44 protein-coding genes (1 of these 44 running past the window's edge) are annotated in these 57,671 nt (G+C 71.0%); 16 read left to right on the forward strand and 28 right to left on the reverse strand.

Annotated elements, in window-relative coordinates; all coding sequences use genetic code 11:
• On the forward strand, window positions 1-654 hold a 654-nt coding region (locus ACZ4WH_RS05730; RefSeq protein WP_468176953.1), incomplete at its 5' end, for a glucose-6-phosphate dehydrogenase assembly protein OpcA.
• The gene (gene pgl / locus ACZ4WH_RS05735) at window positions 651-1,433 is read left to right on the forward strand and encodes a 6-phosphogluconolactonase (RefSeq protein ID WP_468176955.1); all 783 of its coding nucleotides are present in this window, start codon (window positions 651-653) and stop codon (window positions 1,431-1,433) included. The genes ACZ4WH_RS05730 and pgl, both read left to right, overlap by 4 nt.
• A 70-nt stretch (window positions 1,434-1,503) precedes the next feature.
• Here the strand turns inward: pgl and ACZ4WH_RS05740 are convergent, their stop codons facing one another.
• The 6 genes from ACZ4WH_RS05740 to ACZ4WH_RS05765 form a co-directional block, all read right to left on the reverse strand.
• Window positions 1,504-6,435 carry a DUF3320 domain-containing protein gene (locus ACZ4WH_RS05740; RefSeq protein WP_468176957.1) on the reverse strand — a complete coding sequence of 1,644 codons (4,932 nt, stop codon included), beginning with the start codon at window positions 6,433-6,435 and terminating at the stop codon, window positions 1,504-1,506.
• 162 nt (window positions 6,436-6,597) lie between these two features.
• Window positions 6,598-7,437: a carbohydrate ABC transporter permease gene (locus ACZ4WH_RS05745; RefSeq protein ID WP_468176959.1), complete on the reverse strand. Its 840-nt coding sequence runs from the start codon at window positions 7,435-7,437 to the stop codon at window positions 6,598-6,600.
• Between the two features lie 10 nt (window positions 7,438-7,447).
• Window positions 7,448-8,800 carry an ABC transporter permease gene (locus ACZ4WH_RS05750; protein WP_468176961.1) on the reverse strand — a complete coding sequence of 451 codons (1,353 nt, stop codon included), beginning with the start codon at window positions 8,798-8,800 and terminating at the stop codon, window positions 7,448-7,450.
• Window positions 8,801-8,813: 13 nt separating this feature from the next.
• Window positions 8,814-10,139 carry an ABC transporter substrate-binding protein gene (locus tag ACZ4WH_RS05755; protein ID WP_468176963.1) on the reverse strand — a complete coding sequence of 442 codons (1,326 nt, stop codon included), beginning with the start codon at window positions 10,137-10,139 and terminating at the stop codon, window positions 8,814-8,816.
• A 31-nt stretch (window positions 10,140-10,170) separates the two neighbouring features.
• Complete coding sequence (locus ACZ4WH_RS05760) at window positions 10,171-11,781, reverse strand: glycoside hydrolase family 13 protein (RefSeq protein WP_468176965.1); 1,611 nt, start codon at window positions 11,779-11,781, stop codon at window positions 10,171-10,173.
• 157 nt (window positions 11,782-11,938) lie between these two features.
• Entirely contained in the window at window positions 11,939-13,210 is a 1,272-nt protein-coding gene (locus ACZ4WH_RS05765; protein WP_468176967.1) for an ABC transporter substrate-binding protein, read from the reverse strand.
• 123 nt (window positions 13,211-13,333) lie between these two features.
• On the opposite strand from ACZ4WH_RS05765, the gene ACZ4WH_RS05770 reads away from it, so the two are divergent.
• From ACZ4WH_RS05770 to ACZ4WH_RS05780, 3 genes are read left to right on the forward strand one after another with little or no spacing between them, the layout of a single operon-like run.
• A complete protein-coding gene (locus ACZ4WH_RS05770) occupies window positions 13,334-13,849 on the forward strand; it encodes a PadR family transcriptional regulator (protein WP_132784004.1) in 516 nt (171 codons plus the stop codon).
• Entirely contained in the window at window positions 13,846-14,598 is a 753-nt protein-coding gene (locus tag ACZ4WH_RS05775) for an ABC transporter ATP-binding protein (protein ID WP_468176970.1), read from the forward strand. Before ACZ4WH_RS05770 ends, ACZ4WH_RS05775 begins: the two co-directional genes overlap by 4 nt.
• A 20-nt stretch (window positions 14,599-14,618) precedes the next feature.
• Window positions 14,619-16,901 carry an ABC transporter permease gene (locus tag ACZ4WH_RS05780; protein WP_468177408.1) on the forward strand — a complete coding sequence of 761 codons (2,283 nt, stop codon included), beginning with the start codon at window positions 14,619-14,621 and terminating at the stop codon, window positions 16,899-16,901.
• Window positions 16,902-17,104: 203 nt separating this feature from the next.
• Here ACZ4WH_RS05780 and pgi read toward each other — a convergent pair whose 3' ends face one another.
• The 12 genes from pgi to uvrC all read right to left on the reverse strand — a co-directional run bounded on the left by pgi (window position 17,105) and on the right by uvrC (window position 32,981).
• On the reverse strand, window positions 17,105-18,757 hold the full coding sequence (gene pgi / locus ACZ4WH_RS05785) for a glucose-6-phosphate isomerase (RefSeq protein WP_468176972.1): 1,653 nt from the start codon (window positions 18,755-18,757) through the stop codon (window positions 17,105-17,107).
• A 51-nt stretch (window positions 18,758-18,808) separates the two neighbouring features.
• Window positions 18,809-20,002, reverse strand: coding sequence for an MFS transporter (locus ACZ4WH_RS05790; RefSeq protein WP_468177410.1), 1,194 nt, complete (start codon window positions 20,000-20,002; stop codon window positions 18,809-18,811).
• Between the two features lie 195 nt (window positions 20,003-20,197).
• On the reverse strand, window positions 20,198-20,533 hold the full coding sequence (locus tag ACZ4WH_RS05795) for an RNA polymerase-binding protein RbpA (RefSeq protein ID WP_003976875.1): 336 nt from the start codon (window positions 20,531-20,533) through the stop codon (window positions 20,198-20,200).
• A 203-nt stretch (window positions 20,534-20,736) separates the two neighbouring features.
• Window positions 20,737-20,967 carry a preprotein translocase subunit SecG gene (secG, locus tag ACZ4WH_RS05800; RefSeq protein ID WP_030642355.1) on the reverse strand — a complete coding sequence of 77 codons (231 nt, stop codon included), beginning with the start codon at window positions 20,965-20,967 and terminating at the stop codon, window positions 20,737-20,739.
• 113 nt (window positions 20,968-21,080) lie between these two features.
• Window positions 21,081-21,857 carry a triose-phosphate isomerase gene (gene tpiA / locus ACZ4WH_RS05805; RefSeq protein ID WP_468176974.1) on the reverse strand — a complete coding sequence of 259 codons (777 nt, stop codon included), beginning with the start codon at window positions 21,855-21,857 and terminating at the stop codon, window positions 21,081-21,083.
• A 3-nt stretch (window positions 21,858-21,860) separates the two neighbouring features.
• Window positions 21,861-23,072: a phosphoglycerate kinase gene (locus tag ACZ4WH_RS05810; protein WP_468176976.1), complete on the reverse strand. Its 1,212-nt coding sequence runs from the start codon at window positions 23,070-23,072 to the stop codon at window positions 21,861-21,863.
• Window positions 23,073-23,207: 135 nt separating this feature from the next.
• Window positions 23,208-24,215: a type I glyceraldehyde-3-phosphate dehydrogenase gene (gene gap, locus ACZ4WH_RS05815; RefSeq protein WP_468176978.1), complete on the reverse strand. Its 1,008-nt coding sequence runs from the start codon at window positions 24,213-24,215 to the stop codon at window positions 23,208-23,210.
• A 298-nt stretch (window positions 24,216-24,513) separates the two neighbouring features.
• A complete protein-coding gene (locus ACZ4WH_RS05820) occupies window positions 24,514-27,468 on the reverse strand; it encodes a M14 family metallopeptidase (protein ID WP_468176980.1) in 2,955 nt (984 codons plus the stop codon).
• Between the two features lie 152 nt (window positions 27,469-27,620).
• On the reverse strand, window positions 27,621-28,610 hold the full coding sequence (gene whiA, locus ACZ4WH_RS05825; RefSeq protein WP_030583311.1) for a DNA-binding protein WhiA: 990 nt from the start codon (window positions 28,608-28,610) through the stop codon (window positions 27,621-27,623).
• Window positions 28,601-29,668: a gluconeogenesis factor YvcK family protein gene (locus ACZ4WH_RS05830; protein WP_468176982.1), complete on the reverse strand. Its 1,068-nt coding sequence runs from the start codon at window positions 29,666-29,668 to the stop codon at window positions 28,601-28,603. The genes whiA and ACZ4WH_RS05830 overlap by 10 nt, the downstream gene beginning before the upstream one ends.
• Window positions 29,665-30,798 (reverse strand): RNase adapter RapZ, encoded by a 1,134-nt coding sequence (gene rapZ, locus ACZ4WH_RS05835; protein ID WP_468176984.1) that lies wholly within the window; start codon window positions 30,796-30,798, stop codon window positions 29,665-29,667. The genes ACZ4WH_RS05830 and rapZ overlap by 4 nt, the downstream gene beginning before the upstream one ends.
• A complete protein-coding gene (gene uvrC, locus ACZ4WH_RS05840) occupies window positions 30,795-32,981 on the reverse strand; it encodes an excinuclease ABC subunit UvrC (RefSeq protein WP_468176986.1) in 2,187 nt (728 codons plus the stop codon). The genes rapZ and uvrC overlap by 4 nt, the downstream gene beginning before the upstream one ends.
• Window positions 32,982-33,536: 555 nt before the next feature.
• On the opposite strand from uvrC, the gene ACZ4WH_RS05845 reads away from it, so the two are divergent.
• A complete protein-coding gene (locus tag ACZ4WH_RS05845) occupies window positions 33,537-34,484 on the forward strand; it encodes a hypothetical protein (protein ID WP_468176988.1) in 948 nt (315 codons plus the stop codon).
• 71 nt (window positions 34,485-34,555) lie between these two features.
• Here the strand turns inward: ACZ4WH_RS05845 and ACZ4WH_RS05850 are convergent, their stop codons facing one another.
• Entirely contained in the window at window positions 34,556-34,984 is a 429-nt protein-coding gene (locus ACZ4WH_RS05850) for a Rieske (2Fe-2S) protein (protein WP_468176990.1), read from the reverse strand.
• A gap of 299 nt (window positions 34,985-35,283) precedes the next feature.
• Here ACZ4WH_RS05850 and ACZ4WH_RS05855 point away from each other — a divergent pair, with 299 nt between their 5' ends.
• Window positions 35,284-36,420 (forward strand): LacI family DNA-binding transcriptional regulator, encoded by a 1,137-nt coding sequence (locus ACZ4WH_RS05855; RefSeq protein ID WP_468176992.1) that lies wholly within the window; start codon window positions 35,284-35,286, stop codon window positions 36,418-36,420.
• The gene (locus ACZ4WH_RS05860; protein ID WP_468176994.1) at window positions 36,417-37,337 is read left to right on the forward strand and encodes a carbohydrate kinase family protein; all 921 of its coding nucleotides are present in this window, start codon (window positions 36,417-36,419) and stop codon (window positions 37,335-37,337) included. Before ACZ4WH_RS05855 ends, ACZ4WH_RS05860 begins: the two co-directional genes overlap by 4 nt.
• Before the next feature lie 208 nt (window positions 37,338-37,545).
• Here the strand turns inward: ACZ4WH_RS05860 and uvrA are convergent, their stop codons facing one another.
• On the reverse strand, window positions 37,546-40,572 hold the full coding sequence (gene uvrA, locus ACZ4WH_RS05865; RefSeq protein ID WP_468176996.1) for an excinuclease ABC subunit UvrA: 3,027 nt from the start codon (window positions 40,570-40,572) through the stop codon (window positions 37,546-37,548).
• A gap of 224 nt (window positions 40,573-40,796) precedes the next feature.
• Here uvrA and ACZ4WH_RS05870 point away from each other — a divergent pair, with 224 nt between their 5' ends.
• The 5 genes from ACZ4WH_RS05870 (at window position 40,797) to ACZ4WH_RS05890 (ending at window position 45,254) form a co-directional block, all read left to right on the forward strand.
• Window positions 40,797-41,483, forward strand: coding sequence for a maleylpyruvate isomerase family mycothiol-dependent enzyme (locus ACZ4WH_RS05870; RefSeq protein ID WP_468176998.1), 687 nt, complete (start codon window positions 40,797-40,799; stop codon window positions 41,481-41,483).
• Window positions 41,484-41,553: 70 nt separating this feature from the next.
• Window positions 41,554-42,210, forward strand: a complete 657-nt coding sequence (locus tag ACZ4WH_RS05875; protein WP_468177000.1) for an MBL fold metallo-hydrolase — start codon at window positions 41,554-41,556, stop codon at window positions 42,208-42,210.
• A 431-nt stretch (window positions 42,211-42,641) separates the two neighbouring features.
• A complete protein-coding gene (locus ACZ4WH_RS05880) occupies window positions 42,642-43,526 on the forward strand; it encodes an ABC transporter substrate-binding protein (RefSeq protein ID WP_468177002.1) in 885 nt (294 codons plus the stop codon).
• Window positions 43,523-44,458: an amino acid ABC transporter permease gene (locus ACZ4WH_RS05885; protein WP_468177004.1), complete on the forward strand. Its 936-nt coding sequence runs from the start codon at window positions 43,523-43,525 to the stop codon at window positions 44,456-44,458. Before ACZ4WH_RS05880 ends, ACZ4WH_RS05885 begins: the two co-directional genes overlap by 4 nt.
• 67 nt (window positions 44,459-44,525) lie before the next feature.
• Window positions 44,526-45,254 (forward strand): amino acid ABC transporter ATP-binding protein, encoded by a 729-nt coding sequence (locus ACZ4WH_RS05890; protein WP_468177413.1) that lies wholly within the window; start codon window positions 44,526-44,528, stop codon window positions 45,252-45,254.
• A gap of 13 nt (window positions 45,255-45,267) precedes the next feature.
• Here the strand turns inward: ACZ4WH_RS05890 and aroQ are convergent, their stop codons facing one another.
• Window positions 45,268-45,741: a type II 3-dehydroquinate dehydratase gene (gene aroQ, locus ACZ4WH_RS05895; protein WP_468177006.1), complete on the reverse strand. Its 474-nt coding sequence runs from the start codon at window positions 45,739-45,741 to the stop codon at window positions 45,268-45,270.
• A gap of 210 nt (window positions 45,742-45,951) precedes the next feature.
• Between aroQ and ACZ4WH_RS05900 the strand changes: the two genes are divergently transcribed.
• Window positions 45,952-47,223, forward strand: a complete 1,272-nt coding sequence (locus tag ACZ4WH_RS05900; RefSeq protein ID WP_468177415.1) for an MFS transporter — start codon at window positions 45,952-45,954, stop codon at window positions 47,221-47,223.
• A gap of 28 nt (window positions 47,224-47,251) precedes the next feature.
• Here the strand turns inward: ACZ4WH_RS05900 and ACZ4WH_RS05905 are convergent, their stop codons facing one another.
• From ACZ4WH_RS05905 to ACZ4WH_RS05930, 6 genes are all read right to left on the reverse strand, one after another.
• A complete protein-coding gene (locus tag ACZ4WH_RS05905) occupies window positions 47,252-48,352 on the reverse strand; it encodes a calcium:cation antiporter (protein WP_468177008.1) in 1,101 nt (366 codons plus the stop codon).
• Between the two features lie 134 nt (window positions 48,353-48,486).
• Window positions 48,487-49,488, reverse strand: coding sequence for a TerC family protein (locus ACZ4WH_RS05910; protein WP_468177010.1), 1,002 nt, complete (start codon window positions 49,486-49,488; stop codon window positions 48,487-48,489).
• Window positions 49,489-49,710: 222 nt separating this feature from the next.
• Complete coding sequence (locus ACZ4WH_RS05915; protein WP_468177012.1) at window positions 49,711-51,747, reverse strand: TerD family protein; 2,037 nt, start codon at window positions 51,745-51,747, stop codon at window positions 49,711-49,713.
• A gap of 61 nt (window positions 51,748-51,808) precedes the next feature.
• Window positions 51,809-52,387, reverse strand: a complete 579-nt coding sequence (locus tag ACZ4WH_RS05920) for a TerD family protein (protein WP_468177014.1) — start codon at window positions 52,385-52,387, stop codon at window positions 51,809-51,811.
• 172 nt (window positions 52,388-52,559) lie between these two features.
• Window positions 52,560-54,707 carry an excinuclease ABC subunit UvrB gene (gene uvrB, locus ACZ4WH_RS05925; RefSeq protein WP_468177016.1) on the reverse strand — a complete coding sequence of 716 codons (2,148 nt, stop codon included), beginning with the start codon at window positions 54,705-54,707 and terminating at the stop codon, window positions 52,560-52,562.
• 40 nt (window positions 54,708-54,747) lie between these two features.
• Window positions 54,748-55,626 (reverse strand): MHYT domain-containing protein, encoded by an 879-nt coding sequence (locus tag ACZ4WH_RS05930; RefSeq protein ID WP_468177018.1) that lies wholly within the window; start codon window positions 55,624-55,626, stop codon window positions 54,748-54,750.
• A gap of 279 nt (window positions 55,627-55,905) precedes the next feature.
• Here ACZ4WH_RS05930 and ACZ4WH_RS05935 point away from each other — a divergent pair, with 279 nt between their 5' ends.
• Window positions 55,906-56,778, forward strand: coding sequence for a glycerophosphodiester phosphodiesterase (locus ACZ4WH_RS05935; RefSeq protein ID WP_468177020.1), 873 nt, complete (start codon window positions 55,906-55,908; stop codon window positions 56,776-56,778).
• Window positions 56,779-56,819: 41 nt separating this feature from the next.
• Window positions 56,820-57,374, forward strand: coding sequence for a methylated-DNA--[protein]-cysteine S-methyltransferase (locus tag ACZ4WH_RS05940; RefSeq protein ID WP_468177022.1), 555 nt, complete (start codon window positions 56,820-56,822; stop codon window positions 57,372-57,374).
• Between the two features lie 16 nt (window positions 57,375-57,390).
• Here ACZ4WH_RS05940 and ACZ4WH_RS05945 read toward each other — a convergent pair whose 3' ends face one another.
• Window positions 57,391-57,671 carry the 3' portion of a VOC family protein gene (locus ACZ4WH_RS05945; protein ID WP_468177024.1) on the reverse strand. 151 nt of this gene lie beyond the right edge of the window, so only the last 281 of its 432 coding nucleotides appear in the window; its start codon lies beyond the right edge, outside the window; its stop codon occupies window positions 57,391-57,393.

Here is a 57,671-nt window from a genome sequence, read left to right on the forward strand (position 1 = left end):
CGGGTCACCGACACCTACGCGGCCGAGCAGCCGGTGCGGGAGCTGTCGGCCCGCGCCGGGGCGTACACGCCCGGCGACACCGACCTGTCCTGGACGCGGATCACGCCGTGGCGTTCCATGCTCGCGGCAGCGCTCGACCAGGTCACCTGCGAGGTGAAGGCCGTCGAGGTGGAGGGCGAGGAGTTCAACCCGAGCTGTGAGCTGCTGGCGATGTGGCTCGCGGACCGGCTGGACGTGCCCGTGAAGCGCTCGCTGTCGTCCGGTCCGGGGCTCACGGCCGTCCGCATGGACACCGACTGCGGCCCGATCGTGCTGGACCGGGCCGACGGCTCGCTGGCCACGCTGTCCATCGAGGGCCAGCCGGCCCGCGCGGTGGCGCTGAAGCGGCGGGACACCGCCGAGCTGATCGCGGAGGAGCTGCGCCGGCTGGACCCGGACGACACCTACGCGTCGGCGCTGCGCTATGGCGTGGAGCGGCTGAACACGGTTCCGCGGCAGGCGTCCGAGGCGCCGGCCGAGGCGGCGGGCACCGAGCCCGCGGCCGAGCCGGTCGCCGAACCGGAACCGGTCGAGGAAGCGGCCAAGGCTCCCGCGAAGAAGGCGGCGGCCAAGACCGCGAAGAAGGCACCGGCGAGGAAGGCGACGGCGAAGTGAGCACTCCGCAGCTGGTCGTCCACCACGACAAGGAACTGATGGCGCAGGCCGCCGCGGCCCGCCTGATCACGAAGATCGTGGACGCGCAGGCCTCCCGGGGCACCGCGTCCGTGGTCCTCACGGGTGGCCGCAACGGCAACGGCCTGCTGGCCGCGCTGGCGGCGGCTCCCGCCCGGGACGCCATCGACTGGGGCCGCCTCGACCTGTGGTGGGGCGACGAGCGCTACCTCCCCGAGGGCGACCCCGAGCGCAATGTCACGCAGGCCCGCGAGGCGCTGCTGGACTCCGTACCGGTGGACCCGGAGCGCGTGCACGCCATGCCCGCCTCCGACGGCCCGTACGGCACGGAGGTGGAGGCGGCGGCGGAGGCGTACGCGGCGGAGCTGGCGAAGGCGGCCGGACCGGAGAACCACGGCGCGGTGCCCACCTTCGACGTCCTCATGCTGGGCGTCGGCCCGGACACCCACGTGGCCTCGCTCTTCCCCGAGCTGCCCGCGGTCCGGGAGACCGAGCGCACGGTCGTCGGCGTCCACGGCGCCCCCAAGCCGCCGCCCACCCGGATCTCCCTCACCCTTCCGGCGATCCGCGCGGCCCGCGAGGTCTGGCTCCTCGCGGCCGGCGAGGACAAGGCGGAGGCCGTGGCCATCGCCCTGTCCGGCGCGGGCGAGATCCAGGCCCCGGCAGCGGGCGCCCACGGCCGCGCCCGCACCCTGTGGCTCCTGGACACGGCAGCGGCTTCCCAGCTGCCGAGGTCGCTGTATCCACCGGCGTCGCCGTGAGCGGGTGAACGCCTGAGAGCACAGGGGCGGCGGGATCTTCCCGCCGCCCCTTTTGCGTTGATCGGTCGTCTCAGCGCACCGCGTTGACCCGGTCCGGGTCGCCGTCCAGCCTGCCCTGCCGCCGCAGCTCGGCGACGTCCGAGGCGAGGCAGTCACGGATGTCCTTGCCGATGCGTCGCCAGCCGAAGAACTCGCACGCCTGCTTGATCAGCTCGTCCTGGGTCATGCCCGGGCACTCGACGGCCAGTTCGTACAGCGCCAGGTGTCGCTCGGCGGGAGCGACATGCACGACCTTGCGTGGTGCGGTGCCGTCCTCGGGCTGCCGGGCCCTCAGCGTGTCGCGGTCCCGGGTGTCGTAGAAAGGCCCGTCGGCGGTGACCCGGCCGGAGCGGACCAGGGCGCGCGCCACCTCGTGGACGTTGTCCCGGATCCGGCTGCCCGCCCGGCCGACGCCCCACGCCTCCCGGGCCCGCTGCACCAGCAGATCCTCGTGAACGGGGCCCTCGGTTCCGATGACCTGGGTCAGCAGGGTACGCAGCATGGGACGCGCCTCCTGGGTGTGCAGCTCATGGCGCGGCAGCACGGAGGCGGTGCTGGTCCGGTACCGGGTGCTCCACTGTCGCTCGGAGGCGATGTCCACCGGGACGCGTTCGTACTGCGGTTCCGGCTGTTGCGGAGCCCTGGGGGGCGGTACGACGGTCGACGCCGCTCCCCCCGGCTCGGGTTCCGCCGGTGCGGATGGCGCTGGTGTGGACGCCAGGGATGCGGAGGAGGGGGAAACGGGGGAAACGGGCGGCGCGGGTGCGGCCGGTACGGTGAGCGGCCCCTGCGCCAGCGCCTGTTCGACGGCCTCGCGCAGCCGCTGCTCGGCGGCGGCCCGGCCGCGGTACCAGTCCGTGCCCCAGATGCGGTGCAGACGCCAGCCGAGCCCGTTCAGGACCTGCTCGCGCAGCCGGTCCCGGTCCCTGGCGGCCTTCGAGGAGTGGTACATCGCACCGTCGCACTCGATGCCGAGCGCGTAGGCGCCGGGCAACGCGGGGTGGCGTACGCCGATGTCGATGCGGTAACCGGCCACGCCGACCTGCGGCTGGACCCGATAGCCCCAGCCGCGCAGGACCGCGAGCACCGACTCCTCGAAGGGGCTGTCCGGCTCGGCGTCGGACTGGACGACGTCACGGGCGAGGACGGAGGGGCCGCTCTCGGCGTATTCGAGGTAGCGCTTCAGGTACTGGACGCTCTCGTTGGGGCTGTCCGGCATGCCGGCCCCGCGGAAGGAGGCCACGACCTCCATGCGGTAGCGGGCCCGGGTCACGGCCACGTTGAGCCGACGCCAGCCGCCCCCCTTGTTGATCGGGCCGAAGTTGAGGCCCAGCTTGCCGTGTTCGTCAGGGCCGTAGCCCACCGACATGATCATCACATCACGCTCGTCACCCTGCACCGACTCCAGGTTCTTGACGAAGAAGCCGTCGAGGCGGTCCTCGGTGAAGCAGTGGTCGAGGTCGGGCCGGGCGAGCCTGGCCTGTTGTACGGCGAGGTCGATGGCGGATGCCTGTGCCTGGGAGAGCGCGACGACGCCGAGCGTTCTGCCGGGGCGGGTGTCGAAGTGGTGCAGGACGCGTCGCGCCACGAACTCCGCCTCGGCCTGGTTGTCCCGGCGGCCTCCCCGGTCGTAGACACCGCCGCTGTCGAAGAACGCGACGCCGACGTCGTTCCCCTCGTCCAGGGCACCTGGGAAGGTGATCATCGAGTTGCCGTAGAACTCGTGGTTGCTGAAGGTGATGAGGTTCTCGTGGCGGCTTCGGTAGTGCCAGCGCAGCGGGAGTTCGCGCATGGCGCCGGCCTTGCAGGCGTGCAGCAGCGACTCGAAGGAGTCCGGGACCTCGTCGTCGTAGTCGTCCGAGTCGTCGTCCACCGAGGAGTCGAAGAACGATGTGGGGGGCAGCTGCTTCTCGTCACCGGCGACGATCAGGGTGCGTCCCCGGTAGATGCAGTTGACCGCGTCGCTCGGCCGGACCTGGGACGCCTCGTCGAAGACGACGACGTCGAAGTGGAAGTCGGCGGGCAGGAACTGGCTGACCGTCAGCGGGCTCATCATGAAGCAGGGCTTGACGGCCTGCACCACCTCGCGGGTGCGGCCGAGCAGTTCACGCACCGGCATGTGACGGGTCTTCTTCTCCGCCTCTCGGACGATGACCGCGCCCGAGCCGCCGGCGAAGCTGCGTGGACGGCGTGTGTTGCACGCCTCGATGACGGCACCGCCGGCAGCGGCGATCAGCCGCCTGTCGGCCGCCCGGAAGTCGGTCACCCGGGCGTCGAGGTCGGTGGCGCGGGTGGTGCGCAGCCGCCGGTCGGTGGCGAGGACGTCGTCGGCCCAGGCGCGCAGCGTCGCCTGTTCGACCACGTCGGGCAGGCACCGCGGGTCGAGTCCGCGCTCGGCCACGCTCCCCACGAGGGCATCGGCACCGTACCGGGTCAGCACGGCGAGCCCGTCGCGATGGGCGCGCCACACCTCGGGGCCCTGCGGGTCGGCGCGCAGGGCGCCGAGCACCTGTCCCGCCTGCTCCAGGGGACCGAGCAGGGCGGGTGAGAGCTGGGTGCGACGGTCCGCGTCGAAGAGATCGAGCAGTTCGGTCGCGGAGCGGGTCCAGCGCTCCGCGCGAGCGGAGGCGATCGCGCACCACGCCGCGAGCGCCCGGCGGATGTTCTCCGCGAGCAGCCCGGGCAACGGATCGATGTCGGTCCCGTCCGCGAGGTGCTCGATGAGCAGTTCACGCCGTACGGCGGTGCCGCTCAGCGTCGCGATACGGTCGGCCGTCGTCAGGGCGGCGTCGAGGTCCGCGCACGCGTCCGGGGTGCGCGGGGTGTACCTGCCGAGGAGGTCCGCGTGCCCGTCGGCCAGCCGGGTCACCTCGGTGGCGGCCCGCTGCCAGGCCAGCGCCTGTTCCAGGCGCCCCACGAGGGACTTGTTCCAGGTGCCGGTGTGGGTGAGCGCGGCCACGGCGTTCCGGTCGGTCTTGAACTGCGCCGAGAAGCGGGACATCAGGCCCTGATGATCCGTGGCGAAACGCCGTGCCAGTTCGGGCAGGTCCGCTCGGGTCAGCACCTGCTCGCCGAAGACGTCGGACGCGGCGGCTCGGGCGGCCGCCTCGGCGTCCAGGGCCGTACGCAGTTCCCGTGCCGCCGTGTGGGCCCGGCTGAGGACGTCCGGGTCGAACCAGCCGCTCGGCGGCCGCCGGTCGGCGCGTGTGAGGTCGGCCAGCTCGCACAGGTCGAAGGCCGCCTCCGGGCGGTCGGCCTTGGGCATGCCGAGCAGGTCGGCGAGCTGTGCCACCTGTGCCGAGGCGTCGTCGGGCACACTGCCGTCGCCTGCGGTCGCCTCGTCCGGGAGCCGGGAGCGCAGGGAACGGACGAGCTGCTGGATCTCGCGTGCCGTGCGAGGCTCGTCCTGGGTGGCCGCGAACGGGCGGCGCCCGGCCGCCGTCACCAGGCCGTCGAGGGCGTCAGCCGCCTCGATGAGGATCTGGTGCGCGGAGTCGCCGACCAGTCCGCGCCAGGGGAATGCCTCGCCCTCGGCGGCGGGGCGCCAGGCGCGGGCGACGGCCTGGGCGGCTGCCGCGAGCTCGTGGAGGGCTCCGGCGCTGAGCGTGCGCACCGTCCCCGCGTCCCCCGCACCGAGCGCGGGGGTGCCGGACTGCTCCAGGAGGACCAGACGTCCGAGCACATCGTGCAGGGTGCGGCCGAGTGGTTCGCGGGTCTCGTTCATGGCCGCCGCGTACGCGGACAACTCTTCCCGGAGCTTGCGGGCCCGCTCCAGTTCGTGCTCTGCCGCTCCGGTGACCCGTGCCTCGGTGGTCAGCACGCGGGCGAGTTCGGTGGCCACCGCCTTCTTGCTCGTGTCACCGCTGTGCAGCGCCATGACGAAGTCACCGAGGCCGACACTCCTCAGCCGGTTGCGTACGACGTCGAGTGCCGCCGCCTTCTCGCTGACGAACAGCACACTACGGCCGGCGTGCATGAGCGCGGCGATCATGTTGGTGATGGTCTGGCTCTTGCCGGTGCCGGGCGGGCCGCTCATGACGAAGGACCGCTGGTCGAGAGCGGCGGCTATGCACTGGCGCTGTGAGGCGTCGGCGTCGAGGACCAGCGGCGTCCGCTCGGGCAGTTGGACGTCGTCGATGCGGTCCGCGTCCGGGGGTTCGAAAGCGATGAGGTCGGCGGGCACGTCCGCGTCGGGTCCGAGGGCGACGGCCCGCACCAGTGGGTGGGCGAGAATCTGCTCCTCGTTCTGCTGGAGATCCTGGTACATCGCCTCACGGTGCGAGGCGAACAGGCCCAGCACCGCCCGGTCCGCCACCGACCAGCCCTTGAAGCCGGACGCGACCGCTCGGGCCGCGGCGAGAACGCCGGGCAGGTCGGTGACGTCGGTACCGATGACGGGACTCCAGTCCACGCCGAGCCGTTCCAGCTTCACCGAGAGGGCCGGGTTGTGGATGCGCTCCTGGTCCTCGGCCGCGTGCAGGCGGTAACGGCGGTTGCCGTCCCTGCGCAGTTCGACCGGGACCAGCAGCAGCGGCGCGGAACTGGACTCCTGGGCGCCGGCCTCGCGCCAGTCGAGCATGCCGATGCCGAGCCAGAGCACCCACAGACCGTAGTCGTTGTACATCTGGCCGGACTTCTGGCGCAGTTGGTAGAGCGCGCTGTCCAGGGACGCCTGCGTGCTCTTGTGGGTGACGAGTCCCGGGCGTACGCCACGGCCGGTGGAGGGGTCCCGTTCGCCTGCGGTCTTCTCCAGCCCGACTCCGGCGCCCCGTTCGACGACCGGTGCGAAGTCCCAGCCTCGCGCCAGATCCGCCAGGAGGGCGTCGGTGCCGGGCGTGGTGACCTCCAGGGTCGCCGTCCTGGCGTGCCGGAAATTCAGCAGCCGATTGCGTCCGCCCATGTCCAGCAGGGAGTTCCGCCAGCCGTCGAGAACGGCCTTCACGGTCGGGCGCTGGTGGGCCATGGGCCGGATACCTCCTGAGCTGCGCACAGGGAGATCCACCCGTACAGGCCCCCCTGGAGATATCTCCCTATCAGTTCAGGGGTTCCGACACGCCAGGGAGACCTGACACGATATGAATTTGTTGTGCAAGAAGTGCACACGAAGTGTGCCGCTTCCCTTTCGTCACTTGACAGATCCCGCCATCACGCCCTGCACGAAGTGCCGCTGGAAGGCGAAGAACACCACGACCGGGACGATCAGGGACAGGAACGCGCCCGGTGCCAGGACGTCGATGTTGCTGCCGAACTGGCGGATCTGGGACTGGAGTTGCACGGTCAGGGGCTGGGAGGAGCTGTCGGCGAAGAGCAGCGCGACCAGCATGTCGTTCCAGACCCACAGGAACTGGAAGATGGCGAGCGAGGCGATGGCCGGGCGGCCCACCGGCAGGACCAGGCGGGTGAAGATGCGCCATTCGCTGCCGCCGTCCATCCGGGCCGCCTCCAACATCTCCTTCGGAATGTCCGCGAAGTAGTTGCGGAGCAGGAAGACGGCGAAGGGGAGGCCGTAGGCGACGTGGAAGAGGACGACACCGGGGATCGTGCCGAACAGGCCCAGCGCGCCGAAGAGTTTGGCGACCGGCAGCAGCCCGATCTGCACCGGCACCACCAACAGGGCCACCACCAGCAGGAAGAGGGGTTCCCGGAGCGGGAAGTCCAGCCAGGCGAAGGCGTATCCGGCGAGGGCCGCTATGACGACGACCAGGGTGGTGGCCGGCACCGAGATCAGCACGGTGTTCCAGAAGGCCTGGGTGATGCCCGCGTTCTTCAGCAGCGCCGAGTAGTTGTCGAAGGACAGCTGGCCCGGGCCGGCCAGCGCCGTCCACCAGCCGCCCTTCGCCGTGTCCTGGGCCGAGCGCAGGGAGGACAGGAACAGGCCGGCCAGGGGGGTCAGCCAGACCAGGCCGATGACCACCAGGAAGGCCTGCACCAGGCCGCTGCCCAGGCTCCGCCTGATCGCGTTCATCGCTGACTCCTCATCGTTGGCTCTGTCGGAAACGGCGGACGTTGAAGACCATCGCGGGGATCACCAGGAGCAGCAGGAGCACGCCGAGGGCGCTGCCGAGCCCCTGGTCGTTGCCGCCGCCGAAGGACACCAGCCACATCTGGGTGGCGAGGACGGTGGCGTCCTCCTGCACCGGGCCGGGCGCGATGATGTATACGAGGTCGAAGACCTTCATCACGTTGATCACCAGGGTCACGAAGACCACGGTGAGCACGGGCGCGAGCAGCGGGACGGTGATCCGGCGGAAGATCTGCCACTCGTTGGCCCCGTCCATCCGGGCGGCCTCCAGCGCGTCCCGGGGCAGCGTGGAGAGTCCCGCGCCGATCAGGACCATCGCGAAGCCCGTCCAGATCCACAGGTAGGCGCCGATGATCGCGGGGGTGACGAGGGTCGGGCCGAGCCAGGAGACGCCCTGGTAGGGCGGGGCGAAGTTCGACTCCGGCAGCCTCACCGTGTACGGGCCCGCCTTCAGCCCGGAGAAGCGGAAGGAGCCGTCGGCGGCGGTGGTCGCGCTCGCGACCGTCTTTCCGTCGCGCACCGCCTCGACCTTCATGCCGGGCAGGCCGCTCTCCTGGGCGTCGACCTTGCCCTGCCTGCCTCCGCCGCCGGGGGTGAAGTCGAGGTAGACGACACCGCGCAGTTCGCCGGGCGCGGCCTTCCGCGCGGCCGCCGTACGGGCGGGCGAGGCGTCGCCGGGCAGGTCCTTGGGCAGCACGCCGACCATCGGCAGCGTCACCGAGTCGCCCGCCGAGGCGGTCGTACGGTAGGAGCCGTCCCGGTCCTGGGTGAGCAGTCCGGTGCGGCCACGGGCCGTCGGGTAGGTCGACGTGCCCTTGAAGGCGTCGTGGACGGAGACGACGGCCGCGTTGAGCACGCCCTTGTCGGGGTCCTCGTCGTAGGCGAGGCGGAAGATGATGCCGGCGGCGAGGAAGGACACCGCCATCGGCATGAAGAGGAGCAGCTTGAAGGCCGTCGCCCAGCGGACCTTCTCCACCAGGACGGCCAGGATCAGGCCGAGGCCGGTGAGCAGGGCGGGGGCGACGACGACCCAGATGGTGGTGTTGCGGATGGCCTTCAGGGTGGCCGGGTCGCGGAACATCCCGGTGTAGTTGTCGCCGCCGACGAACCGGGTGCCGGAGGCGTCGAAGAAGCTGCGGCCGACGGAGAACAGCACCGGGTAGACGACGAGCGCGCCGAGCAGGAGCAGCGCGGGGAAGACGAAGAGCAGGGCGATCAGCCGGCCGCGCCGCCGGCCGCGGCGCGCGGGCGCCGGGCCGGCGGCCCGCGGGCCCGCCTGCTGTTTCTCGACAGTTGTGGCGGTCATGGTCTGGTTCCGCTCAGCCCTGGTAGGCCTTGGCCGCCGCGGCTTCGAGCTTCACCGCGGTGCCCTTCGGGTCCGACGGGTCGCGCAGGAAGTCCTGGAGGAGCTTCCACTCGCCGGTGCCCTTGGTGCCGCCGAAGGCCGCCGGTGCCTGGTCGGACATGTCGAAGCGGACCGAGTCCCCGGCGCCCACGAGGGACTCGGCGGTGGCGCGGGTGACGTCGTCACCGTACGCCGAGAGGTCGAGCTTCTTGTTCGGGGACAGGAAGCCGCCCGCCTTCGCCCACACGGTCGCGGCCTCGGGGGTGGCCAGGTACTCCAGGAGCTTCATGCCGGCCTTGGCGTTCTTGGCGTCCTTGAGGACGACGGCCGCGTCGCCGCCGCTGACGACGGGTGCCGTGCCGCCGTCGACCGCGGGGAAGGGGAAGAAGTTCGCGTCCTTGCCGATGGTCCTGCCGTACTGGTCGTGGGCGACGCCGGCGACGAAGTCGCCCTCGTAGACCATGCCGGCCTCGGGCTTGGGGCCGAACACCTTCTCCACCGAGCCGGGGAAGTCGGTGTTCAGGGCCTCCTTCTGGCCGCCGGCGAGGAGCTGCCTGTCCTTGAAGAGCTTGCCGAGGGTGGTGAGCGCCTTGACCACGGTGGGGTCGGTCCACTTGAGCTTGTGGGCGGCGAGGGCGTCGTACTTCTCGGGACCGGCCTGCGAGAGGTAGATGTTCTCGAACCAGTCGGTGAGGGTCCAGCCGTCCTGTCCGGCGACCGCGAAGGCGGCGAGACCGGAGTCGGAGACGGTGTGCCCGGCCTTGAGCAGTTCGTCGTACGTCTTCGGAGGCTTGACCCCGGCCTGGGCGAGGGCCTCGGGGCTGTACCAGACCGTGGACTTGTGGGCGGCCTTGAAGTAGAGGCCGTAGAGGGTGCCGTCGACGCTGCCGTACTTCTTCCACACGGGCGCGTAGTCGGCGTCGATGGTCTGCTGGGCGGTCGGCGAGAGCGGCTTGAGCCAGCCCTTCTTCGCGAACTGCTGGAGGACGCCGACCTGCGGGACCATCACGACGTCGGGCGCGTTGCCGCCCTCGATCTTGCTGCCGACGACCGTGGAGACGTTGTCGCCGGTCGACACGAACTGGGTCTTCGCGCCGGTCTTCTCGGTGAAGGCGTCCAGCACCTTCTGGAAGTTCTTCTGCTCGCTGCCGGACCAGACGCCGGCCACGGTGACCGTCTGGCCGCTGAGTGCCTTGTCGCCGCCACCCGCCGAGACGGGTCCGCCGCCGCAGGCGGTGGCGCCGAGGGCGAGGGCGAGGGCGGTGCAGCCGGTGAGCAGGGTCGTGCGTCGTCGCATCATCGTTGACGGACCTTTCATCAGGGACGGGTGATCAGAGGTCGTTCAGCCACCAGGCCGCCGTGGCGCCGGGCAGGACGCCGGGCGGGCACGGGCCGCTGGAGAGCAGGGGGGTGTGGGAGACCGGCGCGGGCGCGGGGGCCGTACCGAAGTTGACGGCGCAGACCAGGCCGTCGCCACGGACGAAGGCGAGGACGTCCGGCGGGGTGTCCAGCCAGCGCAGCGTGCCCTCGCCCAACTGGGGCAGGGATTTGCGCAGCTGGAGACCGTCCCGGTACAGGTGCCAGAAGGAGCGGGTGTCGGCGAGGGCGCGGTCGGTGGCGTACTCGGCGAAGTACGACGGCTGCGGCAGCCAGGGCTTGGCGCCCTCCACGCCGGAGGTGAAGCCGAACGGGGAGGCCTGCCCGGACCAGGGCAGCGGCACCCGGCAGCCGTCGCGGATGCGGGCACGGCTGCCGGTGCGCCGGAAGATCGGGTCGGTGAGCACGTCGTCGGGCAGGTCGACGACCTCGGGCAGGCCCAGTTCCTCGCCCTGGTAGATGTACGCGGCTCCGGGCAGCGCCAGCATCAGCAGCGCGGCGGCGCGGGCGCGGGCGGCACCGAGGCCGCTGCCCTCGGTGGCGGGTTCGCCGTAGCGGGTGACGGTGCGGACCTGGTCGTGGTTGTTGAGGACCCAGGTGACCGTGGACCCGGTGCCGGCGATGTCCTGCATGGCCTCGGAGATGACCTTGCGGAAGGCGTCGGCGTCCCAGGGGGCGCCGAGCAGGTCGAAGAAGAAGGCCTGGTGGAGTTCGTCGGGGCGGACGTACAGGGCGTGTTCGCGGGCGGTGGGCACGGAGACCTCGCCGACGAGCAGCCGTTCGCGGCCGTCCCGGGCGCCGTACTCCTCGCAGAGGGAGCGCCAGCGACGCCACACCTCGTGCACCTCGGGCTGGTTCCAGGCGAGCGGGTTGACCGAGTCGCGGGTGCGGGCGTCGGCCTCCGGGTCGTCGGAGTCGGGCAGGCCGGGGTGCTTGAACAGGCCGGCGGCGACGTCGATGCGGAAGCCGTCGACGCCCCGGTCGAGCCAGAACCGCAGGATGCGGTCGAACTCGTCGGGGATCTCGGGGTTGCGCCAGTTCCAGTCGGGTTGTTCGGGCGTGAACATGTGCAGGTACCACTGGCCGTCGTCGACCCGGGTCCAGGCCGGGCCGCCGAACATGGCGTGCCAGTTGTTGGGCGGCTCGCTGCCGTCGGGGCCACGGCCGTCGGCGAAGTGGAAACGGGCGCGGGCCGGGCTGCCGGGCTCACTGTCCAGGGCCTCGCGGAACCACGGGTGCTCGCTGGAGCAGTGGTTGGGGACGATGTCGAGCAGCACCTTGATGCCGAGCCGCCGGGCCGCGGCCATCAGCAGGTCGAACTCGGCGAGGTCGCCGAAGAGCGGGTCGACTCCGCGGTAGTCGGCCACGTCGTAGCCGTGGTCGTGCTGCGGCGAGGGGTAGAAGGGGCTCAGCCAGATCCCGTCGACGCCGAGCTTCTTCAGGTACGGCAGCCCGGCCCGGACGCCGGCCAGATCGCCGATGCCGTCACCGGTGCTGTCCAGGAAGCTGCGGACGTACACCTGGTAGATCACGGCGTCTCGCCACCAGTGGTACTTACTCAACATGCATGCATGTTATGTAGGCGTGTCGCGATGATGTCAACGAAAAGAACAGGGGCTACTGGGGAGTTGGGGCGGCATATGCGGACTTACCGGGGCACCTTGAAGCCAGTTGAGACGTCCGCGTTACCTAACAAGTAACTATCGACCGGCCGACGCCTGGCTAGCGGCTGGCGATGGCGTCGAGTTCGCGCGCCAGCCGGCGCACGGCCTGCCCGGGCGTCTGGCGCCCGGTGAGCGCGTCCTGCACGACCGCCTGCACGGCCAGGCTCACCTGGTCGTAGTGCGGGCTCTTGGGGCGCGGCCGGGCGGTGAGGACGGCGGTGCGCAGGGTCGGCAGATAGGGGAACCGCTTGATGAGCGCGGGATCTTCGTAGAGCCCGGCGCGTACGGGCGGCAGCGCGCCCCGGGTGAGTACCTGGCGCTGCACGGGCGCGCTGGTGAGGTAGGCGATCAGACGCGCGGCCGAGTCCGGGTGCCGGGCGTGGGTGTTGACCGCGAGGTTGGAGCCGCCGAGGACACTCGTCCCCGGCCCGTCGGGCCCGGGCAGCGGTACGGCGCCGATCTTCCCGGCGACCCTGGAACCCGGGGCGGACGCGACGGCGTAGGCGTAGGGCCAGTTGCGCAGGAAGAGCAGCCCGCCGTCCTGGAAGGCCTGTTTGGACTCCTCCTCCTTGTACGTCAGCGCCCGCTCGGGAATCCAGCCCTCACGGACGCCACGGGCGAGGAAGCCGATGCCCTCTCGGGCGGCGGCCGAGTCGACGGTGACCCGGGTGCCCTCGCCGCCGAGGATCGTGCCGCCCGCCGAGTACACCGCCTCGGCCGCGTTCACGGTGAGGCCCTCGTACGGCAGGAACTGGCCCGCGTAGCCGCCGAGACCGTACTTCGGCGCGATGGTCCTCGCATCGCGCTCCAGCTCGGCCCAGGTGCGCGGCGGGGACACTCCCTCCTTGTCGAGAATGTCCTTGCGGTACAGGAGAAGCCCGGCGTTCGTGACGTACGGGACCGCGTACAGCCGTCCGTCGTACGTCGCCGTGTCCACGACCGGCGGCAGGAAGCTGTCCAGCGGGAAGCGGTCGCGGGGCAGCGGGCGGATCCAGCCGGCCGCCGCGAACTCGGAGGTCCAGTCGACGTCGATGTTGAGGACGTCGAACCGGCCCCGGTCACCGCCGCGCAGGTCGGTCGTCATCTGCGCGTGCGTCTCGTCGGCGGAGTCCGGCAGCTCGACCAGGGTGACCTTCTCGCCGGGGTGGGTGCGGTTCCAGCCCTGGAGCAGCGGGCCGAGGTAACCGGTGAGGTCACCGGCGGTGGCCAGGGTGAGCGGGCCTCGGCCGGCGCCCGTGCCCTCGTCGGCGCGGGCACCCGAGGCCACGTACCCGGCCATGATCACCAGGAGAACGAGCAGGCCCCTACCGGCGGTGCGCATCCACCGCATAGGTTCCTCCCTGTACACCGGCACCACGGGCACCCTCGCCCGGGGACAGAGGCCATGTATACCTGTTAGGTATGCGCGATACTAGGGCCTGGAGCACATGAAGCAGACAGGAGGACAGCACGAGTGCGCCTGCCCCTCCTGGCACTCCTCGCCCGCGGCCCGGCCCACGGCTACGAGCTGAAGCAGGACCTTGAGCAACTGCTGGGCGCCGCGTACCCTCAGCCGAACGTCGGCCAGATCTACGTCACCCTCGGCCGCCTGGAGAAGTCCGGGCTGATCGAGGGCGAGGACGTCGAGCAGTCCAGCCGGCCCAACAAGAAGGTCTACCACCTCACCGACGCCGGGCGCGAGGCGCTGCTCGCCTGGTTCGAGGAGACCGAGGACGAGCCGCGGGTGCGGGACGAGTTCTTCATGAAGCTCGCCCTCGCCCCGCAGACCGGTCTCGCCGACCAGATCGCCCTGATCAACCGGCAGCGGCGCCAGTACCTCAACACCATGCGCAACCTGTCGAAACTGGCCGCGGCCGAGAGCCGGGACAACCGAATCGCCCAGCTGCTGATCGAGGGCGCGATGCTGCACCTACAGGCCGACCTCGACTGGCTGGAGCGGTGCCAGGAGGAACTGGAGGATCTGGAGTGAGTGACGGCCACGCTCCGGTGCTGCGGGCCGAGGGGCTGGTGAAGACCCACTACGGCGAGGGCGCGCCCGCGCACGCCGTGCGCGGGGTCGACCTCAGCGTGGCCCGGGGTGAGTTCCTGGCGATCACCGGGCCGTCCGGCGCGGGCAAGTCCACGCTGCTGCACCTGCTCGGCGGGCTTCAGCGGCCGGACGAGGGCAGCGTCTGGCTCGACGGCCGGTGCACGGACTCCTTCAGCGAGGCCCGCTGGGCCGTGGAGCGCCGGAGGGCCATCGGGATCGTCTTCCAGTTCTTCAACCTGGTGTCGAACCTGTCGGTCGCCGACAACGTGGAGCTGCCCGCGCTGCTGGCCGGCGTCCCGCCGAAGAAGGCGCGCGCCGAGCGGGAGGCGCTGCTCGCCGAGCTGGGTCTGGAGGGCAAGGAGCGCAGCATGCCGGGTGAGCTGTCCGGCGGCGAACAGCAGCGGGTCGCGCTCGCCCGGGCGCTGGTCAACCATCCGCCGCTGCTGCTCGCGGACGAGCCGGCCGGCAGCCTGGACAGCAAGGGCACCCGTGAGGTGATGCGGCTGCTCTCCCGCTTCCACGGGCGCGGCCAGACCATCGTGCTGGTCACCCACGACGCCCGGCTGGCCAGCGCCGCCGACCGCGTGATCAGCTTCTTCGACGGCCGCATAGCCGACGACGCGACCCTGGACGGCGGGCCGCCGCCCCGGCGGAGCGGCATCTCCGGCGTGCTGGAGCTGAGGGACTGACCGTGCTGGACCTGAGGGACATGCGGGCCACTCTGCGCTGGGCGCACTCCGACCTGCGGACGCATCGCGGCGAGGCGCTGTTCCTGGTGTTGGCGACCGCCGGCATCGTCGCCTCGCTGCTGCTCGCCGCCGCCCTGTTCGGCTACGCCACGAACCCCTGGCAGCGGACCTTCGCCGAGGCGCGCGGCGCCCACGTCTGGCTGCACACCGCGCCGTCCGCCGACGCCCGCGCACTGGCCCGGCTGGACGGCGTCACCGCCGTCGCCGGCCCCTACCGCGCCGAGTCCGCCACCGTCGCCGCCCGCGGCACCCGCGCCTCCGTGGAACTGCGCGCCACTCCGGACCCGCCCTCCGTCGGCCGGCCCCTGCTCACCACCGGGCACTGGCTGGACCCGGCCGCGCCGGACGGCGTGGTGCTGGAGAGCAGCCTGGCCCGGGCCCTGCTGGCCGAGCCCGGCGACACCCTGACGCTGCCCGGCACGGCCCGCGCCCTCACCGTCGAGGGCATCGCGGACAGCGCCGAACCCCCGTACCGCCCAGGCGAGCAGCCCGGACTGGTGTGGGCGCTGCCGTCCGCCGTGCGGGCCCCGGCCGGCCAGGTCATCGGGCTGCGGCTCGGCGATCCGTCCGACACCGACTACGCCGTCCAGCGTGCCGTCACCGTGCTCGGCGCCGGCGCGGTCGGCGAGGTCTCCACCTGGCAGCAGGCCCGCGCCGAGGCACAGGGCGACAACCGGCTGCTGGGCCAGGTGCTCGGGCTGTTCGGTCTGGGTGCGCTGATCGCCGCCGGGTTCGCGGTGCACGGGGCCATCGCGACCCGCATCCGCGGGCATCTGCGGGACCTGTCGGTGCTGAAGGCGATCGGCTTCACGCCCGGCCAGGTCGTTCGGATCTTCCTGCTCCAGCACCTGGCGTACGCACTGCTCGGCGCGGTGGCCGCGGCGGCGCTCACCGAGGGGCTGGGCAGCCGGGTGCCGGGACGGCTCGGGGACGCGGTGGGCGTGTGGCAGGGACTGCCGGGGCACACTCTCGCGCTGTGCGCGGTGCCGGCGGGTGCGGTGCTGTTCATCGGCCTGACCACCGGGCTCGCGGCCTGGCGGGCGGGGCGGGTGCCGCCGGTCCCGGTGCCGCGCCCGGCCGCGCCGACGGGCGGACGGCTGAGCGGGGCGGCCCGGCGGGCGCTCGGGCTGCGGCTGCCGGCGGCGCTGGTCCTCGGCTGCCACAAGGCGTTCGCGGGGCGCGGCCGGTCACTGGCCACCGTGGCCCGGCTGACGTTGCCGCTGCTGCTGATCGTGGTGGCGCTCAGCGCCTGGACCACGATCGACCGCTTCCACAGCAGCCCCGAGCGGGTGGGCCTGCCGACGGCGCTCACGGTCCGCTCGGACGGCGCCCTGGACGCGCCCGGCACACGGGCCGTACTGGCGCACGACTCGCGGGTCGCCGCCGCCTACCCGGGCGTCGAGGTGGCCGCGCTGGTCCCCGGCCAGACCGGGACCATCGCCCTGCGCGGCGTCGGCACCCGCGCCGAGCCCTACCCCTACGCCCTCGCCGAGGGCCGCGCCGCACGCGGACCGGACGAGGCGGTGGCCGGCCAGGGCCTGCTCGACCTGCTGGACGCGCGGGTCGGCGACTGGGTCCGGATGACGGTGGGCGACCGGCCGCAGATCCTGCACATCGTGGGCCGCACCCTCGAACCGCGCAACGCCGGCCGGGTCGTCACCACCTCCCTGGACACCCTCCGCGAGAACGACCCGGAGCTGTCCCCGGCCTTCTACGAGCTGCGGCTGCGCCCCGGCGCCGACCCGCACCGCGTGGCCGCCGCGCTCGCCTCGGCCGGCCACGGCCACCTGGAGGTGCATCCCGTGACGAACCCCGCCGACGGGCTGTACCCGCTGCGCGGTGTCGTCGCCGGGCTGATCGCCGTCCTGGCCCTGATCGGGCTGGTGGAACTGCTCACCGCGATCGGCGGCAGCGTCCGCGAGGGCGAACGGGACGTGCTGGCGCTCCGGGCGATCGGCATGTCCCCACGCCAGATCACCGCGATCACCGTCACGGCGACGAGCTGTACGGCCCTGGCGGCGGTCGTCGCCGGTACGGCGCTGGGGCTGCCGCTGGCCCGCCGGCTGATCGACGCCCAGGGCGGCTCCAGCGGCATCGGCACCGGAATCGCCCAGTCCCCCTCCCCCGGCCTGCTCCTCCTGCTGGGCTCGGCCGCCGTGCTGGGGGCGGCGGCCCTGGCCACACTCCCCGCGACCCGCGCGGCCCGCCGACGGCTCGCGGACACGCTGAGCGCGGTGGCCTGAGCCCGCTCAGGCCACCAACCTTTCAGGGGGACACGGCATGCCGGCTCCCGGGGTCTTCGCGGATCTTCTTCGGCAGGCTGCCGAAGACCGCCCCGTCGAACAGCAGGCCGTTGTACCGCACCGGGATGCGTACGTCGTTGATCTCGGCGATGGGGGTGCCGGGACCCTGGGGGTCCTGCGGCCTGCCCGCTCGCTCGTGCGGTTCAGCTCCGGCCGCGCAGCTCCCGGTACTTGGTGACCAGTGCCTTCGTCGACGCGTCCAGGCCCGGCACGTCGGCGCCCTCGGTGAGCGCGGGCTCGACGCGCTTGGCGAGGACCTTGCCCAGCTCCACGCCCCACTGGTCGAAGGAGTCGATGTTCCACACCGCGCCCTGCACGAACACCTTGTGCTCGTAGAGGGCGACGAGCTGGCCGAGCACGGACGGGGTCAGCTCGCGGGCGAGGATCGTCGTGGTCGGCCGGTTGCCCTGGAAGGTCTTGTGCGGGACCAGTTCCTCGGGGACACCCTCCGCGCGGACCTCCTCGGCGGTCTTGCCGAAGGCGAGCGCCTGGGTCTGGGCGAAGAAGTTGGCCATCAACAGGTCGTGCTGGGCCTTGAGTCCACCGCTCAGCTCGGCGATGGGGCGGGCGAAGCCGATGAAGTCCGCCGGGATCAGCTTGGTCCCCTGGTGGATCAACTGGTAGTAGGCGTGCTGCCCGTTGGTGCCGGGCGTGCCCCATACGATCGGCCCTGTCTGCCAGTCCACCTGCTTGCCGTCGCGGGCGACGTACTTGCCGTTGGACTCCATGTCCAGCTGCTGGAGATAGGCGGTGAACTTGGAGAGGTAGTGGCTGTACGGCAGCACCGCGTGCGACTGGGCGTCGTGGAAGTTGTCGTACCAGATGCCCAACAGACCCAGCAGCAGCGGAACGTTGGCCTCGGCCGGCGCCGTGCGGAAGTGGTCGTCGACGATCCGGAAGCCGTCCAGCATCTCGCGGAACCGGTCCGGGCCGATGGCGATCATCAGGGAGAGGCCGATCGCGGAGTCGTACGAGTACCGGCCGCCGACCCAGTCCCAGAACTCGAACATGTTGGCCGTGTCGATGCCGAACTCGGCGACCTTCTCGGCGTTCGTGGACAGCGCGACGAAGTGCTTGGCCACCGCTGCCTGGTCGCCGAGCGCGTCCAGGAGCCACTTCCGGGCGGAGGTCGCGTTGGTGATGGTCTCGATGGTGGTGAAGGTCTTGGAGGCGACGATGAACAGCGTCTCCGCCGGGTCCAGGTCCCGGGTGGCCTCGTGCAGGTCGGCGCCGTCCACGTTGGAGACGAAGCGGACCGTGAGGTCGCGGTCGGTGAAGCTGCGCAGCACCTCGTAGGCCATCGCGGGACCGAGGTCGGAGCCGCCGATGCCGACGTTGATCACGTTCTTGATGCGCTTGCCGGTGTGGCCGGTCCAGGCGCCGGAACGGACGCGGTCGGCGAAGTCGCCCATCCTGTCGAGCACGGCGTGCACGGCCGGGACCACGTTCTCGCCGTCGACCTCGACGACCGCGTCACGCGGGGCGCGCAGCGCGGTGTGGAGCACGGCCCGGTTCTCGGTGACGTTGATCTTCTCGCCGCGGAACATGGCGTCCCTGAGGCCGAAGACGTCCGTCGCCGCGGCCAGCTCGCGCAGCAGGCGCAGGGTCTCGTCGGTGACCAGGTGCTTCGAGTAGTCGATGTGGAGGTCGCCGACCTGGAGCGTGTACCCGGTGCCGCGCGCGGGATCGGCGGCGAACAGGTCCCTGAGGTGGGTGTCCGCCAGCTCCTCCCGGTGCTTGGCGAGAGCGGTCCATTCGGGCGTCTGGTTGAGCCTGGTACGGCCGTCTGCGTTCATGTCCGACATCCGCCTTCTTTCGTGCCTGTCCAGCTGTTCCAACCTAATTGATCAGCGCGCGGCGCGGGCCGTCGTGACGCCGTCGTCCGGCGCAACAACAGGTACGTCCGCCTTGCGGACCGGTATCAGCGAGGTGACGGACAGGGTGAAGAAGGCGGCCGTGAGCAGGGCCGGCGCGTTGAGGCCCCAGGCGGTGGCCACGGCGCCGCCGAGCAGCGCGCCCAGCGGGGCGCCGGAGGTCGAGGCGGTGCGGAAGGCCGAGGCGATGCGGCCCACCATCGCCTCGGGGCTGCGCTGCTGCATCAGGGTGACCTGGTGGACGTTCCAGACCATGTTCATGGCGCCCAGCAGCAGCATCCCGGCGACCAGGGCGGGCACCTGCCGCACGGAGCCGATGAGCAGCAGCGCGCCCGTCTGGAGCGTGCCGCCGAGCAGGAGGGCCCGCACCCGACCGGTGCGGCGCGCGATCCACTGGGCGACGAAACCGCCGGTCAGGCTGCCGGCCGAGTACGCCGTCATGGCGGCGACGTAGCCGGTGTCGCCCGCGTGCAGCCAGCGGGTGACGTGCAGCGCCAGCGTGGCGATCAAGGCGCCCATGCCGATGTTGCACAGCAGCGTGGCCACGCAGACCGCGCGGAGCACCCGGTCGCGCCACAGCGCGCGCAGACCCGCCCCGATCTCCGTGCGCAGGGTGCTGCCGGCCGGGCGGTGCTCCCGCTCCGGCGGCCGTATCCGCAGGGACGCCACGAGTGCGGCAGCCACCAGGTACGTGCCCGCGTCCGCCGCGAACGGCATGAACGCCCCTGCCGCCAGCAACAGCGGCACGAACGGGCCCGCCAGCAGTCCGCCCGCGAGCCGCTGACCGGTCATCAGCCGGGCGTTCGCACTGCCCAGGGCCTCCTGGTCCACCAGGGTGGGCAACAGGGCCGTGGAGGCGTTGTCGAAGAGCGTCTGGAGCGCGGTGAGACAGAAGGCGAGCGTGATCAGCAGGGGTACGGAGGCGTACCCGAGGCCCACGGCGAGGGCGAAACCGGCGACGAGCAGGCCCCGCACCGTGTCCACGAGCCACATCGCCCGCCGTTGGTCGACGCGGTCCGCCACAGCACCGCCGAACAGCCCGAACAGCAGCCAGGGCAGATAGCCACAGGCGGTGACGGAGGCGATGACGAGGGGCTCGTCGGTGAGGCTCACGGCGAGCAGCGGCAGCGCGGACGTGCGCAGCGCGTCGCCGAACCGGGAGACCACGGCGGCCGTCCACAGCCGGCCGAAGCCCCCGCGCCAGGCGGGTGTCCCCCTGCTCGCCGTCCCGATCGCAGCCACGCTTGCCCCCTCACGATGCGCCGATGCACACACCGTAGAGGGCACCACTGACAACGGGCCGTCCGCAGCGGGGCGAAACGGCTCCGGCCAGGCGCCCGCAGGCCCCCGGCCGGTGAAGTCCTAGATCTCGCCCCGCAGTTTGGCGAGCGCCTCGGCGAGGATCGCCTCGCCGTCCGCGTCGCTGCGCCGCTCCCGTACATACGCCAGGTGCGTCTTGTACGGCTCGGTGCGCGGCGGGTCCGGCGGGTTGTCCCGGTCCTGGCCGGCCGGGAAGCCGCAGCGCGGGCAGTCCCAGGTCTCGGGTACCTGCGCGTCGCTGGCGAAGCTGGGCTGCGTCTCGTGCCCGTTGGAGCACCAGAAGGAGATGCGCAGACGCGGCGCGGACTCGCCGCGCTCGGCCTCGCCCATCGGCCCCGCCCCGACCCGGCTTCCTCGGATCGCGTTGCCACTTGCCACGGTCGTAACTCCCTGCGTGATGGTGCCGCGAAGCGAGTCGGCGTTTCGCTTCGCTGCGAGCGCCTCAGTCTACGTAAGGCCCAACGCGCGTCCAGTGATTGGAGTTACCGGCCCCCACACCCAGACGCAAGCCCCATGATAGGCCGCGCTCAGGAGCGCGTACCGAACATGGGGCTTTACGTGCGGAATGTGCTGTTCGCGTGTCAGCTGTTCGTCTTGATCAGCATGCCGAGGACGATGATGCACGCGAACCACAGCAGGCCGACCACGATGGTGATCCGGTCGAGGTTGCGCTCGGCGACCGAGGAGCCGCCGACGGAGGACTGCATGCCGCCACCGAACATGTCGGAGAGGCCGCCGCCCTTTCCCTTGTGCATCAGCACCAGCAGCATCAGCAGCAGGCTGAAGACGATCAGGGCGATCGAGAACCCCAAAACCACGGCTGGACCAACTTCCTCGGATTCGGATGGACGACGGGGGCACAGCACCCGGCTGTGCCCCCGCAAGGGTACGACGTATCGCCGCTACCGCCTACTCACGGACATGATCACTGGTCGCGGAAGCGCACGATCTTGACGAACTCGTCGGCGTCCAGCGAGGCACCGCCGACCAGGGCGCCGTCGATGTCGGCCTGGGCCATGATCTCGGCGACGTTGCCCGACTTCACGGAGCCGCCGTACTGGACGCGGACCTTGTCGGCCACGTCCTGGGAGTACAGCTCTGCGATCTTGGCGCGGATGGCGGCGCAGACCTCCTGGGCGTCCTCGGCGCCGCAGACCTTGCCGGTGCCGATGGCCCACACGGGCTCGTAGGCGATCACGATGGTCTCGGCCTGCTCGGCCGGCAGGTCCTTCAGGCCGCCCTCGACCTGGGCGAGGGTGTGGGAGACGTGGTCGCCCGCCTCACGGACGTCCAGCTCCTCGCCGACGCACAGGATCGGGGTGAGGCCGTGCTTGTAGGCGGCCTTGACCTTGGCGTTGACCAGCTCGTCGGTCTCGTTGTGGTACTGGCGTCGCTCGGAGTGGCCGATCACCACGTAGGTGCACTTCAGCTTGGCCAGCATCGGGCCGGAGATCTCGCCCGTGTAGGCGCCGGAGTCGTGCTGGGAGATGTCCTGGGCACCGTACTTGATCTTGAGCTTGTCGCCGTCGACCAGGGTCTGCACGGAGCGCAGGTCGGTGAAGGGCGGCAGGACGGCGACCTCGACGGCCTCGTAGTCCTTGTCGGCCAGGGCGAACGCGAGCTTCTGGACGTGTGCGATGGCCTCCAGGTGGTTGAGGTTCATCTTCCAGTTGCCCGCCATCAGCGGCGTGCGCGTGCTCAAGGGTCAGTCCTCCAGTGCGGCGAGGCCGGGGAGCGTCTTGCCCTCGAGGTATTCGAGGGAGGCGCCGCCACCGGTCGAGATGTGGCCGAATGCGTTCTCGTCGAAGCCGAGCGTGCGCACGGCCGCGGCGGAGTCACCACCGCCGACGACGGTGAAGCCGTTCGTGGCGACGAGTGCCTGGGCGACCGCCTTGGTGCCCTCGGCGTAGTCGGGGTGCTCGAAGACGCCCATCGGACCGTTCCAGAAGACGGTCGAGGCGTCGGCGAGCTTCGAGGCGTACAGCTCTCGGGTCTTCGGGCCGATGTCCAGGCCCTCCTGGTCGGCGGGGATCTTGTCCGCGTCGACCACGGTGTTCTCGGTGGGCGCCTTGGTCTTCAGGTCCGGGAAGGTCCGGGAGACCACGACGTCGACGGGGAGCAGCAGCTCGACGCCCTGCTTCTCGGCGCGCTCCATGTACTCCTCGACGGCCGGGACCTGGTCCTCCTGGAGGAGGGAGATGCCGACCTCGTAGCCCTTGGCCTTCAGGAAGGTGTAGGCCATGCCGCCGCCGATGAGGAGCCGGTCGGCCTTGCCGAGCAGCTGGTCGATGACGGCGAGCTTGTCGGAGACCTTGGCGCCGCCGAGCGCGACGACGTAGGGGCGCTTGACGTCCTCGGTGAGCTTCTTCAGGACGCCGACCTCGGTGGCGATCAGGTAGCCGGCGTAGTGCGGCAGCCGGGCCGGGAGGTCGTAGACCGAGGCGTGCTTGCGGTGCACGGCGCCGAAGCCGTCACCGACGTAGACGTCGGCGAGGGCGGCCAGCCGGTCGGCGAACTCGCCCCGCTCGGTGTCGTCCTTGGACGTCTCGCCGGGGTTGAAGCGCAGGTTCTCGATGACCGCGACCTGGCCGGGCTGGAGGCCGTCGACGGCGCCGTGGGCGGCGGGGCCGACGGTGTCCTGGGCGAAGGCGACCGGGGCGCCGAGCAGTTCACCGAGGCGCTCGGCGGCGGGCAGCAGCGAGAAGGCGGGGTCCGGGGCGCCCTTGGGGCGGCCCAGGTGCGAGGCGACGACCACCTTGGCGCCCGCCTCCGCGAGGGCCTTGACGGTGGGCAGGACGGCGCGGATGCGGCCGTCGTCGGTGATCGTCCCGTCGGCCAGCGGGACGTTGAGGTCGGCGCGGACGAAGACCCGCTTGCCGCTCACGCCGTCGGCGAGAAGTTCGTCGATCGTCTTCATTGAGTGGACTCCTACAGGAGGGCTCGTGGTGCACCTGATCGTAAAAGGACGTGGTCAGTACGTGGGACAGGGCCCGGACAGCGCGGCGGTGCGCTGCACGGGCCCTGCTCCCACTTCGGGGTCCTGCTTCAGCGATCAGAGCTGGTTGCCGACGAAGACCGTGAGGTCGACGAGGCGGTTGGAGTAGCCCCACTCGTTGTCGTACCAGCCGATGACCTTCACGTTCTTGCCCTCCTGGACCATGGTCAGGGAGGAGTCGAAGGTGCAGGAGGCCGGGGCGTTGACGATGTCGGAGGAGACGATCGGGTCCTCGGTGTAGTCGAGGAGGCCCTTCAGCTCACCCTCGGCGGCCTTCTGGAAGGCGGCGTTGACCTCTTCCTTGGTGACCTCGCGGCCCAGCTCCACGACCAGGTCGGTGACGGAGCCCGTCGGGACCGGGACGCGCATGGCCATGCCGTCCAGCTTGCCCTTGAGCTGCGGCAGGACCAGGGCGGTGGCCTTGGCGGCACCGGTGGTGGTCGGGATGATGTTCTCGGCGGCGGCACGGGCGCGGCGCAGGTCCTTGTGCGGGAAGTCCAGGATGCGCTGGTCGTTCGTGTACGCGTGCACCGTGGTCATCAGACCCTTGACGATGCCGAAGTTCTCGTCGAGGACCTTCGCCATCGGCGCCACACAGTTGGTGGTGCAGGAGGCGTTGGAGATGACGTGGTGGTTCGCCGCGTCGTACTTGTCCTGGTTGACACCCATCACGATGGTGATGTCCTCGTCCTTGGCCGGAGCCGAGATGAGGACCTTCTTCGCGCCACCGGCGATGTGCTTCGCGGCGTCTTCCTTCTTGGTGAAGATGCCGGTCGACTCGATGACGATGTCGACACCCAGCTCGCCCCACGGGATGTCGGCCGGGTTGCGCTCGGAGAGCACCTTGATGGTGTGGCCGTCGACGGTGATGGTGTCGGCGGTGTGGGAGACCTCCTGCTTGAGGCGGCCCAGGATCGTGTCGTACTTGAGCAGGTGGGCGGTGGTCGCGGTGTCACCCAGGTCGTTGACAGCCACGACCTCGATGTCCGCTCCCTGCTCCAGCAGCGCGCGGAAGTAGTTGCGCCCGATGCGGCCGAAGCCGTTGATGCCTACGCGGATCGTCACGAACCGATCTCCTCGTTGGTACGCCGGCCATGCGGTGCCGGCGAGCTCTGTTTGGGATGTCCCCGACCACCACCGACCCTACCTCTCCGCAGGCCCCGGGGTGACATCGAGATGGCCCATACACGGGCAGGCGGTCCGTACCAGCCAGTAGGGGTACGGACCGCCTCGGATCGACAGTGGATTCACCCGTATTTATTACGGAACGCGGCGCGTTTTTGACGCCCTTTTCACTCGTTCGTGAGCGGGTCGGCTCACTTGATACGCGGCCCGTCCGCGCACCGTTGAGAAGGGGCCCCGCTCACCTGTCGAGCGAGCCGAACGCCTTCCTCAGCAGCGCCGTCCGACCGGCCGCCGACGGCACCTGCTCCAGGCCGAAACCGAGCAGCACGGTGTCGTCCGTGGTGACCGCTCCGTACGTCTGGAACAGGGTTCCGGTGCGCGTCCAGTCCTTCAGCACCGCCGGGCTGCCGGTGGGCGGTCCGGCCGCCTTCCAGGCACCGAGGGACGACTCGAAGCCCTCGGTCTCCTTCGCCGTGCCGCCGACGACCAGCGAGGCGTCGTCGGCGAGGACCCCGTGCCCGCCGCTGCCGGGGTCGGTGATGTAGCTGACCGAGACCTCGACGGACTTCCCGGCGTACGCGCTCATGTCGAAGCTCACCTGCTGCCAGCCGCCGGAACTGCCGGTGAGGCTGTGCCACGAGCCGCTGGTGCCGGTCGCGGTGCAGGCGTTGCCCGTGAGCGTCAGGTAGTGCTTCAGCCACGGGTGCTCACCGATCAGGAACCCGGCCCCGCACTCCTCCGGCACGGCCGCCTTCGTGGCCCCTCCGGCCTCCGGCAGGGTCGTCCAGTCGTCGGCGCCGACGGTGTGCGCCTCGACCACCGCGTGGTCGTAGCCGGGTTCGGTGTCCCACAGCAGCCGGGTGCTCAGCGCCGGCTTGTCGGCGGCGACGACCCCGGTGAGGTCGATGGTGCGGGTGAGGCGCTTGTAGGCGTCGTCGGTGTGCACGGCGGCGGCCATGGAGGCGCCCGTGTACGGCCCGTACGGGTTGACGGTGCCGGCGAAGGTGCCCGCGCCCGCGCTCTGGAACTGCGGATAGGTGGCGACCGGCAGCTCGTCGGACGTGACGCCGTAGGTGCCGGCCTTGTCGAGCGGGTTGCCGGGCGCGTCGCCGAGGGCGCCGGTGAAGCCGTCGAGCGCGCCGGAGCCGGTGAAGCCGGTGGCCCCCTTGGTCGACGTACGGCTGTAGGCGCCCAGGTAGTACTGGCTGAAGTCGTCCGACAGGGTGCCGTCGCCGAGGTCGACGCTGCCGCCGGCCAGCTCGCCCGCCTCGATCAGCCTGCCGCCCTCGTTGAGGTAGGCGCGCAGCTGGAGCTGGGTGGCGTTGGCGGGGCCGTTCGCGCCGGAGTAGTGCACGACCGTCCGGAAGTGCTTCAGCACACCGAGCGCGTCCGGGGCGCCCTGCGTGGCCACGTCCCAGACGAGCGCCCGGTGCCCGGCGGCCTTCAGCGCGTCCACGTACGTCCGCGCCTGCGTGGCGGCCGTGCCCTCCTCGGCGACCACGAGGGTGTCGGCCGTCGGCCGCTTCGCGACCGTGTAGGTGAAGTGGGCGCTGGAGACCTTCTTCCCGCTCCTGGTCCGGCCGGTGAACCACACCTCGACCCTGTCGCCCGGCTCGCCGTCCCGCACCTTCGCGCGGTACTCGTCGAAGTAGAGGTTGTCCTCACCGCCGTAGGTCTGCCCACCCTTCCAGTGCTTCAGCGCCTGGTCGTGCGTACGGCCGCCGTTGACGCGGTACTTGAGTTCCTTGTCCCGGACCGCCTTGCGGACGACGACCGAGACCTCCTGGTCCGCGCCCCGGGAGTACGACGTCGAGAACGCGGCCGGGGTGAAGTCGGCGGCGCTCAGACCGACCGAGGAGGCCGGCTTGTCGGGGTGTACGGCGGTCTCGGCGACGGAGAGCGCGAACGGGACGTTCTTGGCGAACTCCTGCTGGATCAGCTTCTCGTCGTCCGGGAAGTTGAAGACCGACTGGCAGTCCTGGCTCTTCCAGGCGTCGTCCGGGTCGAGGTCCGACGCGGTCTGACAGGTCGACATCTCCGGGGTGAACATCGCCATCCTGTTGACGTTCGACGCGTGACCGTCCGCCTCGCCGTTGGTGGTGTACAGCTCCGAGGAGACCTGCGGGTGGTAGCCCGGGACGGCGGAGTTGTCGGGGGTGCCGGCGAGCGCCTTGTAGAGGACGTCGTCGGGGGTCGGGGTGGCCACCTGCCAGCCGACGCCGTAGAGGAGGAGTTCGGCGGCGGAGTGGTAGTTGATGCCGTACCGGAAGCCGACGCGCTTCTCGAAGGCGTCGAGTGCCTTGGTCTCGGGCTCGGAGCCGGGGCTCGCGCCGCGGTAGGTCTGGCTGGTGGGGTTCGGGGACGAACCCTCGTCGTCGTAGCCCCACTTGTAGGGGAAGTTGCGGTTGAGGTCGACGCCGTCACCCGTGCTGATGACGCCGTCGCCGTTGACGTCCCGCAGGTTCTTGCGCCACAGGCGGGTGCCGGAGTCCTTGAAGGTGTAGTCGTACCCGTCCGGGTTGGCCGAGAGGACGAACCACAGCTCCGTCGAGTCGACGACCTTCTTGATCCGCCGGTCGGTCGTGTAGTGGTCCAGGTAGTAGTGCATCAGACGCCGGGTCATCTCCGGCGTGATCCACTCGCGCGCGTGCTGGTTGGACATGTACAGCACGGCGGGCCTGGAGCCGTCCTTCGACTTCTTCGCGTTCCTGGTCAGCTTGAGCGCGAGGATGTCCTGGCCGCCCAGGGTTCTGCCGATGGACTCGACCTTGGTGAGGCCGGGGTGGGCCTGGGCGGTCCGGAGGATCTCCTCCTTGAGCCCGCCGCTTCCGCTGTACGGGCGGAACACGCCCTGGGCGGCGTCCTCGACCCTGGCCTCCGCCTTGGCCGAGAGGGTGTGCTCGGTGAGGTCGACGCCCTGTTTGCGCAGCTGCGCGGCCTGCTTGCCGGTGAGGTAGACCTCGACCTTGGTCCTGCCGCCTCCGCTCACCCGCTCACCGAGTTCGTGGCCGTCCTGCCCGGCCTTGAGCAGCAGGGGTACCTGCTGCTTCGTGACCTCGGCGCGGAAGACCTTGACCTCGTCCGGATCGGACGGCGCCGGACTTCCGTTCTGTGCCTGGGCGATGGGTGCGAGGCTCGCTCCGCCGATCAGAAGCGCGCCGACAGCGAGGATCGATCTCGCTCTGTGTCTCATGAACCCCCCTAGCGGTGGTCCGCCACAGCGACGAACAGGTTGCCAGGCTCATGTCACTTCATGATCGAGTCAAGAGCGTCACAAGGACACGCAAACGCCGGTGCCGACCACCCGAACGGCCGTCGGCACCGGCGAATTGACGTGTCGTCCGGTCAGCCGGCCAGGTTGTCCGCCAGCTCCTCGCTGAGGTTGGCCTCCGTGCCCGGGATACCCAGGTCGGCGGCGCGCTTGTCGGCCATCGCCAGCAGCCGGCGGATACGGCCCGCGACCGCGTCCTTCGTCAGCGGCGGATCGGCCAGCGCGCCCAGCTCCTCCAGGGAGGCCTGCTTGTGCTCCATGCGCAGCCGCCCGGCGGCGGCCAGGTGCTCGGGCACCTCGTCGCCCAGGATCTCCAGCGCGCGCTGCACCCGGGCCCCGGCGGCCACGGCGGCGCGGGCCGAGCGGCGCAGGTTGGCGTCGTCGAAGTTGGCGAGCCGGTTGGCCGTGGCCCGCACCTCACGGCGCATCCGGCGCTCCTCCCAGGCCAGCACGGACTCATGGGCGCCGAGCCGGGTGAGCAGGGCGCCGATCGCGTCACCGTCCCTGACGACCACCCGGTCCACCCCGCGCACCTCGCGGGCCTTCGCGGCGATCGACAGCCTGCGGGCGGCACCGACCAGCGCGAGCGCCGCCTCCGGGCCCGGGCAGGTCACCTCCAGGGAGGAGGAACGGCCGGGCTCGGTCAGCGAGCCGTGCGCCAGGAAGGCCCCGCGCCAGGCCGCCTCCGCGTCACAGGTGGCCCCCGAGACCACCTGCGGGGGCAGACCGCGGATCGGACGGCCCCGGCCGTCCACGAGACCCGTCTGCCGCGCCAGCTGGTCACCGCCCGCGACGACCCGGACGACATACCGCGAGCCGCGGCGCAGCCCGCCGGGCGCCATCACGATCAGCTCGGAACTGTGCCCGAAGATCTCCAGGATGTCCCGCTTGAGCCGACGCGCCGCCATCGCGGTGTCCAGCTCCGCCTCGATCACGATGCGCCCGCTCACCAGGTGGAGGCCTCCGGCGAACCGCAGAATGGCGGAGACCTCCGCCTTCCTGCAGCAGGTCCGGGTGACGGGGAGCCGGGAGATCTCGTCCTTCACCGCTGCCGTCATCGCCATGGGCCGATCCTTCCATGCATCCGAAAAATACGGTCGTACGCGGCGGCCAACAGCTCCGGATCGTGCCGGGGTGATCCGTCGGTCCGGGCCACCGGGGCCAGCTCGACCGCGGCTCCCAGCCGCTTGGCGGCCTCGGTGAGCGAGTCGCGGTCGGGCACGGCGGCCTCGTCGGCCAGCACCACGTCCAGGGCGAGTTTAGGGGCGTGTCGCCCCAAAACCTCCAAATGACGCTGCGGGGAGAAGCCCTCGGTTTCTCCCGGCTGCGGCGCCAGGTTCAGCGAGAGCACACGGCGTGCCTTGGTCTCGGTGAGGGCGTCCAGCAGCTGGGGGACGAGCAGGTGCGGGATCACCGAGGAGAACCAGGAGCCGGGGCCGAGCACCACCCAGTCCGCGTCCAGGACCGCCGCCACGGCCTCGGGGACCGCGGGCGGGTCGTTGGGCACGAGATGCACCGACTGCACCTCGCCGGGCGTCAGGGCCACGGTCGCCTGCCCGCGCACCGTGTCCACGTCGTCCGGGCGCTCCGGGTCATGCCCCTTGACCAGGGCCTGCAACTCCAGCGGCACGGCCGACATGGGCAGCACGCGCCCGTGCGCGCCGAGCAGCTTGCCGACCAGGTCCAGGGCCTGCACATGGTCGCCCAGCTGTTCCCACAGGGCGACGATCAGCAGGTTGCCGACCGCGTGCTCGTGCAGCTCGCCCTTGGACTGGAAGCGGTGCTGGATGACCCGGGCCCAGGTCTGGCCCCAGTCGTCGTCCCCGCACAGCGCGGCCAGCGCCTTGCGCAGGTCGCCGGGCGGCAGCACGCCCAGCTCGTCCCGGAGCCGGCCGCTGGAGCCGCCGTCGTCGGCCACGGTGACGACGGCGGTGAGGTCGCCGGTGATCCGGCGCAGCGCGGCGAGCGACGCGGACAGGCCCATGCCGCCGCCGAGCGCGACCACCTTGGGCTGGGCGCCGCGCCGTCGGGGCCGGCCCCCGCGGGCCTCGGCCGAGCGGCCGGCGCGCGCGTCGGGCACCATCCGGCGCAGCCTGCTCAGCCGCGGTGTACGTTCCGTCATTCCCGTCCCATGTCCCGGTGTACGACCACCGTCTCCACGCCCTCGGCCGCGAGGCGGGCGGCGAGCTTCTCCGACATCGCGACCGAGCGGTGCTTGCCGCCGGTACAGCCGATGGCGATGGTCACATACCGCTTGCCCTCGCGCCGGTAGCCGGCCGCGATGAGCCGCAGCAGTTCGGCGTACCGGTCGAGGAACTCCTTCGCGCCGGGCTGGTTGAAGACATAGGCCGCGACCTCCTCGTTGAGGCCGGTGTAGGGGCGCAGCTCCGGGACCCAGTGCGGGTTGGGCAGGAACCGCATGTCCGCGACCAGGTCGGCGTCGACCGGGAGGCCGTACTTGAAGCCGAAGGACATCACGGTGGCCCGCAGCTCGGGCTCCTCCTCGCCCGCGAACTGGGCGTCCATCTTGGCGCGCAGCTCGTGCACGTTGAGGCTGGAGGTGTCGATCACCAGGTCGGCGTCGCCGCGCAGCTCGCGCAGCAGCTCCCGCTCGGCGGCGATGCCGTCCACGATGCGGCCGTCGCCCTGGAGCGGGTGCGGACGGCGCACCGACTCGAAGCGGCGGACCAGGGCCTCGTCGGAGGACTCCAGGAAGACGATCCGCCGGGTGACGCCCCGGGTGTCCAGGTCGGCGAGGGACTCGCGCAGGTTGTCGAAGAAGCGCCGGCCGCGCACGTCCACGACGACCGCGATCCGCGCCACGTTGCCCTGGGAGCGGGCTCCCAGCTCCACCATGGTGGGGATGAGGGCGGGCGGGAGGTTGTCGACGACGAACCAGCCGAGGTCCTCCAGACACTTCGCGGCCGTGGACCGGCCGGCCCCGGACATGCCGGAGATGATCACCAGCTCGGGGATGGCCGCCTCGGGGACCCCGGCTGTCTCGCTGCCCGTACTCACCTGTGCTCCGTTGTCCTGGCCGGTGTCCTGGCCGGCGTCGGGCCGGCCGGTGTCGTGCCGGCTTGTGTCCTGACCGGCGTCGGACCGGCTTGTGTCCTGACCGGCGTCGGACCGGCTTGTGTCCTGGCCGGTGTCGTGCCGGACGACATCGTCGCCCGTGTCGCTGTGCGCCTGATCTCGCGGTGCCTGCGACTGATCTCGCTGTGCTGTGGGCTGTGCGTTGTGCTCGGTCATGTCTCCTGCCCCCGTCGTTCGTCCGGGACGCCCGCGGTCACGGGCTCCCCCGAGGAACCCCCCGTCGTGTCGGGTTCCTCGTCCTCAATGATCTCTCCGGTCGCCGTGTTCACGGCGGGTGCGGCCGGGGCCGCCTGGGCAAGGGCCACGGCGATGGTCTCGGCCGTCTTCCGGCCTATTCCGGGCACTTCCTGAATCTGCTCGATTGTGGCGGACCGCAGCTTCTTCACCGAGCCGAAATGCTTGATGAGCGCCTGTTTGCGGGTCTCGCCGAGACCGGGGACGTCGTCCAGCGGGCCCGCGCGGAAGCGCTTGGCACGCTTGGTCCGCTGGTAGGTGATCGCGAAGCGGTGGGCCTCGTCGCGGACGCGCTGGAGCAGATAGAGGCCCTCGCTGGTCCGGGGCAGGACCACCGGGTCGTCCTCACCGGGCACCCAGACCTCCTCCAGGCGCTTGGCGAGACCGCAGACGGCGATGTCGTCGATGCCCAGCTCGTCCAGCGCGCGCCGGGCCGCCGCGACCTGCGGCTGACCGCCGTCGACCACGACCAGCTGAGGCGGATAGGCGAACTTCTTGGGGCGGCCGTCGTCGTCCTTGAGGGAACCGGTGATCACATCGGTGCCGGTGAGCACGGCGTCGCCGTCGGCCGGGGAGCCGTCGATGCCGGAGCCTGCCGTCAGGGGACCGTTGGTCCCGGAGCCTGCCGTCAGGGGGCCGTTGGTCCCGGAGCCTGCGGCGAGGGAGTCGTCGGCGCCGGAGCCTTCGGTCCACTCCCCCGTCCGCTCCTTCTCGGCGAGGTAGCGCTTGAAGCGGCGGCTGATCACCTCGTGCATGGAGCGGACGTCGTCCTGCCCGGCGAAGCCCTTGATCTGGAACCGCCGGTACTCGCTCTTGCGTTGCAGGCCGTCCTCGAAGACGACCATGGAGGCGACCACGTCGTCACCCTGGAGATGCGAGATGTCGTAGCACTCGATCCGCAGCGGCGCGCTGTCCAGGTCGAGCGCCTCGGCGATCTCCTCCAGCGCACGCGAACGCGTGGTCAGGTCGGAGGCGCGCCTGGTCTTGTGCAGCGCGAGGGCCTGCTGAGCGTTGCGCTCCACGGTCTCCATGAGCGCCTTCTTGTCGCCGCGCTGCGGGATGCGCAGTGACACGTTCGACCCGCGGCGGCCGGTCAGCCACTCCTGGACCGGCTCGACCGGCTCGGGCAGGGCCGGGACCAGCACCTCCTTGGGGACCGCGTCCCCGCTCTCCTCGCCGTAGAGCTGTTGCAGTGCGTGCTCGACCAGGGCGCCGGTGGTGACCTCCTCGACCTTGTCGGTCACCCAGCCGCGCTGACCACGGACCCGGCCGCCGCGCACATGGAAGATCTGCACGGCCGCCTCCAGCTCGTCCTCGGCGACGGCGATGAGGTCGGCGTCGGTCGCGTCGGCGAGCACGACCGCGTTCTTCTCCATGGCCTTCTTCAGGGCCCCGATGTCGTCGCGCAGGCGGGCCGCCCGCTCGTACTCCATCTCCTCGGCCGCCTCCATCATCTGCTTCTCCAGACGGCGGAGGTAGGTGCCGGTGCGGCCGGCCATGAAGTCGCAGAACTCCTCTGCCAGCTCCTGGTGGTCCTCGGGGGTGATCCGGCCGACGCAGGGGGCGGAGCACTTGCCGATGTAGCCGAGCAGGCAGGGCCGGCCGGTGCGGGCGGCGTTCTTGAAGACGCCGGCCGAACAGGTACGCACCGGGAAGACCCGCAGCAGCAGATCGACGGTGTCCCGGATGGCCCACGCGTGCCCGTACGGCCCGAAGTAGCGCACGCCCTTCTTCTTGTGACCGCGCATCACCTGAACCCGCGGGAACTGCTCGTTCATCGTGACCGCGAGGTACGGGTAGCTCTTGTCGTCCCGGTACTTGACGTTGAACCGGGGGTCGTACTCCTTGATCCAGGAGTACTCCAGCTGGAGCGCCTCGACCTCCGTGGACACCACCGTCCACTCCACGGACGCTGCTGTGGTCACCATCGTCCGGGTGCGCGGGTGCAGGTTCGCCAGGTCCTGGAAGTAGTTCGCCAGGCGCTGGCGCAGGCTCTTCGCCTTTCCGACGTAGATCACCCGGCGGTGCTCGTCACGGAACCTGTACACCCCCGGAGAGTCCGGGATGTCTCCCGGCCTGGGGCGGTAGCTGGAGGGGTCGGCCATGTCTCACACCCTACTGGCGAGCACCGACACCGCGTCGGGCCTGTGGACAACGCCCCCATCCGTACGGCGTCCCTCCGGTGGGCTCGCGGCACCCCTTCCGGCCTGCGGGCCGGCCGGACGTCCACGGCTCGGTCGCCGTGGAGCCGGGCAGGACGGCATGCCCACTCGGCGGACCGGGCCCCCGCCCGGCCTGCCGCACCCCGCGTCCCCTCAGCCCGTCCGACGATCGCGTTCCAGCCATGCCGGTGACGCCCCGCCTTCGCCGCCCACTCGGGCGAGGCCCCGGATGAGACGTGCGCCAGCCCCACCGACTCCTTCCGCCCACCGCGGAACGGCACGGTCCGGCCAGCCGTCCGGAACGGCCGGGCCCGAGGTGTTGTCGGGTTCTGGTCAACACGCTTCAATGCGGGGGAACTCGGGGCCGTGCACACATGCGTACGGGCGAGCGCGGCGTGCCCAGCCAGGGACGCCCGCGGTGCCCACGGGGGTGGCCCCGCACACCCGCACAGGCGGTCTGACCAGCCGTAGCGACACCTCACAGAAAGGCCCCTCGGCATGCGGCATGCCACGGAGCACGCGGACGTCCCCACCGCGGAACTGGACACGGCCCTGCGCGGCGGCCCCTTCCACGTGGCGCTGCGCGCCGCGATCGCCGCACGCGGGCTGCCGCTCCAGCGCGTGCAGCACCATCTGTCACGCCACGGGGTCAAGGTGGGCGTCACCAGCCTGAGTTACTGGCAACAGGGCGCTCGCCGCCCGCAGCGCCCGGAGTCGCTGCGCGCCGTACGGGCGTTGGAGGAGATCCTCCAGCTGCCGGACGAGTCGCTGATCCGGCTGCTCGCCGAGTCCGACGAGCGGGCGACGGCCGACCGTCCGGCGGGCCGCTCCTACCGCTCCCTGATCGAGGCCTCGGGCGTCGTGGACCGGCTCACCGCCGACCTCGGCTGGTCCGTGGACGGCGGACTGCACACCGTGGGGCACCACGAATGCGTGCGGATCGGCGCCCGGCGGGAGCTGGCGAGCCGCGAGGCCCACCACATCGTGCGGGCCCACCGGGACGGCGTCGACCGCTTCGTCGCCGTCCACCAGGGCGACCCCGGCTGCGATCCGCGCCGCGTCACCGTGCGCGCCCTGGAGAACTGCCGCGCCGGTCGCCTCAGCTGGGACCAGGACACCGGCGTCCTCGTCGCCGAGCTGCTCTTCGGTACCCGGCTGCGCTCCGGCGACACCTTCCTCTTCCGGTACGGCATCGAGGACGGCACGGCCGGGACGTCCCGCGAGTATCTCCAGCGCTTCGGCTTCCCCGGCGGCCAGTACGCGCTTCAGGTGCGCTTCGACCCGGCCACGCTGCCGGTGCGCTGCCACCGCTTCAGCCAGCACTCGGCCGCGGCCCCGCGCAGCGGCCGGCAGGAGCTGTCCGTGACCGGTCCGCACCACTGCGCCCACCTGGTCGAGCCCCGGATCCGGCCGGGCATCGCGGGAATCGCCTGGGACTGGGAGTGAGCGGTTCCTCGCGGTCCGCCCGCTGAGCCGCGGTTCCGCACCGCTGCTCCCGGTGGACCGCGGCTCTCCGGTCAGTCCGCCGGACCGGCGACGATCCTGCCCTTCGCGGCCTTCACCGACAGCTCCGCCAGGGGCTCGGTGGCCGGTGCCTGGACCACCTTGCCCGTCACGGCATCGAACTCACTGCCGTGGCACGGGCAGACCAGGGTCGTCCCTTGCAGCTTGTTGATGGGGCACCCCGCGTGCGTGCAGACGGTGCTGTACGCCTTCAGCGTGCCGTCCTCGGCGCGACTGACCACCACGTTGTGATCCCGGTAGAGCTTGGCCCCGCCCTTCGCGACCTCGCTCTCGGCGCCGAGGTCGACCGGCGCGGTGGGGGTGGCCGCGGCAGAACCACTGCCGTCCGGGGGTGAGCATGCGGCCAGGGCGAGCCCGGCGACCGGGGCCGCGGCGGCCCCTCGAAGGACGGTACGGCGGCTCGCGGAGGAGCGGGCGGGCATCTGGAACTCCACTGGTCAAGGTGTGTGCAGGGCGACGATACCCGGGCAGAGGGGGCGGTCCGGAGGCGGGGGCCGCGAGAAATCCGGGGCGGGGTGCGGTGTCGGTCTGGAGGCATTGGAGGGGAGCTGGGTGCGCCGAGTGAGGAGGCACACAGTGACGTAAACGCTTACGTAAGCGTTTACGGGAGGCGGGGTATGGGATAGCGTCCCGGCTGGAAGCTGGACGACCGGAGCTGTAGGACCGCGGCTGGACGACCGGGCCTGGACGACCGTAAGGCCGGCTCGGAGAAGGGAACGCGATGGCCACCATGGCGGATGTCGCCCGCAGTGCCGGGGTTTCCGTGGCGACCGTCTCTCATGTGCTCAACGGCACGCGTCCGGTACTCCCCCACACCCGCCAGGCCGTGCTCGACGCGGTGGACACCCTCGGCTACACCCCGAACACTCTGGCCCGCTCCCTGGTGACCTCGCGCACCCGCTCCATCGGCCTCGCGGTGTCGGCCATCAGCAACCCGTACTTCACGGAGATCCTGCAAGGTGTCGAGGCCGGCGCTCTGGAGGCGGGCTACAGCCTGCTCATCGCGGACCCGCACGACGACCCCCGGCACGAGCGCAAGGTCGTGCAGCTCCTCCATGAGCGCCGGGTGGACGGCATGATCGTCGCCCCGTCCGCGGACCCGGGTGACCTCGTCGGCTACCTGCGTCGCCACGCCGTACCGACCGTGTTCCTGGACCGGCTGATCGACACCCGCGCGACGGAGGACATTCCGCCGGGCGACGGTGTGGATGGTGCCGCCTCGTCACCGAGCACCCCGCGTTTCGACCAGGTCTGTGCCGAGAGTGCCGCGCCGACGGCCCTGCTCGTCACCCACCTCGCCGAGCTGGGACACCGCCGGATCGCTCTGGTCGCGGGCCTGCCCGGGCTCAGTACCACCAGTGAGCGCGTCTCCGGCTACCGGCAGGGCCTCGCCGCGGCCGGTCTCGCATACGACGAGCGTCTCCTGGTCTCCGGCAACTCCGAGTCCGCCGGTGCCGAGCGAGCCACGGCCGGCCTGCTCGTCCTGCCCGACCCGCCCACGGCGCTCGTCACCGCCAACAACGCGATGACCATCGGCGCGCTGCGCGCGCTGCGCCGGCACGGCCGGTCCGTGCCGGACGACCTGGCCCTGTGCTGCTTCGACGACTTCGCCTGGGCCGACCTGTTCTCGCCCCGGCTGACCGCCATCGCCCAGCCCAGCCGGGAGCTGGGCGCCCAGGCCGTCCGGGTGCTCCTGGACCGTCTGGCCGAGCCGGACCGGCCGGCCCGGACGGTCCGGCTGCCGTGCACGTTCGTCCACCGCACGTCCTGCGGCTGCCCGGAGGAGCCGGAACCCGGCACCGGAGTTGCCGGTGCCACCGCACCATCCACGCTTGCCGAGAAGGGAACCGCCTCATGATCGTCGTCGCCGGTGAGGCACTGATCGACCTGGTACCGCAGGGCCCCGGTGCCCTCGCGGACCTGAAGCCGGCGCTCGGCGGCGGCCCGTACAACACCGCCGTGGCGCTGGGCCGGCTCGGTTCCCGCACCGCCTTCTGCTCCCGGACGTCGGACGACGCCTTCGGCGAGGCCCTGCTCGACGGGCTGCGACAGGCCGGCGTCGATGTGTCCGGCGTCCAGCGGGGGCCGGAGCCGACGACCCTCGCCGTGGCCACCATCGACGCCGCCGGCTCGGCCGCCTATTCCTTCTATGTCGACGGCACCGCCGACCGTCTGTTCACCGCCCCGGCCGCGCTACCCGCCGGTACGCGCGCGATGTCCTTCGGTACCTGCTCGCTCGTCCTGGAACCGGGGGCGAGCGGCTACGAGGAGCTGATGCGGACCGCTGCCGGACAGGGGGTGTTCACGGCTCTCGATCCCAACATCCGGGCGGGACTCATCCCGGACGCGGACGCCTACCGGGCGCGTTTCAAGAGCTGGCTGCCCTCGGTGACGCTGCTGAAGCTGTCCGCGGAGGACGCGGCGTGGCTCGGCGGGACCCCGAGCGAGTGGCTGGCCGCGGGACCGGCGGCCGTGGTGGTCACGCGGGGCGGTGACGGTCTGACCGTGTTCACCCGGGACGGTGGGGAGCATTCCGTGCCGGGTGAGAAGGTCGATGTCGTGGACACCATCGGCGCCGGTGACACGGTGAACGCGGCCTTGCTGCACGGGCTGGCCGTGCGGGACGCGCTGTCCGCGGAAGCGCTCGCCGCCCTCGGGACGGAGGGCTGGACGCGGCTGCTGCGCTTCGCGGCACGGGCGGCGGCGATCACCTGCTCGCGGGCGGGGGCCGAGCCGCCCTACGCGGCGGAGCTGGGCGGTTCTGCCGCGCTGTGAGCGGTCTGCTTTCCCTGTGCTGTTGGCAAGGTACGGCCGGGCCTGCGGTGTGCGGAGACCTGTCGGACCGCTGGACCGGGCTGGCTGATGGTGGAACGAACGGCGCCCCGCGGGGAGTTCCCGCGGGGCGCCGAACTTTTGATGCGGTGTCAGATCACCGGCAGCGACCTTCTGCCGAGGGCGTCCTGACCGCCCTCGGCAGAACGTCTCAGGCCTTACGAGCCCGCGTCGTCTTCTTCGCGGGCGTCGCCTTCTTCGTGGCCGTGGCGGCCTTCTTGGTCGCGGTGTTGTTGGCCTTGGCCGTCACCGTCTTCCTCGCCGAGGACTTGGCCGCGGCCGTCCTGCGCGTCGTGCTGCCCCGCTGTGCCTTCACCGGCTCGGCGTCGCTGATGCGGTCGGCGCCGAGGATCTCGCGCAGGAACTTGCCCGTGTGGCTCGCCGGGACCCCGGCGATCTCCTCCGGCGTGCCCTCGGCGACCACCAGGCCACCGCCGGCGCCGCCCTCCGGGCCCATGTCCACGACCCAGTCGGCGGTCTTGATCACGTCGAGGTTGTGCTCGATGACAATGACCGTGTTGCCCTTGTCGACCAGTCCGCCGAGGACCGTCAGCAGCTTGCTGATGTCCTCGAAGTGCAGACCGGTGGTCGGCTCGTCCAGGACGTAGACCGTGCGTCCGGTGGACCGCTTCTGAAGTTCGCTGGCGAGCTTGACGCGCTGCGCCTCACCACCGGAGAGGGTGGTGGCGGACTGGCCGAGGCGGACGTAACCGAGGCCGACGTCGTTCAGTGTCCTCAGGTGACGGGAGATCGCCGGGACCGCCTCGAAGAAGTGCATGGCCTCCTCGATCGGCATGTTCAACACCTCGGCGATGGACTTGCCCTTGTAGTGGACCTCCAGGGTCTCCCGGTTGTACCGGGCGCCGTGGCAGACCTCGCACGGGACGTAGACGTCCGGAAGGAAGTTCATCTCGATCTTGATGGTGCCGTCGCCCGCGCAGTTCTCGCAGCGGCCGCCCTTGACGTTGAAGGAGAAGCGGCCGGGCTGGTAGCCCCGGACCTTCGCCTCGGTGGTCTCGGCGAACAGCTTGCGGATGTGGTCGAAGACACCGGTGTACGTCGCCGGGTTGGACCGCGGGGTGCGGCCGATCGGCGACTGGTCGACGTGCACGACCTTGTCGACCAGGTCGTCGCCGTCCACGCGCGTGTGCCGTCCGGGGACGGTCCGGGCGCCGTTCAGCTCGCGGGCCAGGTGCGTGTACAGGATGTCGTTGACCAGGGTCGACTTGCCGGACCCGGAGACGCCGGTGACGGCCGTGAAGACACCCAGCGGGAAGGACACGTCGATGTCCTGAAGGTTGTTCTCACGGGCGCCGTGCACGGTGAGCTGCCGGGAGGGGTCGCGGGGGCGCCGTACGTCGGGAAGCGGGATCGCCTTGCGGCCCGAGAGGTACGCGCCGGTCTGCGACTCGGTGTTGGCGAGCAGCTCCTTCAGGGAGCCGCTGTGCACGACCTTGCCGCCGTGCTCACCGGCGCCGGGGCCGATGTCCACGATCCAGTCGGCGACCTTGATGGTGTCCTCGTCGTGCTCCACGACGATGAGCGTGTTGCCCATGTCCCGCAGGCGGACCAGGGTCTCGATCAGACGGTGGTTGTCCCGCTGGTGCAGGCCGATGGACGGCTCGTCCAGGACGTACAGCACGCCGACGAGGCCGGAGCCGATCTGGGTGGCGAGGCGGATGCGCTGGGCCTCGCCGCCGGAGAGGGTGCCGGCCGCGCGGTTGAGCGAGAGGTAGTCCAGGCCGACGTCGACCAGGAAGCGCAGCCGCTCGTTGACCTCCTTCAGGACCCGTTCGGCGATCTTCTTGTCGCGGGCGTTCAGCTTCAGCTCGCCCAGGAACTCCGCGCAGTCGCTGATCGACATGGCGGAGACCTCGGCGATCGACTTGCCCATGATCGTGACCGCGAGGACGATCGGCTTCAGGCGCGTGCCCTCGCAGGAGGGGCAGGGCACCTCGCGCATGTAGCCCTCGAAGCGCTCGCGGCTGGCGTCGCTCTCGGCCTCGCTGTGCCGGCGCTTGACGAAGGGCACCGCGCCCTCGAAGGGGGTGGTGTAGACCCGCTCACGGCCGTACCGGTTGCGGTAGCGCACCTCGATCTGGGTCTTGTGGCCGTAGAGCAGGGCCTTCTTGGCACGCTGCGGCAGGCCCGCGAAGGGGATGTCCGTGCGGAAGCCGAGGGCGTCGGCGAGAGCGCCGATCAGACGGCCGAAGTAGTCCTTGGTGTGGCCGTGCGACCAGGGGTGGATGGCACCCTCGTCCAGGGACTTGTCCTCGTCCGGGACGATCAGCTCCGGGTCGACCTCCATGCGCGTACCGATGCCGGTGCACTCGGGGCAGGCGCCGAAGGGCGAGTTGAAGGAGAAGGAGCGCGGCTCCAGCTCCTCGAAGGACAGGTCGTCGTACGGGCAGTACAGGTGCTCCGAGTACATGCGCTCGCGCTCGGGGTCGTCCTCGGGGAGATCCACGAAGTCGAGCACGACCATGCCGCCGGACAGGCCGAGGGCGGTCTCCACGGAGTCGGTGAGACGGCGCTTGGCGGAGTCCTTCACCGTGAGGCGGTCCACGACCACCTCGATGGTGTGCTTCTCCTGCTTCTTCAGGACCGGCGGTTCGGACAGCTGGATGGTCTGGCCGTCCACACGCGCGCGGGAGTAGCCCTTGGTCTGGAGGTCGGCGAACAGGTCGACGAACTCGCCCTTGCGCTCGCGCACCAGTGGGGACAGCACCTGGAAGCGGCTCCCCTCCGGCAGCTCCAGGACCCTGTCCACGATGGCCTGCGGCGACTGGCGCGAGATCGGGCGGCCGCACTCGGGGCAGTGGGGCTTGCCGATGCGCGCGAAGAGCAGACGCAGGTAGTCGTAGACCTCGGTGATCGTGCCGACCGTCGAGCGCGGGTTGCGCGAGGTCGACTTCTGGTCGATGGAGACCGCCGGGGAGAGGCCCTCGATGAAGTCGACGTCGGGCTTGTCCATCTGGCCGAGGAACTGCCGTGCGTACGAGGAGAGCGACTCCACGTAACGGCGCTGGCCCTCGGCGAAGATCGTGTCGAAGGCCAGGGAGGACTTGCCCGACCCGGACAGGCCCGTGAAGACGATGAGCGAGTCACGAGGCAGGTCGAGCGAGACATTCTTCAGGTTGTGCTCGCGCGCGCCACGGACGATGAGACGGTCGGCCACGCCGGTCCGCACCTTTCTTGAGAGAAGTGACAGGGGCGGGGCCCCCGTGCTTCTTCAGACTAGGGGGAGCCACTGACAACGCCGGTCGGATTGCCCGGTTGCATAACAACCCCCGACCATCCAGCATGCCCGACGCCGCACTCGACCATATAGCACGTGCATTCGATTTGCGGGCGGGGTTCATCACCTTCACCCGAAGGTGTGGCCGGACTAGGGTCGGCGTCATGATGGATCACGCTCATGACCTGGCCTGTGTACGGGAAGCGACGGATCGGCTCCTCAACGCGGTCACCACCATGGACAACGCCTCGCTCGCCGGGGCGTCACGGCTTCCGGGCTGGAGCCGCGGGCACGTCCTCGCCCACCTCGCCCGGAACGCGGACGCGCTCGTGAACGTCCTCCGGGGCCGCCCCATGTACGCGAGCGCCGAGACGCGGGACGCCGACATCGAGCGGGACGCCCCGCGGCCCGTCGAGGTGCAGGTCGCCGACGTCCGGGACAGCGCGGCCCGCTTCCAGGCGGCCGGGGACGCGCCCGCGGACTGGACGCGCACGGTGGAGCTGCGCAACGGGGTCACCGACTCCGCGTCCCGGGTGCCGTTCCGCCGGTGGGCGGAGGTCGAACTGCACCACGTCGACCTCGGGATCGGGTACGAGCTGGAGGATCTTCCGGCGGAGTTCCTGGAGCGGGAGGCCGGCTTCCTCGCCGAGCGGTTCTCCGGGCACCCGGACGTCCCGGCGACCCGCTTCACGGACGGCACGCGCGTGTGGACCACCGGGCGCGCGGCGGACGAGCCCGAGATCGCGGTCAGCGGCCGGCCGGCGGACCTGGTGGGCTGGCTCGCCGGGCGCCGCGACGGGGCGGCGCTTGAGGTGCGGGGCGGGGCGCTGCCGAAGCTGCCTGCGCTGTAGGGCGGCCCTGGTCCCCGGGCTCGCCCCGGGCGGCGGTCCACCAGGGCTCTCGCGCTATAGGCTGGCCGACATGACGTACTCCGGAGAGGTCAGGGTCGGCGGACCGGCGGATGTGCACGAGCTGAAAGACCTGATGATCACCAAGATCGCGGTCGGCCCGATGGACAACAACGCCTATCTGCTGCGCTGCCGGGCCACCGACGAGCAGCTTCTGATCGACGCCGCCAACGAGGCGGAGGCGCTCCTCGGCACGATCGGTGACGACGGCATCGCGTCCGTCGTCACCACGCATCAGCACGGTGACCACTGGCAGGCGCTCGCCGAGGTCGTCGCGGCCACGGGCGCGCGTACGTACGCCGGCCGCGACGACGCCCCCGGCATCCCGGTGCCCACCGACGTCCTCGTCGACGACGGCGACGTCATCAGGGTGGGCCGCGTGGAGCTCACCGCGCGCCATCTGGTGGGGCACACGCCCGGGTCGATCGCGCTGGTCTACGACGACCCGCACGGCCACCCGCACGTCTTCACCGGGGACTGTCTCTTCCCCGGCGGTGTCGGCAACACGCGCAAGGACACGAAGGCGTTCGCCAGCCTGATCCACGACGTGGAGACGAAGATCTTCGACGTGCTGCCCGACGAGACGTGGGTCTATCCGGGGCACGGCAACGACACCACGCTGGGCGCGGAACGGCCGCATCTGCCGGAGTGGCACGCGCGCGGGTGGTGAGGTGAGCGGGTGCCGACCGGCTCCCGTCCCCGACCGGCTCGCGTCCCCGGGTGTGCTCCGGCGCGCAGGCCGTACACACGCCCCACGCTGGGCAGTTGCGCGTGCGCCGAGCGCGCGCCGTGCACGCGCCCGGCGTGCACCACCCCTGTGCGCGCCCCGTGTGAACCTTTCGCACGCACCGGGCCCCCGTGCGCACTCCCGGAGACCGGTCGGCCGCGGTCAACTGGTAGCAGCCCCGCGCAGGATGACGGCTCCTGAGCGGTAGGGGCCGCCGGTCTCCAACCCCGCCCTCGGCCGGCGGCCCAGGCTCAGCGCACGCGCGCGTGGGCTGCGAACAGCCGTGTTCACACGGCCGCAACACCCCTTCCCAGCATGCGGACAACCACCGCCGTGACCTGGACAGACGCCGCGTTCGCTGCCAGTCTCCCGCCATGCATCCTGCCCCTCGCGCCCTGCGCCGCGCGGTCGCCGTCGTCACCGTAGCCCTGCTCGCCACCGCCGTCGGCTGCGCTCCGCAGCCCGAGGAGAAGGCGTCGGCCGCCCCGTCCGGGTCGGCCGCGAAGAGCTGCGCCAAGGGCAAGCTCGCCACCAAGACGGCCGGGAAACTGACGGTCGCGACGGACGAACCGGCGTACGAGCCCTGGTTCAAGGACGACAAGCCGGCGAGCGGCAAGGGCTTCGAGTCGGCCGTCGCCTACGCCGTGGCGAAGCAACTGGGATACGACAAGAGCGCCGTCGTGTGGCAGAGCGTGCCGTTCAACAAGGCGTTCGCGCCCGGGGTGAAGACCTTCGACTTCGACATCAACCAGGTGTCGATCAGCGCCGAGCGCAAGAAGGCCGTGGACTTCTCCTCCGGTTACTACGACGTGCGCCAGGCGGTCATCGCCCTGAAGGGCAGCAAAGCGGCCCAGGCGAGCGGCATCGCGGACCTGAAGAAGCTGAAGCTGGGCGCCCAGGTCGGCACCACGAGCCTCGACTACATCACCGACGTCGTGAAGCCTGCACAGGACGCGGCCGTCTACGCCAAGAACGACCAGGCCAAGTCCGCGCTGAAGAACGGCCAGGTCGACGCCATCGTCACCGACCTGCCGACCGCGTTCTACATCACCGCGGCCGAGGTGACGAACGCCAAGATCGTCGGCCAGTTCGAGAACCAGGGCGGCACGCCGGAGCAGTTCGGGCTCGTGCTGGACAAGGGCAGCGCGCTGACCTCGTGTGTGACCGGCGCCGTCGACGCGCTGCGCAAGGACGGCACGCTGGCCGGGATCGAGAAGCAGTGGCTCTCGGACGCCGTCGACGCCCCGGTGCTCAAGTGACGGTCACCAAGGGTGAGTCGGCCCGGGAGGGGGCGGACGGCAAGGCGGACATGGCCGGCGGCGCCGGTGACGGTGTCCCGGGCGACGGTTACACGCCCTCCGAGCGGCGTTTGGCGCGCGAGCGCTACAAACGCGCGCGTGCCCGTCGCGCCACGGCCGTCGCTGCCCTCTCGACGCTCGTCACGGCCGCCCTGCTCTACCTGGTCGTCGTCGACGCACCGGGCTGGCCGCGTACCAAGGAGACGTTCTTCAGCGCGCACTACGCGCGCGAGGCGTTCCCGAAGGTCCTCGAAGGACTGTGGCTGAACATCCGCCTGCTGCTGGTCTGCGGTGCCGCCGTCCTGGTCCTCGGCATGCTGATCGCCGTCGCGCGGACCCTTCGCGGCCCGGTCTTCTTCCCGCTGCGGGTGCTGGCGGCGGCGTACACCGACTTCTTCCGCGGTCTGCCCCTGATCATCAACCTGATGATCGTGGTCCTGGGCGTGCCGGCACTGCGGCTCCAGGGCGTGACGGTCGATCCGGTGCTGCTCGGCGGTACGGCGCTGACGCTGACGTACTCGGCGTACGTGGCGGAGGTGTTCCGGGCCGGCATCGAGTCGATCCACCCCTCGCAGCGCGCGGCGGCCCGCTCGCTCGGCCTCACCAACCGGCAGGCCCTGCGCTACGTCGTCCTGCCGCAGGCGGTGCGCCGCCAGGTGCCGCCGCTGCTCAACGACCTGGTGTCGCTCCAGAAGGACACCGGTCTGGTGTCCATCGGCGGTGCGGTGGACGCCGTACGAGCGGCCGACATCATCGTGGGCCGCAGTCTGAACTACACGCCGTACATCGTCGCGGGTCTGGTGTTCGTGGCGCTGACCATCCCGATGACCCGGTTCACGGACTGGGTGACGGCCCGGATGGACCGGCGGCGGGCCCAGGGAGGGTCCCTGTGAGCGCCTGGGGAGGAGCCCTGTGAGCACGCCCGACAGCACGCGTGTGAGCGACGCGCCGGTGTTGCGGATGGAGTCCGTCCGCAAGACCTTCGGCGGCTCGGTCGTCCTGCGGGACGTCGGTCTTGAGGTCGCCCCGCACACGGTGACCGCGCTGATCGGCGCGTCCGGCTCGGGCAAGTCCACGCTGCTGCGCTGCGCCAACCTCCTGGAGGAGATCGACGACGGCGCCATCTGGCTGGACGGCGAGGAGATCACCGACCCGCGCGTGGACCAGGACGCGGTACGGCGCCGGATCGGCGTCGTCTTCCAGGCGTACAACCTCTTCCCGCACATGACCGTTCTCGACAACATCACGCTGGCGCCACGCCGGGTGCACGGCGCCTCTCGCGCGGAGGCCGAGGAACGGGCCAGGGAACTGCTGGAGCGCCTTGGACTGGGCGGGAAGGCCGACGCCTACCCGGACCGGCTCAGCGGCGGTCAGCAGCAGCGTGTGGCGATCGTACGGGCCCTCGCGGTGCGGCCCCGGCTGTTGCTGCTGGACGAGATCACGGCCGCCCTCGACCCCGAGCTGGTGGGCGAGGTCCTGGAGGTGGTGCGTGGCCTGAAGGACGAGGGCATGACCATGGTGCTCGCCACGCACGAGATGGGCTTCGCACGGGACGTGGCCGACCAGGTGTGCTTCCTGGACGGCGGGGTCGTACTGGAGCGCGGCACCGCCGATCAGGTCTTCGGCGACCCGCAGCAGGAGCGCACACGGCGCTTCCTGCGGCGGATCGTGGAGGCGGGCCGGCTGTAGTCCCGCGCACGGGTCACGCCTCCGCCAGCGCCGCCCCGACCAGCGCCGCGACCCGCTCCACGCCGAACACATAGCCCTGCACCCCGCATCCGGCGATCACGCCGTCGGCGCGCAGCGAGACGTAGGAGTGGTGCCGGAACGATTCGCGCCGGTGGATGTTGGAGATGTGCACCTCCAGCACGGGCATGCCGTCGCAGGCGTTGAGCGCGTCAAGAATGGCGACCGAGGTGTGCGAGTAGGCGCCGGGGTTGATGACGATCCCGCAGTGGTTCAGCCGCGCCTCGTGGATCCAGTCGACCAGTTCCCCCTCGTGGTTGGACTGCCGGAAGTCGACCGTGCCGCCGTGCGCGGCCGCCGCCTTGACGCACAGGGCCTCCACGTCGGCCAGCGTCTCCTTGCCGTAGATCTCGGGCTGGCGCTGACCGAGCAGGTTCAGGTTGGGCCCGTTGAGGATCATGATCGGGGCGTTGGCCAGGGTGCGGGGCACGGTTCCTCCGGTCCGTTCGGGGCGGTGCGTCTACGACCGCTGCTCGCACCCGGTCTATCACGCCGGCCGGCACGGACAGCGGGCCCTGCGCGCCGGTCGCCACGGCGTGCACCCAGGTCCCGTGGTCACCTCCGCGCGCCCCCGTAACCCTTGATCACGGTGGGTAGTTGACGCGGCATGCACGATGTACGCGCCGTAAGCGCCCCGTCCATGCCGCGGCTCGCCGCGGCCTCGCTCGCCGGGACAGCGATCGAGTTCTACGACTTCTTCGTCTACGGGACCGCGGCGGCTCTGGTTCTGGGGCCGCTGTTCTTCCCGACGTTCTCACCGGTCGCCGGGACGCTGGCGGCGTTCGGGACGTTCGGGGTGGGGTTCGTGGCCCGGCCGCTGGGTTCGGTGATCTTCGGGCATCTCGGGGACCGGCGCGGACGGCGTCCGGTGCTCTTCGTCTCGCTGCTGCTCACCGGCGCATCCACGGTCGCGGTCGGCTGTGTGCCGTCGTACGGGACCATCGGCGTGGCCGCGCCCGTGCTGCTGCTCGTGCTGCGTTTTCTCCAGGGGTTGGGGCTCGGCGGTGAGTGGGGCGGGGCGGTGCTCCTGACCGCCGAGCACGCTCCCGCCGGACGGCGCGCCCTGTGGTCGAGCTTCCCCCAGATCGGACCGGCGCTCGGCTTCGTCCTGGCCAACGGGGTGATGCTCGCGCTGTCGGCAGGGTTGTCCGACGCGGAGTTCGCCCGGTGGGGCTGGCGCGTGCCGTTCTGGGCGGCCGGCGCCCTCGCGCTGGCCGGTCTGTGGCTGCGTTCGTCCCTCAGGGAGAGTCCCCGATTCCTGGAGATCGACGACCACGCGCGCGTGCCGCTCGTGGAGGTCGTACGGCACCACGGGCGGCTGGTGCTGCTGACGGCCGGGGCACTGGCGGTCGGCTACGCGGTGTTCTACGCGGTGACTACCTGGTCGCTGGCGTACGCGACGGAACGGCTCGGCGTGAGCCGTACGGTCATGTTGATGTGCGTCATGGGCGCGGTGCTGGTCAAAGGCGCGCTCACGCCCGTCATGGCGCTGTTCGGCGACCGGTACGGGCGCCGGCCGATGTGTCTGACGGGGTGCGCGGCCTGCGTCCTGTGGATGCTCCCGATGGTCGCGCTCCTCGCGACCGGCGAGCCGCTGCTGATGTTCCTCGCGATCCTGGGCGCGCTGATCGCCTTCATCACCATGTTCGCCGTGATCGCCGCGTACCTGCCGGAACTGTACGAACCCCGGGTGCGCTGCACGGGCGCCGCCGTGGGCTACAACCTCGGCGGTGTCTTCGGTGGCGCCCTCACCCCGATCGTGGCCACGACGCTCGCGGAGCAGGGCGGGCGGATCCCGTGGGGCGTGGGGGCGTACCTGACAGGTATCGCGCTGATCAGCCTGGTCTGTTTCGCGTTGCTGCCGGAGACGCGGCCGGTGCCCGTGCCGGCGGTGGAGCCGGTCACGGGCTGACCGGACGCGCCGCAGACGGCCCCGCCCGCTACGGGTTGATCGCCAGTTCCAGGTAGGCCGCGAACAGCACCAGGTGGACACCGCCCTGGAGTGGGGTGGCCCGGCCCGGCACCACGGTCAGGGAACTGACCACCACGGTCAGCGCGAGCAGCAGCATGTGGGTCGAGCCGAGGCCGAGGACGAGCGGCCCGGACAGCCACACGGACGCGAGCGCCACGGCCGGGATGGTCAGGCCGATGCTGGCCATCGCGGAGCCGAGGGCGAGGTTGAGGCTGGTCTGCACGCGGTCACGGCGGGCGGAGCGCAGCGCGGCGATGGTCTCGGGCAGCAGGACGAGCAGGGCGATGATCACACCGACGACCGCCTGATGCAGGCCCGCCGCCGCCACGCCCGACTCGATCGTGGGCGACACGCTCTTGGCCAGGCCGACCACGCCGACCAGCGCCAGCCCGAGCAGGCCGAGGCTGGTCCAGGCGGTGCGCGCGGACGGGGGTCGGGCGTGGTCCTCGACGGTGATGACCTCGCCCTGCCGGGTGATGGGCAGGAAGTAGTCGCGGTGGCGCACTGTCTGGGTGGCCACGAACAGCCCGTACAGGATCAGTGAGGACAGCGCGGCGAAGGTCAGCTGGACGGTGGAGAACTCGGGTCCGGGCTTGCTGGTGGTGAAGGTCGGCAGCACCAGGCTGAGCGTCGCCAGTGTCGCCACGGTCGCCAGCGCCGCGCCGGTGCCCTCCGGGTTGAAGACGGCCGTGCCGTGCCGCAGGGAGGCGACGAGCAGGCAGATCCCGACGACGCCGTTGCAGGTGATCATGACGGCGGCGAAGACGGTGTCCCGGGCCAGGGTGGAACTCTTGTCGCCGCCGTCAACCATGAGGGTGACGATCAGGGCCACCTCGATGATCGTGACGGCGATGGCGAGGACCAGCGAACCGAAGGGCTCCCCGACTCGGTGGGCGATCACCTCGGCGTGGTGGACCGCCGCCAGGACGGCACCGGCCAGAACGAGGGTCACCAGGCCGACGACCGCCCCGGGCAGGTCCCGGCCCCAGGTGAAGATCAGCAGGACGACCGCGAGCACCGGCACGAGGATCGTCCATTGGCGGGTGAGCGACCGGAGCCGAGTGATCATGCGGCGATGGTCGCAGAGCCGCACAGGGTTCGCATTCCGTTCTTTTCCGACACCTCTCATCCTTTCCGGTGCGGAGGCCCGGTGCCGGTGGGACCGGGCCTCCGCGTCGTGACGCGGGCTTCGCCCCGCCACGGTCAGACGTCGACGCTGCTCTTCCGAGCGCCCTCACCGTCCGCGTGCGCTTCCTCGGCGGCCGCCTGCTTCCTGGAGGCCAGCAGGCTGGTGACCGTGGTGACGGCGAGGACCACGCAGATCACGCCGAGCGAGACCGGGATGCTGATCTCGGGCACGTGGACACCGGTCTCGTGCAGGGCGTGCAGGACCAGCTTGACGCCGATGAAGCCGAGGATGATCGACAGCCCGTACGAGAGGTGGACCAGCTTCCTGAGCAGTCCGCCGATGAGGAAGTAGAGCTGGCGCAGACCCATCAGGGCGAACGCGTTGGCGGTGAAGACGATGTACGGGTCCTGGGTCAGCCCGAAGATCGCGGGGATGGAGTCCAGGGCGAACAGCACGTCCGTGGTGCCGATGGCGAGCATCACGACCAGCATCGGGGTCATGACGCGCTTGCCGTTCTGCTGGATCCACAGCTTGGTGCCGTGGTACCGGTCGGCCACGCCGAACTTGCGCTCCGCGGCCTTCAGCAGCTTGTTCTCCTCGTACTCCTCGTCGGCCTCGTCCTTACGGGCCTCCTGGATGAGCTTCCAGGCGGTCCAGATCAGGAAGGCGCCGAAGAGGTAGAACACCCAGGAGAAGCTGGCGATGATCGCGGCCCCGGCGGCGATGAAGACGGCCCGCAGGACCAGGGCTATGAGGACGCCGACGAGCAGGACGCGCTGCTGGTACTGCGCGGGCACCGCGAACTTCGCCATGATCAGGACGAAGACGAAGAGATTGTCGACACTCAGCGACTTCTCGGTGATGAAGCCCGCGAAGAACTCACCGGCCGGCTGTCCGCCGCCGAAGACGAGGAGGCCGAGGCCGAAGAGGCCGGCGAGGGTGATCCAGACGACGGTCCAGATGCCCGCTTCCTTGATCGACACCTCATGCGGCTTGCGACCGATGAAGAAGTCGGCCGCGATCAGGGCGGCGAGACCCGCGATAGTGAGGACCCATAGGGTCATGGAGACTTCCACTGCACCTCCGGCATTACGTGACGGCAAACACATCAGCGTTGTCGCTGCCGGAGGTCTCTTCCACCCGCGATGGGCCGACGCCCCGGGACCTGACCGGTCCGTACTGACGGGTGCGCCGCAGTCAAGGAGTACTCCCCTCCGTACGGAAGACTGTACCCCAATCACCAAGGAAAGGTAAAGCAGTAGGTAAAAGAAGTGCCAAGTTGGCTGGTCAGATGACCTTTACCATCGCTTGGTACGGGCTCTGGCCACCTCGGCGAGCACATCCTGCACGATCCGGCCGGCAGCCGGGGGCAGTGAGGGTTCGTACGTCCAGGCGTGACCGATCCACGGATCGGCGAGGTGGTCGTCGGGCAGTGGGGTCAGTCGCAGGAGCGAACGCCACAGTGGATCGAGCAAGGGGCCGTAGGCGGCGGCCTCGTCGCGGTCGGCGACCAGCAGGAGGTGGACGCCGACGGCCGGACCCTCGTCGGCGAGATAGCGGAGCCGGGTCACCGACCGGTCGTCGAACCCGTGCGGGAAGTCGTTGACGATCAGGAGCTGCTGTGCGATGTCCACATCGGCCGGCAGCGACTCGGCCGCGCCGCCGCGCACCGCCATCTGCACCAGGTCGACCCGCCGGGTGAGCCTGTCCAGCGTCTGAGCGACCCCCGCCGCCCCGATCGCGGGCGGCGCCGCGAGGACCCCGGCCCGCGTCAGCGGCAGCAGCGCGTCGGTCCCGGCACCGGCCGGGTCGATGACCTGCACCGCGAACTCGCCAGCCGGATGTACGGCGAGCAGGCGCGCCGCGAGGGCGACCGCCACGGACATGGCCAGATGCCGCAGCTCAGCGCAGTCCGTCATGTGAGCGTCGTCGGCCGCCGACGGACCGCTGTCGACCCACAGCCCCCGTTCCAGCGGCAGCCTGACCAGCAGGGGGATGCGCAAGGGCGCGCTCTCGGGGAGGTGGAGATCACCGAGCCGCAGAGCCAGCGGTGGCTCGGCTGGAACGCGGTAGGCGTGCCAGACGGGGCTGTCCCAGTCGGCGCAGGCAGGGGGAAGCGCGGGCTCGACCACCTCGGCCTCGGCGATGAGCTGCGCGAGGTCGCGATCGAAGGCTGCCCGCGCCTGGTCGGCCAGCTGGGTCCGGCGGGCGTGGGCCGCCTCGCGAGCGGCATCGCCCGCGGTGCCGAGCCGCGCGCGGGGGTCGGCGAGGGCCTGGTCCAGTTCCTTCTCCAGGCGGGAGTCGGCGAACTCGACGGCGCTGCGGTAGGCGGCCGTGGTGCGGGCCAGATCCTCGAACATGCCCCAGACCTGGTTGTACAGCCGTTCCTCCATCGACCAGCCCACGGCGTCTCCGGCAACGGGGCGAGCGGGCTGCCCGTCGGCGACAGAAGGTGCCGGGGGCGGGGACGGAACGCTGTGGGTGCGGCGTGGGTGCGTGTAGTCGACCGGGCTGCCCAGGCGGTGGGGATCGGAACCGCCGGGCGGATGGGGGCCGGGACCGCCGTCGTCGTCAGGGCTCTGCGGGTCGTACGGGCGTGGCGGTTCCGCCGACCCGGCAGCGGACGTCTGAGAAGCGGTGGCGGGCTGAGAAGCCGACGCTGGCTGAGAAGCTGTCGTGGGCTGAGAAGCCGACACCGCTTGGTGGGTGGGCGAGGCCTGCGGCGCGGAAGCGGAGGTGATCTGCGGGCCGAGAACGGTCGGCGGTACGGGTGTCGCACCGGGCAGGCTCTGGGCCGCCGCCTCCCGCATGGCCGTAGCGAGGTCGTCCGCGTCGCGCAGCCCCTGGTCGGCGAGGAGGGCGGGGAGACCGCCCGCGTAGCCCTGGCCCATCGCGCGCACTTTCCAGGCGCCCTGCCGGCGGTACAGCTCCAGGGCGGTCACGGCCGTCTCGGTGTCCAGGCCGGTGAGGGTGTAACAGGCGAGTTCGGTGCCGTCGAGGCCGCTCACCGTGGTGTGCGGGGCGGGGACAGCACCGAAGTGGGCCGGGCCCGTGGTGCCGGCGGGCAGGGCGAGGAACACGGCGACGCGGTGCACGGCCTCGGGCAGGGCGGCCAGGTCGACGGCCAGGCGATGCTCGGCGGCGGCGTGCCGGGGCGCCTCGATACCCGGCAGGGCGGGGGCACCGGCATGGGCCACCCACTGGCGGCCGTGCACCGTGCCGTGCTCGTCGCCGAGTGTGGCTCCGGCCAGGACCGGCACTCCGGCCGAGATCCCGATCTCCAGCCGGACCTGAGACAGCGGGTGGTTCTGCCCCCGCACCAGCTCGGCCCCCATCGCCGTCGCCCCCCGTGTCGTTCGGTCGTGCGTGCCGCGCCAGTGAGCGGGCGGCCCGGTCCTAGAGGTGCGGCAGGATCGCCGGCATCAAATCCTGGAAGGTGCGGCCCCTGGCCGGGGCGCCGATCGCGGTCATCGTCCAGCCGGAGGCTGACCGGTGCACCTTGGCCATGATCTGGGCGGTGTACTCGCCGCCGCCGGCCAGGGTGTAGCGAGCGAGTTCCTGGCCATTGGTCTCGTCCACGAGCCGGCAGAAGGCGTTCTGCACCTCCTCGAAGGTCTGGCCGGTGAAGGAGTTGACCGTGAAGACGATCTGGTCGATGTGGACCGGGACGCGCTGGAGGTCCACCAGGATCGCCTCGTCGTCCCCGCCCTGGCCGGCGCCGCCCACGAGGTTGTCACCGGTGTGGCGCACGGAACCGTCGTCGCTGACCAGGTGGCGGAAGAAGACGACGTCCTTGGGCTCCCCGCCGGCGAAGAGGACCGCCGAGGCGTCCAGGTCGATCTCGCGGGTGCGGGAGCCGAACAGGCCGCGCCGCTTCGCCGCCTGCCAGCCGAGCCCCATACGGACCGCCGTCAGGGTGGCCCCGTCCTTCTTCTCCAGGCTGATGGCCTGACCCTTGGACAAGTTGACGGACACGGCTGAATCCCCTCTCGACGGTCCCCTGTTGCCGCGCCGAGCCGTTGCTGCGCACCGCGCGGTTGTTCAGAACCCTACGCAGGGCCACGGACAGTGCCGACCCCCGGCTCGCGCTTTGTGTCGGGGTTGCAACACTTGGCGCTTCGAGCCGAGGGCGGTACGGGGCGGAGCCTCAGGCGAGGCCGGCCTCCCGCATCTGGCGCAGCTCCTTCTTCATCTCGGAGACCTCGTCGCGCAGCCGGGCCGCGATCTCGAACTGCAACTCCGCGGCGGCGGCACGCATACGCTCGGTCATCTCCTCGATCTGCTCCGCCAGCTCGGCCGCCGGACGGTCCGTGGGCACCGCCTTGCCCTTGGCCGTCTTGGCGGCCTTTCCGGCCTTCGCGCCCTTGGCCGCCTTGTCGCCGAGCGACGGAACGGGGGCCTTCGCGCCCTTGCCGTCCTTCGTCTTGCGGTACCCGGAGCCGAGGAGCTGTTCGGTGTCGATCTCCTCGCGGGCGATCTGCGCGACGATGTCGTTGATCTTCTTGCGCAGGGGCTGCGGGTCGATGCCGTTCGCCTTGTTGTAGGCGATCTGCTTCTCCCGCCGGCGGTTGGTCTCCTCGATGGCCTTCTCCATCGCCGGGGTGATCTTGTCGGCGTACATGTGGACCTGGCCGGAGACATTGCGCGCCGCGCGGCCGATGGTCTGGATCAGCGAGGTGCCCGAGCGGAGGAAGCCCTCCTTGTCGGCGTCCAGGATCGCCACCAGGGAGACCTCGGGCAGGTCGAGGCCCTCACGGAGCAGGTTGATGCCGACCAGGACGTCGTACTCACCGGAGCGCAGTTCGCGCAGCAGCTCGACTCGGCGCAGGGTGTCGACGTCGCTGTGCAGATAGCGCACCTGGATGCCGAGTTCCAGGAAGTAGTCGGTGAGGTCCTCGGCCATCTTCTTGGTCAGCGTGGTGACGAGGACCCGCTCGTCCTTCTCGGTGCGCTTGCGGATCTCGTGCACCAGGTCGTCGATCTGGCCCTCGGTGGGCTTGACCACGACCTCCGGATCGACCAGGCCGGTCGGGCGGATGATCTGCTCCACGAAGCCGTCCGAGCGGGACAGCTCGTAGGTACCCGGGGTGGCCGACAGGTAGACGGTCTGCCCAATGCGCTCCTGGAACTCCTCCCACTTCAGCGGGCGGTTGTCCAGGGCGGAGGGCAGGCGGAAACCGTGGTCCACGAGGGTGCGCTTGCGGGAGGCGTCGCCCTCGTACATCGCGCCGATCTGCGGGACGGTGACGTGCGACTCGTCGATGACGAGCAGGAAGTCGTCCGGGAAGTAGTCCAGCAGCGTGTTGGGCGGGGAGCCCGGCGAGCGGCCGTCGAAGTGCATCGAGTAGTTCTCCACGCCGGAACAGGTGCCGATCTGACGCAGCATCTCGATGTCGTACGTGGTGCGCATCCGCAGGCGCTGGGCCTCCAGGAGCTTGCCCTGGTTCTCCAGGTCGGCCAGGCGCTCCCCCAGCTCCTTCTCGATGTCGTTGACGGCCCGCTCCATGCGCTCGGGGCCGGCGACGTAGTGGGAGGCGGGGAAGACGTAGAGCTGCTGGTCGTCGCTGATGATCTCACCGGTGACCGGGTGCAGCGTGGACAGCGCCTCGATCTCGTCGCCGAACATCTCGATGCGGACGGCCAGCTCCTCGTAGACCGGGAAGATCTCGATGGTGTCGCCGCGGACCCGGAAGGTGCCGCGGCTGAAGGCCATGTCGTTGCGCGTGTACTGGATGTCGACGAAGCGGCGCAGCAGCTGGTCACGGTCGATCTCGTCGCCGACCCTGAGGGTGACCATGCGGTCCACGTACTCCTGCGGAGTACCGAGGCCGTAGATGCAGGACACCGAGGCGACCACGATGACGTCGCGGCGGGTGAGCAGCGAGTTGGTGGCCGAGTGGCGCAGGCGCTCGACCTCCTCGTTGATCGAGGAGTCCTTCTCGATGTAGGTGTCCGACTGCGGGACGTAGGCCTCGGGCTGGTAGTAGTCGTAGTACGAGACGAAGTACTCGACCGCGTTGTTCGGCAACAGCTCGCGGAACTCGTTGGCCAGCTGGGCGGCCAGCGTCTTGTTCGGCGCCATCACGAGGGTGGGGCGCTGGAGCTTCTCGATCATCCACGCGGTGGTGGCGGACTTGCCGGTGCCGGTCGCGCCCAGGAGGACGACGTCCTTCTCGCCGGCCTCGATGCGCTTGGCCAGCTCGGCGATGGCCGCCGGCTGGTCACCGCTGGGCTGGTAGGGGCTGACGACCTCGAAGGGCGCCACCGTGCGTTCGATGTGGGAAACGGGCCGCATGACATCAACCGTACGACCCCGCACCGACAACGGGCTCCGATCAGCGGTTCTGGGGAGTGCGGGAGGCGTGGTGCTCGGTCCGGCGGGCCGGGCGGTGACCGTCGTGGAGTGCGGGGCGGCGGTCGGCGTGGGAGGCGACTGCGGCGGCCGGGACGCCCGGCTTGTGCTCGACGGGCCTCCAGTCGGGCCGGCCCATGACCATCAGCGGGTCGAAGATCACGACGACGCCCGCGAGGAGCAGGAAGGCGAGCGGGCCGATCAGCATCGGCGCGAGCACGGACGCGACGGGCGCGCCTCCGGCGGTGTGGGAGGCGCCGTCGAGGTGGACGCTGAGGGCGGCCATGCCGGTGTAGTGCATGCCGCTGACCGCGAGCCCCATGACGAGGCTCGCGCCGACGCTCCACAGGAAGCCCCGCACCTGTCCGGCGGCCCACAGGGCGGCGGTGGCGGCCACGACCGCTATGACGACGGAGGCGGCGACGGTGAACGTGTTGTAGGTGAACCGCCCGTGGAAGCGGACGCCCGCCATGCCGAGGTAGTGCATCGAGGCGACGCCCAGACCGGTGATCGTGCCGCCGGTGAAGAGGGCGGTGCCGGTGGCGCCCCGGTAGCCGACGATGAAGATCCCGATGCCGACCATGACGATGGCGAGACCCAGGCTCGCGTAGGTGATCGGCTTGTCGTAGTGGAGCGGCGTCTCCTTGATGCTGAAGCCCATCATGGCGACGAAGTGCATGGTCCAGATGCCGGAGCCGATCGCCGCCGCGCCGAGGGCCAGCCAGGCGGGCCGCCGTGCGTGCGTGACCAGCAGAGAGCGTGTGGTGCAGCGCAGGCCGAGAGCGCCGCCGAGGCACGCCATCAGATAGGCCACCAACGGGGTGACGGCCCCGTAGCTGAATCCGTCGACCGTGCCTTGCATCCGCGGCTGCCCTTCCCGCCTTCTTGTGTCCCGGAATACCTGTACATGCCCTCGTCCCAGGACCGCGCGGGCGGTCAGGGTTGTCGCAGAGAGTATGACCCCCACTGGAATGGTCGAACGATTTTCCGGCAAAGAAACACGGCCTTGCCGCACTTGTGCGGCACCGGTGAGCGGACTTGGACATCTGCATTCAATGTGTGGTCATCGTGCGCCCGGGTGTCGTTGACCCACTGCTGTCAGTCTGGTGCTGTCGGTATCCGCTCGACGCGAGGAGTACGCATGCACGCGCGCGTAGTCGCCGTCACAGTCGCCGCGGCCCTGGGGACGGTGGCCGCCCTGCTGAGCCCCACGTCGCCCGCCCGGGCGGGCGAGCACGGCGTGCCCACGGTGATCGCCCACCGGGGTGCCTCCGCCTACGCACCCGAGAACACGCTGGCCGCCGTCGACAAGGCCGCCGAGCTGGGCTTCTCCTGGGTCGAGAACGACGTCCAGCGCACCAAGGACGGCGAGCTGGTCGTCCTGCACGACGACAGCCTTCAGCGCACCACGAACGTCGAGGAGGTCTTCCCCGGCCGGGCTCCCTGGAAGGTGCGGGACTTCACCGCCGCCGAGATCGCCCGGCTGGACGCGGGCAGCTGGTTCTCCCCCGCCTACGCGGGCACGCGCGTGCCGACGCTGAAGGAGTACATGCGCCGGATCGAAGGCAACCATGAGAACCTGCTCCTGGAGATCAAGAGCCCGGAGCTGTACCCGGGCATCGAGCAGCAGACGCTGAAGCTCCTCGGCAACGAGGGCTGGCTGGACGGCAGGCACCTGGGGCGCCTGATCGTGCAGAGCTTCAGCGCCGACAGCGTGCGGACCGTGCACGAGCTGAAACCCGCGGTCGTCACCGGCTACCTCGGTGCGCCCACCATTGCGCAGCTGCACCGGTTCGCGCGCTTCACGGATCTGATCAATCCCTCGGACGGGTCCCTCTCCCAGGCGTACGTCGCCTCCGTGCACGCCTTCGACGGACCACACGGCAGGCCGCTGCGGGTCTTCGCCTGGACGGTGGACGACGCGGCCACCGCCCGCACGGTCGCCGGCTACGGGGTCGACGGGATCATCACCAACAACCCCGACGTGGTGCGGGCGGCTCTGGGTTCGGACTGAGCCGGGCGGGCGTTGTCAGTGGCGGGTCGTACCGTGGGCGCATGGACAGCCATGGGCAGGATGAGCAGCGGGTCGTCTGGGCCGTCGTCGGCACGGACATCGGCCCGTTGATGCTGGCGGCGACCCGCGACGGCCTGGTCAACGTCGTCTTCCACGCCTCGGACGCGGTGCGCGACCGGACGCTGGAGCGGCTGGCCGCACGGCTGGGCGGCGAGCCCGTGGAGGATCCGGACTCGCCGTTGCTGGCGGAGGCGATACGCCAGCTGCGGGCGTACTTCGCGGGCGAGCGGCACAGCTTCGACCTGCCGCTGGACTGGTCGCTGATCTCCGGTTTCAACCGGCAGGTACTGCGCGAGCTGGCGTCCGGTGTGCCGTACGGCACCGTGGTGGGCTACGGCGATCTCGCCGGCCGGGTCGGGCAGCCCGGCGGGGCCCAGGCGGTCGGCGCGGCGATGGGCGCCAATCCGCTGCCGGTGGTCGTGCCGTGCCACCGGGTGGTGGAGAGCGGCGGCGGCATCGGCGGTTTCGGAGGCGGGCTGGAGACCAAGCGGAAGCTGCTCGCCCTGGAGGGTGTGCTGCCGGAGCCGCTGTTCTGACCGGCCCCGGGCGCGGCTAGTCGTCGTAGTGCCGGGCCTCGAAGATGTTGCCGTCGGGGTCGCGGAAGTAGAAGCTGCGCGTGGCGTTGCCGCGGGCGCCGGACAAGCCGCGGTCGATGCCCGACACAGAGACGCCGTGTTCCTCCAGGCGGGCGCGCAGGGCGTCGAAGGCCTCGGCCGTCAGCGACAGGCAGACGTGATTGACGGGATGGCCGGCGCTGTCGGCGGAGCCGGGCAGCATCCTCATGTGTTCGACGAAGCTGTGCGGGGCGAGGTCGAGGATGGTGTCCTCGTTGA

The organism is Streptomyces sp. NPDC029138 (genome assembly GCF_055564375.1).

Bases quoted from the DNA above. Each gene is read 5' to 3' on its own strand.
- ACZ4WH_RS05750 (WP_468176961.1), bottom strand. From the start codon at position 8,800: ATGACCGCCACAACTGTCGAGAAACAGCAGGCGGGCCCGCGGGCCGCC.
- ACZ4WH_RS05850 (WP_468176990.1), bottom strand. From the start codon at position 34,984: ATGCCCGCCCGCTCCTCCGCGAGCCGCCGTACCGTCCTTCGAGGGGCC.
- pgi (WP_468176972.1), bottom strand. From the start codon at position 18,757: ATGAACGCAGACGGCCGTACCAGGCTCAACCAGACGCCCGAATGGACC.
- uvrC (WP_468176986.1), bottom strand. From the start codon at position 32,981: ATGGCCGACCCCTCCAGCTACCGCCCCAGGCCGGGAGACATCCCGGAC.
- ACZ4WH_RS05890 (WP_468177413.1), top strand. From the start codon at position 44,526: ATGGAGTCCGTCCGCAAGACCTTCGGCGGCTCGGTCGTCCTGCGGGAC.
- ACZ4WH_RS05930 (WP_468177018.1), bottom strand. From the start codon at position 55,626: ATGCAAGGCACGGTCGACGGATTCAGCTACGGGGCCGTCACCCCGTTG.
- ACZ4WH_RS05745 (WP_468176959.1), bottom strand. From the start codon at position 7,437: ATGAACGCGATCAGGCGGAGCCTGGGCAGCGGCCTGGTGCAGGCCTTC.
- ACZ4WH_RS05765 (WP_468176967.1), bottom strand. From the start codon at position 13,210: ATGCGGTGGATGCGCACCGCCGGTAGGGGCCTGCTCGTTCTCCTGGTG.
- ACZ4WH_RS05740 (WP_468176957.1), bottom strand. From the start codon at position 6,435: ATGGCCCACCAGCGCCCGACCGTGAAGGCCGTTCTCGACGGCTGGCGG.
- ACZ4WH_RS05900 (WP_468177415.1), top strand. From the start codon at position 45,952: ATGCCGCGGCTCGCCGCGGCCTCGCTCGCCGGGACAGCGATCGAGTTC.
- ACZ4WH_RS05820 (WP_468176980.1), bottom strand. From the start codon at position 27,468: ATGAGACACAGAGCGAGATCGATCCTCGCTGTCGGCGCGCTTCTGATC.
- ACZ4WH_RS05810 (WP_468176976.1), bottom strand. From the start codon at position 23,072: ATGAAGACGATCGACGAACTTCTCGCCGACGGCGTGAGCGGCAAGCGG.
- ACZ4WH_RS05870 (WP_468176998.1), top strand. From the start codon at position 40,797: ATGATGGATCACGCTCATGACCTGGCCTGTGTACGGGAAGCGACGGAT.
- ACZ4WH_RS05855 (WP_468176992.1), top strand. From the start codon at position 35,284: ATGGCCACCATGGCGGATGTCGCCCGCAGTGCCGGGGTTTCCGTGGCG.
- ACZ4WH_RS05760 (WP_468176965.1), bottom strand. From the start codon at position 11,781: ATGTTGAGTAAGTACCACTGGTGGCGAGACGCCGTGATCTACCAGGTG.
- ACZ4WH_RS05940 (WP_468177022.1), top strand. From the start codon at position 56,820: ATGGACAGCCATGGGCAGGATGAGCAGCGGGTCGTCTGGGCCGTCGTC.
- rapZ (WP_468176984.1), bottom strand. From the start codon at position 30,798: ATGACCGAGCACAACGCACAGCCCACAGCACAGCGAGATCAGTCGCAG.
- ACZ4WH_RS05875 (WP_468177000.1), top strand. From the start codon at position 41,554: ATGACGTACTCCGGAGAGGTCAGGGTCGGCGGACCGGCGGATGTGCAC.
- uvrB (WP_468177016.1), bottom strand. From the start codon at position 54,707: ATGCGGCCCGTTTCCCACATCGAACGCACGGTGGCGCCCTTCGAGGTC.
- ACZ4WH_RS05755 (WP_468176963.1), bottom strand. From the start codon at position 10,139: ATGATGCGACGACGCACGACCCTGCTCACCGGCTGCACCGCCCTCGCC.
- ACZ4WH_RS05905 (WP_468177008.1), bottom strand. From the start codon at position 48,352: ATGATCACTCGGCTCCGGTCGCTCACCCGCCAATGGACGATCCTCGTG.
- ACZ4WH_RS05880 (WP_468177002.1), top strand. From the start codon at position 42,642: ATGCATCCTGCCCCTCGCGCCCTGCGCCGCGCGGTCGCCGTCGTCACC.
- ACZ4WH_RS05780 (WP_468177408.1), top strand. From the start codon at position 14,619: ATGCGGGCCACTCTGCGCTGGGCGCACTCCGACCTGCGGACGCATCGC.
- ACZ4WH_RS05915 (WP_468177012.1), bottom strand. From the start codon at position 51,747: ATGGGGGCCGAGCTGGTGCGGGGGCAGAACCACCCGCTGTCTCAGGTC.
- ACZ4WH_RS05830 (WP_468176982.1), bottom strand. From the start codon at position 29,668: ATGACGGAACGTACACCGCGGCTGAGCAGGCTGCGCCGGATGGTGCCC.
- whiA (WP_030583311.1), bottom strand. From the start codon at position 28,610: ATGGCGATGACGGCAGCGGTGAAGGACGAGATCTCCCGGCTCCCCGTC.
- ACZ4WH_RS05935 (WP_468177020.1), top strand. From the start codon at position 55,906: ATGCACGCGCGCGTAGTCGCCGTCACAGTCGCCGCGGCCCTGGGGACG.
- ACZ4WH_RS05860 (WP_468176994.1), top strand. From the start codon at position 36,417: ATGATCGTCGTCGCCGGTGAGGCACTGATCGACCTGGTACCGCAGGGC.
- ACZ4WH_RS05845 (WP_468176988.1), top strand. From the start codon at position 33,537: ATGCGGCATGCCACGGAGCACGCGGACGTCCCCACCGCGGAACTGGAC.